The 55,125-nt window shown below is 72.9% G+C and carries 54 protein-coding genes (2 of these 54 running past the window's edge); 25 read left to right on the plus strand and 29 right to left on the minus strand.

Features of this window, described 5'->3' with window-relative positions:
* Positions 1-39, minus strand: partial view of a DMT family transporter gene (locus ACE1OA_RS07370; RefSeq protein ID WP_384873051.1) — the 5' portion only. Its footprint begins 888 nt before the window's first position; only the first 39 of its 927 coding nucleotides appear in the window; its start codon is at positions 37-39; the stop codon falls past the left edge of the window.
* Between the two features lie 155 nt (positions 40-194).
* Positions 195-806, minus strand: coding sequence for a dihydrofolate reductase family protein (locus ACE1OA_RS07375; protein ID WP_356607364.1), 612 nt, complete (start codon positions 804-806; stop codon positions 195-197).
* A 219-nt stretch (positions 807-1,025) separates the two neighbouring features.
* On the opposite strand from ACE1OA_RS07375, the gene ACE1OA_RS07380 reads away from it, so the two are divergent.
* Entirely contained in the window at positions 1,026-1,763 is a 738-nt protein-coding gene (locus ACE1OA_RS07380) for an SDR family oxidoreductase (protein ID WP_432752502.1), read from the plus strand.
* Between the two features lie 141 nt (positions 1,764-1,904).
* Here the strand turns inward: ACE1OA_RS07380 and alc are convergent, their stop codons facing one another.
* Entirely contained in the window at positions 1,905-3,020 is a 1,116-nt protein-coding gene (alc, locus tag ACE1OA_RS07385) for an allantoicase (protein ID WP_432752503.1), read from the minus strand.
* A 3-nt stretch (positions 3,021-3,023) separates the two neighbouring features.
* A complete protein-coding gene (gene allB / locus ACE1OA_RS07390; RefSeq protein WP_356775572.1) occupies positions 3,024-4,358 on the minus strand; it encodes an allantoinase AllB in 1,335 nt (444 codons plus the stop codon).
* 347 nt (positions 4,359-4,705) lie between these two features.
* Between allB and ACE1OA_RS07395 the strand changes: the two genes are divergently transcribed.
* Complete coding sequence (locus ACE1OA_RS07395) at positions 4,706-5,515, plus strand: IclR family transcriptional regulator (protein WP_356607372.1); 810 nt, start codon at positions 4,706-4,708, stop codon at positions 5,513-5,515.
* Between the two features lie 138 nt (positions 5,516-5,653).
* Here ACE1OA_RS07395 and ACE1OA_RS07400 read toward each other — a convergent pair whose 3' ends face one another.
* Positions 5,654-6,352 (minus strand): ABC transporter ATP-binding protein, encoded by a 699-nt coding sequence (locus ACE1OA_RS07400; protein WP_432752504.1) that lies wholly within the window; start codon positions 6,350-6,352, stop codon positions 5,654-5,656.
* Positions 6,349-7,434 carry an ABC transporter permease gene (locus ACE1OA_RS07405; protein ID WP_432752505.1) on the minus strand — a complete coding sequence of 362 codons (1,086 nt, stop codon included), beginning with the start codon at positions 7,432-7,434 and terminating at the stop codon, positions 6,349-6,351. Before ACE1OA_RS07405 ends, ACE1OA_RS07400 begins: the two co-directional genes overlap by 4 nt.
* A 112-nt stretch (positions 7,435-7,546) precedes the next feature.
* Between ACE1OA_RS07405 and ACE1OA_RS07410 the strand changes: the two genes are divergently transcribed.
* Together ACE1OA_RS07410 and ACE1OA_RS07415 are read left to right on the plus strand one after the other, a co-directional pair.
* Entirely contained in the window at positions 7,547-8,857 is a 1,311-nt protein-coding gene (locus ACE1OA_RS07410; RefSeq protein ID WP_386545383.1) for a sensor histidine kinase, read from the plus strand.
* A complete protein-coding gene (locus ACE1OA_RS07415) occupies positions 8,854-9,480 on the plus strand; it encodes a response regulator (RefSeq protein ID WP_147981712.1) in 627 nt (208 codons plus the stop codon). The genes ACE1OA_RS07410 and ACE1OA_RS07415 overlap by 4 nt, the downstream gene beginning before the upstream one ends.
* A gap of 69 nt (positions 9,481-9,549) precedes the next feature.
* Here the strand turns inward: ACE1OA_RS07415 and ACE1OA_RS07420 are convergent, their stop codons facing one another.
* Positions 9,550-9,870, minus strand: a complete 321-nt coding sequence (locus ACE1OA_RS07420) for a DUF5955 family protein (RefSeq protein ID WP_356607380.1) — start codon at positions 9,868-9,870, stop codon at positions 9,550-9,552.
* Between the two features lie 178 nt (positions 9,871-10,048).
* Between ACE1OA_RS07420 and ACE1OA_RS07425 the strand changes: the two genes are divergently transcribed.
* The 3 genes from ACE1OA_RS07425 (at position 10,049) to ACE1OA_RS07435 (ending at position 13,956) form a co-directional block, all read left to right on the plus strand.
* A complete protein-coding gene (locus tag ACE1OA_RS07425) occupies positions 10,049-10,663 on the plus strand; it encodes a nucleotidyltransferase family protein (protein WP_356607382.1) in 615 nt (204 codons plus the stop codon).
* Between the two features lie 226 nt (positions 10,664-10,889).
* Complete coding sequence (gene aceB / locus ACE1OA_RS07430; protein WP_386545377.1) at positions 10,890-12,521, plus strand: malate synthase A; 1,632 nt, start codon at positions 10,890-10,892, stop codon at positions 12,519-12,521.
* Positions 12,522-12,792: 271 nt separating this feature from the next.
* The gene (locus tag ACE1OA_RS07435; RefSeq protein WP_356607386.1) at positions 12,793-13,956 is read left to right on the plus strand and encodes a GDSL-type esterase/lipase family protein; all 1,164 of its coding nucleotides are present in this window, start codon (positions 12,793-12,795) and stop codon (positions 13,954-13,956) included.
* A 25-nt stretch (positions 13,957-13,981) separates the two neighbouring features.
* Here the strand turns inward: ACE1OA_RS07435 and ACE1OA_RS07440 are convergent, their stop codons facing one another.
* Together ACE1OA_RS07440 and ACE1OA_RS07445 are read right to left on the minus strand one after the other, a co-directional pair.
* Positions 13,982-15,835, minus strand: a complete 1,854-nt coding sequence (locus ACE1OA_RS07440; protein WP_356607388.1) for a hypothetical protein — start codon at positions 15,833-15,835, stop codon at positions 13,982-13,984.
* A 60-nt stretch (positions 15,836-15,895) separates the two neighbouring features.
* A complete protein-coding gene (locus tag ACE1OA_RS07445; protein ID WP_432752506.1) occupies positions 15,896-16,873 on the minus strand; it encodes a fibronectin type III domain-containing protein in 978 nt (325 codons plus the stop codon).
* A gap of 119 nt (positions 16,874-16,992) precedes the next feature.
* On the opposite strand from ACE1OA_RS07445, the gene ACE1OA_RS07450 reads away from it, so the two are divergent.
* Both ACE1OA_RS07450 and ACE1OA_RS07455 read left to right on the plus strand, forming a co-directional pair.
* On the plus strand, positions 16,993-17,577 hold the full coding sequence (locus ACE1OA_RS07450; RefSeq protein WP_356607392.1) for a hypothetical protein: 585 nt from the start codon (positions 16,993-16,995) through the stop codon (positions 17,575-17,577).
* Positions 17,578-17,649: 72 nt separating this feature from the next.
* Complete coding sequence (locus ACE1OA_RS07455; protein WP_432752507.1) at positions 17,650-18,246, plus strand: TIGR03086 family metal-binding protein; 597 nt, start codon at positions 17,650-17,652, stop codon at positions 18,244-18,246.
* Positions 18,247-18,281: 35 nt separating this feature from the next.
* On the opposite strand, the gene ACE1OA_RS07460 is transcribed toward ACE1OA_RS07455, so the two are convergent.
* The 10 genes from ACE1OA_RS07460 to ACE1OA_RS07505 all read right to left on the minus strand — a co-directional run bounded on the left by ACE1OA_RS07460 (position 18,282) and on the right by ACE1OA_RS07505 (position 27,209).
* The gene (locus ACE1OA_RS07460; RefSeq protein WP_432752508.1) at positions 18,282-18,905 is read right to left on the minus strand and encodes an SMI1/KNR4 family protein; all 624 of its coding nucleotides are present in this window, start codon (positions 18,903-18,905) and stop codon (positions 18,282-18,284) included.
* A gap of 23 nt (positions 18,906-18,928) precedes the next feature.
* A complete protein-coding gene (locus ACE1OA_RS07465; protein ID WP_432752509.1) occupies positions 18,929-19,753 on the minus strand; it encodes an aspartate/glutamate racemase family protein in 825 nt (274 codons plus the stop codon).
* Between the two features lie 167 nt (positions 19,754-19,920).
* Complete coding sequence (locus ACE1OA_RS07470; RefSeq protein WP_384873016.1) at positions 19,921-21,372, minus strand: nucleobase:cation symporter-2 family protein; 1,452 nt, start codon at positions 21,370-21,372, stop codon at positions 19,921-19,923.
* Between the two features lie 295 nt (positions 21,373-21,667).
* A complete protein-coding gene (locus ACE1OA_RS07475) occupies positions 21,668-23,056 on the minus strand; it encodes an 8-oxoguanine deaminase (RefSeq protein WP_356607400.1) in 1,389 nt (462 codons plus the stop codon).
* Between the two features lie 48 nt (positions 23,057-23,104).
* On the minus strand, positions 23,105-24,505 hold the full coding sequence (locus ACE1OA_RS07480; protein ID WP_432752510.1) for a nucleobase:cation symporter-2 family protein: 1,401 nt from the start codon (positions 24,503-24,505) through the stop codon (positions 23,105-23,107).
* A gap of 71 nt (positions 24,506-24,576) precedes the next feature.
* Positions 24,577-25,500: a factor-independent urate hydroxylase gene (gene pucL, locus ACE1OA_RS07485; RefSeq protein ID WP_356607404.1), complete on the minus strand. Its 924-nt coding sequence runs from the start codon at positions 25,498-25,500 to the stop codon at positions 24,577-24,579.
* A 5-nt stretch (positions 25,501-25,505) separates the two neighbouring features.
* On the minus strand, positions 25,506-25,895 hold the full coding sequence (gene uraH / locus ACE1OA_RS07490) for a hydroxyisourate hydrolase (RefSeq protein ID WP_356607406.1): 390 nt from the start codon (positions 25,893-25,895) through the stop codon (positions 25,506-25,508).
* Positions 25,892-26,407 (minus strand): 2-oxo-4-hydroxy-4-carboxy-5-ureidoimidazoline decarboxylase, encoded by a 516-nt coding sequence (gene uraD / locus ACE1OA_RS07495; protein WP_356775540.1) that lies wholly within the window; start codon positions 26,405-26,407, stop codon positions 25,892-25,894. Before uraD ends, uraH begins: the two co-directional genes overlap by 4 nt.
* A 155-nt stretch (positions 26,408-26,562) precedes the next feature.
* Positions 26,563-26,901, minus strand: a complete 339-nt coding sequence (locus tag ACE1OA_RS07500) for a helix-turn-helix domain-containing protein (protein WP_432754042.1) — start codon at positions 26,899-26,901, stop codon at positions 26,563-26,565.
* A gap of 56 nt (positions 26,902-26,957) precedes the next feature.
* Positions 26,958-27,209: a thiamine-binding protein gene (locus ACE1OA_RS07505; RefSeq protein WP_147980675.1), complete on the minus strand. Its 252-nt coding sequence runs from the start codon at positions 27,207-27,209 to the stop codon at positions 26,958-26,960.
* Positions 27,210-27,350: 141 nt separating this feature from the next.
* On the opposite strand from ACE1OA_RS07505, the gene ACE1OA_RS07510 reads away from it, so the two are divergent.
* The 3 genes from ACE1OA_RS07510 to ACE1OA_RS07520 all read left to right on the plus strand — a co-directional run bounded on the left by ACE1OA_RS07510 (position 27,351) and on the right by ACE1OA_RS07520 (position 30,759).
* Positions 27,351-28,184: a TIM barrel protein gene (locus ACE1OA_RS07510; RefSeq protein WP_432752511.1), complete on the plus strand. Its 834-nt coding sequence runs from the start codon at positions 27,351-27,353 to the stop codon at positions 28,182-28,184.
* Between the two features lie 35 nt (positions 28,185-28,219).
* Entirely contained in the window at positions 28,220-29,134 is a 915-nt protein-coding gene (locus ACE1OA_RS07515) for a 2-hydroxy-3-oxopropionate reductase (RefSeq protein ID WP_356607412.1), read from the plus strand.
* A 167-nt stretch (positions 29,135-29,301) separates the two neighbouring features.
* Entirely contained in the window at positions 29,302-30,759 is a 1,458-nt protein-coding gene (locus ACE1OA_RS07520) for a catalase (protein ID WP_432752512.1), read from the plus strand.
* 373 nt (positions 30,760-31,132) lie between these two features.
* Here the strand turns inward: ACE1OA_RS07520 and ACE1OA_RS07525 are convergent, their stop codons facing one another.
* Positions 31,133-32,335 (minus strand): MFS transporter, encoded by a 1,203-nt coding sequence (locus ACE1OA_RS07525; RefSeq protein WP_432752513.1) that lies wholly within the window; start codon positions 32,333-32,335, stop codon positions 31,133-31,135.
* Positions 32,336-32,397: 62 nt separating this feature from the next.
* On the opposite strand from ACE1OA_RS07525, the gene ACE1OA_RS07530 reads away from it, so the two are divergent.
* Positions 32,398-33,417 (plus strand): transcriptional regulator, encoded by a 1,020-nt coding sequence (locus ACE1OA_RS07530; RefSeq protein ID WP_432752514.1) that lies wholly within the window; start codon positions 32,398-32,400, stop codon positions 33,415-33,417.
* A gap of 39 nt (positions 33,418-33,456) precedes the next feature.
* On the opposite strand, the gene gcl is transcribed toward ACE1OA_RS07530, so the two are convergent.
* Positions 33,457-35,244 (minus strand): glyoxylate carboligase, encoded by a 1,788-nt coding sequence (gcl, locus tag ACE1OA_RS07535; protein WP_432752515.1) that lies wholly within the window; start codon positions 35,242-35,244, stop codon positions 33,457-33,459.
* A gap of 544 nt (positions 35,245-35,788) precedes the next feature.
* On the opposite strand from gcl, the gene ACE1OA_RS07540 reads away from it, so the two are divergent.
* The 4 genes from ACE1OA_RS07540 to ACE1OA_RS07555 all read left to right on the plus strand — a co-directional run bounded on the left by ACE1OA_RS07540 (position 35,789) and on the right by ACE1OA_RS07555 (position 39,504).
* On the plus strand, positions 35,789-36,640 hold the full coding sequence (locus ACE1OA_RS07540; RefSeq protein ID WP_432754043.1) for a hypothetical protein: 852 nt from the start codon (positions 35,789-35,791) through the stop codon (positions 36,638-36,640).
* 161 nt (positions 36,641-36,801) lie between these two features.
* Positions 36,802-38,001 carry a serine hydrolase domain-containing protein gene (locus ACE1OA_RS07545; RefSeq protein ID WP_432752516.1) on the plus strand — a complete coding sequence of 400 codons (1,200 nt, stop codon included), beginning with the start codon at positions 36,802-36,804 and terminating at the stop codon, positions 37,999-38,001.
* Positions 38,002-38,108: 107 nt separating this feature from the next.
* The gene (locus tag ACE1OA_RS07550) at positions 38,109-38,939 is read left to right on the plus strand and encodes a TIGR04222 domain-containing membrane protein (protein ID WP_432754044.1); all 831 of its coding nucleotides are present in this window, start codon (positions 38,109-38,111) and stop codon (positions 38,937-38,939) included.
* A gap of 19 nt (positions 38,940-38,958) precedes the next feature.
* Positions 38,959-39,504 carry a GNAT family N-acetyltransferase gene (locus ACE1OA_RS07555; protein WP_386545844.1) on the plus strand — a complete coding sequence of 182 codons (546 nt, stop codon included), beginning with the start codon at positions 38,959-38,961 and terminating at the stop codon, positions 39,502-39,504.
* Positions 39,505-39,612: 108 nt separating this feature from the next.
* Here ACE1OA_RS07555 and ACE1OA_RS07560 read toward each other — a convergent pair whose 3' ends face one another.
* Positions 39,613-41,202: an AMP-binding protein gene (locus ACE1OA_RS07560; protein ID WP_432752517.1), complete on the minus strand. Its 1,590-nt coding sequence runs from the start codon at positions 41,200-41,202 to the stop codon at positions 39,613-39,615.
* Positions 41,199-42,875, minus strand: coding sequence for an AMP-binding protein (locus ACE1OA_RS07565; RefSeq protein WP_356607426.1), 1,677 nt, complete (start codon positions 42,873-42,875; stop codon positions 41,199-41,201). Before ACE1OA_RS07565 ends, ACE1OA_RS07560 begins: the two co-directional genes overlap by 4 nt.
* A gap of 91 nt (positions 42,876-42,966) precedes the next feature.
* Here ACE1OA_RS07565 and ACE1OA_RS07570 point away from each other — a divergent pair, with 91 nt between their 5' ends.
* Complete coding sequence (locus ACE1OA_RS07570) at positions 42,967-43,791, plus strand: response regulator transcription factor (protein ID WP_432752518.1); 825 nt, start codon at positions 42,967-42,969, stop codon at positions 43,789-43,791.
* A gap of 25 nt (positions 43,792-43,816) precedes the next feature.
* On the opposite strand, the gene ACE1OA_RS07575 is transcribed toward ACE1OA_RS07570, so the two are convergent.
* Positions 43,817-44,932, minus strand: coding sequence for a winged helix DNA-binding domain-containing protein (locus ACE1OA_RS07575; protein ID WP_432752519.1), 1,116 nt, complete (start codon positions 44,930-44,932; stop codon positions 43,817-43,819).
* 216 nt (positions 44,933-45,148) lie between these two features.
* On the opposite strand from ACE1OA_RS07575, the gene ACE1OA_RS07580 reads away from it, so the two are divergent.
* Positions 45,149-46,252: a magnesium and cobalt transport protein CorA gene (locus ACE1OA_RS07580; protein WP_356607432.1), complete on the plus strand. Its 1,104-nt coding sequence runs from the start codon at positions 45,149-45,151 to the stop codon at positions 46,250-46,252.
* A 165-nt stretch (positions 46,253-46,417) separates the two neighbouring features.
* Here ACE1OA_RS07580 and ACE1OA_RS07585 read toward each other — a convergent pair whose 3' ends face one another.
* Positions 46,418-47,017 (minus strand): TetR/AcrR family transcriptional regulator, encoded by a 600-nt coding sequence (locus ACE1OA_RS07585; RefSeq protein ID WP_432752520.1) that lies wholly within the window; start codon positions 47,015-47,017, stop codon positions 46,418-46,420.
* Between the two features lie 139 nt (positions 47,018-47,156).
* Here ACE1OA_RS07585 and ACE1OA_RS07590 point away from each other — a divergent pair, with 139 nt between their 5' ends.
* From ACE1OA_RS07590 to ACE1OA_RS07605, 4 genes are all read left to right on the plus strand, one after another.
* Positions 47,157-47,984: a crotonase/enoyl-CoA hydratase family protein gene (locus ACE1OA_RS07590; RefSeq protein ID WP_384872980.1), complete on the plus strand. Its 828-nt coding sequence runs from the start codon at positions 47,157-47,159 to the stop codon at positions 47,982-47,984.
* 20 nt (positions 47,985-48,004) lie between these two features.
* On the plus strand, positions 48,005-48,829 hold the full coding sequence (locus tag ACE1OA_RS07595) for an SDR family NAD(P)-dependent oxidoreductase (RefSeq protein ID WP_432752521.1): 825 nt from the start codon (positions 48,005-48,007) through the stop codon (positions 48,827-48,829).
* A gap of 5 nt (positions 48,830-48,834) precedes the next feature.
* On the plus strand, positions 48,835-49,983 hold the full coding sequence (locus ACE1OA_RS07600; protein WP_432752522.1) for an acyl-CoA dehydrogenase family protein: 1,149 nt from the start codon (positions 48,835-48,837) through the stop codon (positions 49,981-49,983).
* Positions 49,984-50,311: 328 nt separating this feature from the next.
* Positions 50,312-51,316: an aldo/keto reductase gene (locus ACE1OA_RS07605; RefSeq protein WP_432752523.1), complete on the plus strand. Its 1,005-nt coding sequence runs from the start codon at positions 50,312-50,314 to the stop codon at positions 51,314-51,316.
* A gap of 122 nt (positions 51,317-51,438) precedes the next feature.
* Here ACE1OA_RS07605 and ACE1OA_RS07610 read toward each other — a convergent pair whose 3' ends face one another.
* Entirely contained in the window at positions 51,439-51,858 is a 420-nt protein-coding gene (locus tag ACE1OA_RS07610) for a BlaI/MecI/CopY family transcriptional regulator (RefSeq protein ID WP_356607444.1), read from the minus strand.
* A gap of 256 nt (positions 51,859-52,114) precedes the next feature.
* Here ACE1OA_RS07610 and ACE1OA_RS07615 point away from each other — a divergent pair, with 256 nt between their 5' ends.
* Positions 52,115-52,690 (plus strand): TerD family protein, encoded by a 576-nt coding sequence (locus ACE1OA_RS07615; protein ID WP_356607446.1) that lies wholly within the window; start codon positions 52,115-52,117, stop codon positions 52,688-52,690.
* A 91-nt stretch (positions 52,691-52,781) separates the two neighbouring features.
* Positions 52,782-53,054 carry a twin-arginine translocase TatA/TatE family subunit gene (locus tag ACE1OA_RS07620; RefSeq protein WP_432752524.1) on the plus strand — a complete coding sequence of 91 codons (273 nt, stop codon included), beginning with the start codon at positions 52,782-52,784 and terminating at the stop codon, positions 53,052-53,054.
* 38 nt (positions 53,055-53,092) lie between these two features.
* On the opposite strand, the gene ACE1OA_RS07625 is transcribed toward ACE1OA_RS07620, so the two are convergent.
* From ACE1OA_RS07625 to ACE1OA_RS07635, 3 genes are all read right to left on the minus strand, one after another.
* Positions 53,093-53,575, minus strand: a complete 483-nt coding sequence (locus ACE1OA_RS07625) for a MarR family winged helix-turn-helix transcriptional regulator (protein ID WP_432752525.1) — start codon at positions 53,573-53,575, stop codon at positions 53,093-53,095.
* Between the two features lie 31 nt (positions 53,576-53,606).
* Positions 53,607-54,908, minus strand: a complete 1,302-nt coding sequence (locus tag ACE1OA_RS07630) for a sialidase family protein (RefSeq protein WP_432752526.1) — start codon at positions 54,906-54,908, stop codon at positions 53,607-53,609.
* A gap of 175 nt (positions 54,909-55,083) precedes the next feature.
* On the minus strand, positions 55,084-55,125 hold the final stretch of the coding sequence (locus ACE1OA_RS07635; RefSeq protein ID WP_356607454.1) for a hypothetical protein. Its footprint extends 1,185 nt past the window's final position; 42 of the gene's 1,227 nt are visible here — the last part of the coding sequence; the start codon falls outside the window, past its right edge; its stop codon occupies positions 55,084-55,086.

Consider the following 55,125-nt stretch of genomic DNA (forward strand, 5'->3'; position numbering starts at 1 on the left):
CGGGGCGTCGAGGGGGACGGAAGCGGCGATCGAGGACATGGCGGGCCTGCTCCAACGTGTCTGACGGGGTGGAGACTTCGACGGCTCGCACGCGGACGATCACCGTACCCGGCACGACGGATGAGGGCTACACCTTTCCGCGGGGCGGACGGCCCGCGGGGCCGCGGCGGCCGCCACGGAGCGGGGCCGCGGGTTCAGTAGCTGCCGTACTCGGGCCGCCCGGCCAGTGTGTAGGTGTGGATGGCGACGCCCGAGCCCGTGGTCCTGGCGTCCTCGTGCCGGAAGGCGGTCGGCCGCGCGCCGTCGGCGAAGAGGCGGCGCCCGTTGCCGAGCACGACGGGGAACACCAGCAGGTGCAGCGTGTCGATCAGGTCGTGCGCCATCAGGGAGCGGGCGAGGCCGCCGCTGCCGTGCATCTGGATCTCGCCCTCGGTGCGCTCCTTGAGCGCGGCGACCTCCGTCGCCGCGTCGCCGCCGAGGACGGTGGTGCCGGCCCAGTCGGCCGTGTCGAGGGTGGTCGAGGCGACGTACTTGGGGAGGGCGTTGAGCTTGCCGGCGACCGGGTCGGCGGGGTCGGTCTGCTTCGGCCAGTAGCCCGCGAAGATCTCGTAGGTGCGGCGGCCCAGCAGGAAGGCGGTGGGCCGCTCGAAGACCCCGGCCATGAACCGGCCGAAGTCCTCGTCCCCGTACGGCACGGACCAGCCGCCCTGGTCGAAGCCGCCACTGGGGTCCTCCTGCGGGCCCCCGGGGGCCTGGTAGACGCCGTCGAGCGAGAGGAACTGGGTGAGGCTGAGCGTGGCGGTCATGACGGGCCCTTTCGGTTCGACCGGGGGGTCCCCCGGTCCATCGTGTCTCACCTGCTTCGACTCCACCGCCCGGCGGAACTCATCGGTGACGCCGGAGCAGCGCCGTCCGTCCGGCGCCCGCGCCGCCGGTGTCCGTGTCCGTTTCCCGCCGGTGCGGGGGCTTCCCGCCGCCTTTCATTGAACGCGAAACCACTGACGCGTTCTCCCTGGAGGTTCGGCATGTCCACCCTGTACGGCAAGACGGCCCTGGTGACGGGCGGCAGCCGCGGCATAGGGGCCGCGACGGCCCTGCGGCTGGCGCGTGAGGGGGCCGACGTCGCCTTCACCTACGTCCGGGGCGAGGAGCGCGCGCGGGAGGTCGCGGCCGCGATCGAGGCGACCGGACGCACGGCGCTGCCCCTGCGGGCCGACGCGGCCGACGCCGGGGACGCGGCGGGCGCGGTCGAGTGGGCCGCCGACGCGCTCGGCCGGCTCGACGTGCTGGTCAACAACGCCGGCATCGGCGTCCTCGGCCCCCTGGAGAGCCTGTCCCTGGCGGACGTGGACCGGGTGCTCGCGGTCAACGTGCGGGCCGCCTTCCTGGCGGCGCAGGCGGCGGTCCGGATGGGACGCGGCGGCCGGATCATCACGATCGGCACCTGCATGACGGCACGGGTGCCGGGTCCCGGCGGAACCCTCTACGCGACGAGCAAGTCCGCGCTCGTCGGCCTGACGAAGGGGCTGGCCCGGGACCTGGGCGAGCGCGGCATCACGGCGAACCTGGTCCATCCGGGCCCGGTCGGCACCGACATGAACCCGGCGGACGGCCCGTACGCGCAGGCGCAGACGGCGCTGACGGCGCTGGGCCGCTTCGGTGTCCCGGACGAGGTCGCCGCGATGGTGGCGTTCCTGGCGGGGCCGGGGGCGGAGTACGTGACGGGGGCCGAGTTCTCGGTCGACGGCGGACACGCCGCGTAGCCGGGTGCCCGGGAGTCGGCGCTCAGGGGGCGGCCCGAGAGGGGTGGCCCGAGGGGGGTGGGACCGAGGGAGGGGTGAAAGGCGCGAAGGCGCACCGGGGCTGTCGGGCCGGTGCGCCTTCGCGGGCCGGGCGGGGTGTCGTTACCCGCCCAGTTCCTGGTGGCGGGCCGTCAGCCGCGCCGTGCCCGCTTCGGTGAGGGAGCCGAAGAGGCGGAGGCGGGAGATGCCGCCGTCGGGGTAGATGTCGATCCGGACGCGGGAGCCGACCGCCGGGGTGTCCAGGACGAACCGGTGGCTGGTGTCGGGCTGGAGGCGGGTCCGGGGCAGGATCTCGGTCCAGTCCTCGGAGCCCTCGGCCGCCACGGACAGCGCCGCCCAGCCCGCGCTGTTGCCCTTGAGGTAGGCCGTGTCGATCTCGACCGCGCGGATCTCCGACTCGGCCGCCAGGCTGTAGCGGATCCAGTCGTTGCCCTTGTCCCGGCGGCGTCGGGTCTCCCAGCCGTCGTCCATCTTGCGGGACCGGCCGGGCTGGATGGTGTTGGTCGCCGGCGAGTAGAAGCGGTCCGAGGCGTCCTCGACCTGGCCGCCGTTCTCCAGCGCCGCGAGGTCGAAGGTGCCGAGGACGCCGAGCCAGCGCGGGTCGGGGGCCACCTCGCCGTACACCCGCAGCCGGGCGATGCCGCCGTCGGGGTGCTGGTTGACCCGCAGGTGGGTGAAGCGCTGCTCGACGGCGACGGCGAAGCCGTTGGCCGCGTGGCCGCCGATCGCGGTGCGCGGGACGAGCGTCGTCCACTTCACGTCGTCCGCCAGCAGCTCCTCGGGGGAGGGCGAGCCCGCGACCGAGGCCGCCTCGACCGACACGGCCTGCGGGTAGTTGCCGCGGAAGTGGGCGGTGTCGACGACGATGCCGCGGACGACGCCAGGGGCGCCGAGACGCACCAGCGCCCAGTCGTGGTCCTCGGCGGTGGGGTGCGGCTCCTGGGCGGACACGCCACGGCGGCGGCGGGTCTCCCAGCCGTCCATGATCTTGCCCTTGTGCCCGAAGTGCTCGGGGTCGAACTCGGCGGCCTCCGGCTTGAGCATGTTCTCGCGCTCGGCGAAGAACTCATCGTTCGCGGCGATCACTCCGGCGCCGAGCCGCCGGTCGGCGAGGTCGGCGTACTGCGTGAAGGGGAAGTCGGCGGTGCGGTAGTCGGCGTACGGGTCACCACCGCCGTAGGGGCTGGCGTCGCCGGTGAAGGAGGGTATGCCGGTCACGGGTCAGTTGTTCCTTTCGAGGAGGCGGCCGGAGGGCTCGGCGAGGGTGCCGTCGGCGGCGATGCGCTCGCCGCGCAGCCAGGTGGACCGCACGACGCCGTGCAGGGTCCGGCCGGCGTAGGCGGTGACCCGGTTGCGGTGCTCCAGCTCGGCGGGGTCGACGGTGAAGGTGGCCTCGGGGTCGAGGACCGCGAAGTCGGCGTCGCGGCCGGCCTCGATGGCGCCCTTGCGGTCCAGGCCGGCGAGCCGGGCCGGGCCTTCGGACATCCAGCGGACGACGTCGGTCAGGTCGTGGCCGCGGCGGCGGGCCTCGGTCCAGATCGCCGGCAGGCCGAGCTGCAGGGAGGAGATGCCGCCCCAGGCGGAGGCGAAGTCGCCCGTCTTCAGGTCGGCGGTGGAGGGCGAGTGGTCGGAGACGATGCAGTCGATCGTCCCGTCCGCCAGGCCCTGCCACAGGGCGTCCTGGTTGGACGCCTCCCGGATCGGCGGGCAGCACTTGAACTCGGTCGCGCCGTCCGGCACCTCCTCCGCCGTGAGGGTGAGGAAGTGCGGGCAGGACTCGACCGTCACGGCGAGCCCCTCGGCCTTGGCCGCGGCGATCAGCGGCAGGGCGTCCGAGGAGGACAGGTGGAGGACGTGGACGCGCGCGTCGAGACGGCGGGCCTGGTCGATGAGGTTCCCGATCGCGGTGTTCTCGGCGTCCCGGGGGCGGGACGCGAGGAAGTCGGCGTACTTGCCGCCGCTCTTCTGCGGGGCGGCGGCGAGGTGGTGCGGGTCCTCCGCGTGCACGATCATCAGCCCGTCGAAGCCGGCGATCTCGGCGAGGGAGTTCGCCAGCTGTTCCTGGTCGAGCTCGGGGAACTCGTCCACGCCGGACGGCGACAGGAAGCACTTGAAGCCGAAGACGCCGGCGTCGTGCAGCAGGCGCAGGTCCTTGACGTTGTCGGGCAGCGCGCCGCCCCAGAAGCCGACGTCGATGTGCGCCTTCGCCCGGGCGACCTCCTGCTTGATCCGCAGGTGCTCGACGGTGGTCGTCGGCGGCAGGGAGTTGAGCGGCATGTCGAGCAGTGTGGTGATGCCGCCCGCCGCGGCGGCGCGGGTGGCGGTCCAGAACCCCTCCCACTCGGTGCGGCCCGGGTCGTTCACGTGGACGTGGGTGTCGACGAGCCCGGGGAGCACGACGTCGTCGCCGACGTCCTCCAGCCGGGCACCGGCCGGTACCTCGGCGTCGTACGGCAGCACCGCGGCGATGGTCCCGCCGGAGACGGCGATCGACGCGGGGCGTGTCCCCTCGGGGGTGATGACGCGTGTCGAGCGCAGTACCAGGTTGACGTCCACCCGTACCCCTTCTTCTTCCACCCAGCAGAAATTCAACGAACTGTTGAAGGAGTCTGAACTCAGGACGACATGCCGTCAAGGGCACACTTCCAGCATGACGCCGCCCCGCCCCGGCGCGACCGGGCGTTCTTGGACGTTTCCATGAAGTGGAATCGAAATTTCGTACAGTAGAACGTAGCTCCGCACATGCGGGGAGGTCCGGGACCCCTCCGGGCAGCCGTCGACACCGGACAAATGACCCCGTCGTACACACGGCCCCGGCCCGGACGGCGGGACCGGGGCCGTGTGTACGCCGGGGTCGCCCGGTAGGCTGCTGACCTGCCCGCCCGCCCCGAAAGGACCTCGACGTGCCGACGTCCAGCGCCAGCACCACCGACGCCTCGAAGCCCGCTGCCGCGAGCGGCGGCGTCCAGTCCCTTGAGCGTGCCTTCGACCTCCTGGAGCGGATGGCCGACGCCGGCGGCGAGGTCGGACTGAGCGAGCTCTCGGCCAGCAGCGGGCTCCCGCTGCCCACCATCCACCGGCTGATGCGCACCCTCGTGGCCTGCGGATACGTACGCCAGCAGTCGAACCGCCGGTACGCGCTCGGCCCCCGGCTGATCCGGCTCGGGGAGTCGGCCTCCCGGCTGCTCGGCACCTGGGCCCGGCCCTATCTGGCGCGCCTGGTCGAGGAGACCGGCGAGACCGCGAACATGGCCCTGCTCGACGGGGACGAGATCGTCTACGTCGCCCAGGTGCCGTCGAAGCACTCGATGCGGATGTTCACCGAGGTCGGCCGGCGCGTCCTGCCGCACTCGACGGGCGTGGGCAAGGCGCTGCTCGCCTACACCCCGGCGGACGAGGTCCGCGCGCTGCTCGCCCGGACGGGCATGCCGGCCGCGACCGAGAAGACCATCACCACGCCCGAGGGTTTCCTGGACGCGCTCGCGGTGGTGCGCGACGCGGGGTACGCGGTCGACGACAACGAGCAGGAGATAGGGGTCCGCTGCCTCGCCGTGTCGGTGCCCGACTCCCCCACCGCGGCGGCGATCTCGATCTCCGGCCCGGCGGGCCGCGTGACGGAGGCGGCGACGGAGAAGATCGTCCCGATCCTCCAGGAGGTCGCCCGGGAACTGTCGGCGGCCCTCGCGAGCACGGCGGGCAACGGACAGGCGTAGTCACGGAGCACGACGACAGGGGCACCCCGGGCCCGAGGCCCGGGGTGCCCCTGTCGTGTCCGGTGGCGAGGGGGTGTCCTGCCGTTCGTGCCGGGAGCCCCCGGTCCGTGGTCCGCGCGCCGCCCCTCCGCCGAGCCGTCAGGCCGCCGCCCCGCCCGGGGACGCCACGGGGTCCACCAGCCGGCCGTCCCGCACGAGGACCGTCGCGTCCGCCCGCTCCAGATGTGCGCGGTCGTGCGTGACCAGCACCGTCGCCGTGCCGCGGTCCGCGGTCAGCGTCGCGAGCAGGTCCACCACCGCCGCGCCCCGCTCGTGGTCCAGCGCGCTGGTCGGCTCGTCCACGAGCAGCACGGCGGGCTCGTTCATCAGGGCCCGGGCGATGTTGACGCGCTGGCGCTGGCCGCCGGAGAGCTGGTGCGGACGGCGGCCGGCGAGGTCCGCGAGGCCGACGGCGTCGAGCAGGTCCGCCGCCCGCGCGCGCACCGCCTTCGGGCGGCCTCCCGAGAGGTGCGCCATCACCTGCAACTGCTCGGCGGCCGTCAGGGACGGCAGCAGGTTGGGCTGCTGGAAGACGATCCCGATCCGCTCCCGCCGCAGCGCCGCCTTGGCCGCCGCGTCCAGCGGACCCGTGTCCGTGCCGGCCACGACCACCCGTCCCCGGTCCGGGGTCACCAGCGTCGCCGCGACCGCGAGCAGGCTGGACTTGCCCGATCCCGAGGGCCCCACGACCGCCGTGAGGCTGCCGCCGGGCACCTCCAGGCCGATCGCGTCGAGGGCGGTGAGCCGCCCGTCCCCGTCGGGGTAGGTCAGCGTGACATCGTCGAGGATCAGGCTCATCGGGCGCTCCCGAGTGCGATCAGAGGGTCGACGGCGGTGATGCGCCGGATGGAGAGTCCGGCGCCGAGCACGCCGAGGAGGATCATCACGGCGGCCGGGCCGAGCACGGTCGCCGGTTCCAGGACGAAGGGCACGTCGCCGCCGCTGACGAGCGCGCCGATGGAGACCGCGAGTCCGGTGCCCAGCAGCGTGCCGGCCCCGAGCATCAGCACCGCCTGCCCGAGGGCGTCCCTCAGCAGGTACGGGGTGGAGGCGCCCAGCGCCTTGAGGACGGCCACGTCGCCGCTGCGCTGGATCGTCCAGACCGTGAAGAAGGCTCCTATGACGAGCGCGGAGATGGCGAAGAGGAAGCCCCGCATCAGCTGCAGGGAACCGTTCTCGGCCTGGTAGGACCCTATGGCGGTGAGCGCCTCGTCGATGCTCCTCGCCTCCGTGCCCAGGACCCGGTCGCCGGCCGCGAGATCGGCGCCGTCGCCGGTCCTCAGGGCGATGACGGTGGCCTGCTCGCCGGGCGCGGTTCCGCTGTGGCCGAGCTTCTGCCAGTCGTCGAGCGAGGTCCACACGACGGGTGTGTGGCTGTACGAGGCGTCGCCCGCGACCGCCGCGACGACGGCCTCCAGCGGTCCGAGGCGTACGGTGCCGCCCACCGCGGTCCCCAGCTCCTCGGCCGCGGACCGCGACAGCACGACCCGGCCCGGCCCGAGCCGTTCGCTCTCGGGCGCGAGACCGGATCCCGGCTCCGTGCCGAAGGCCGAGACGGAGGCCGTCCGGTCCCCCGCGACACCGCCCAGCGTCCGGATCCCGAGCGGCTCGGCGCTCGTCACCCCGGGCCGCTCCGCCCACCGGCGCCACTGCGTCCGCGTCACCGTCGAGTCGGTGAAGGAGACCGGCCGGTCCGCGGGCGGCGCGGCGAAGGCCAGCCGGTCGGCGGGCAGGCCCGTGATCGCCGAGACGTTCTCGCGGGCGAGTCCGGCGGTCAGCCCGGACAGCAGGCCGACGAGCAGGGTGATCAGCACGATCACCGTGCCCATCAGGGTGAATCGCCCCTTGGCGAATCTCAGGTCTTTCCATGCCACGAACATGGGACCAAGACTGCTGGCCGGGGTACGGGCCGGGCATCGCGCCACGGATGGCTCCGCAATCAAACTTTCGGTTGAGTCCGGATTGTCGGCCCCGGCCTACGCTGGACAGATCATGGATCCCCGTTCCCTCACCCCCGCCCTGCGCGTGGTGCGCCTCTGCCTCCACCTGCTGATGGCGGGCCTGCTGGTCCTCGCGGCGGTCCGGGCGGACTCCGCCGCCGGGGTGGCGGCGGCCGCGGTCACCGGCGCGGTCTACGCCGCCGGTTCGCTGCTGCCGTCCGTACGCACCTCCCGGCGGGCGGCCGGGCTGTGGCTGGCGGCGCTGTGCGCCTCGTGGCTCGTGCTGCTGTGGCTGACGCCGGAGGGCCTCTGGGTGGCGTTCCCGCTGTACTTCCTCCAGCTGCACCTGCTGCCCGTGCGCTGGTCGCTGCCCGCGGTGGCGCTCACCGCCTGCGCGGCGATCCTCTCGTACGTACGCCACGGCGACGCCCTCAACCCGGGGGTGTTCATCGGTCCGCTGCTGGGCGCGGCCGTGGCGGTGGCCACGGTGCTCGGCTATCAGGCGCTCTACCGCGAGAGCGAGCGGAGGCGGCGGCTGATCGAGGAGCTCCTGTCGACCCGGGCCGAGCTGGCGGCGGCCGAGCGGCACGCCGGCACGCTGGCGGAGCGGGAGCGCCTGGCCCGCGAGATCCACGACACGCTGGCGCAGGGACTGTCCTCGATCCAGCTGCTGCTGCGGGCCGCTCAGCGGACGCTGCCGCCGGACTCCCCGGCGGCCGGTCACGTCGAACGGGCACGGCGGGCCGCGCAGGACAACCTGGCCGAGGCGCGCCGGTTCGTGCGGGCGCTGGCGCCGCCCGGCCTGGAACACGGCTCGCTCGCTGCGGCGCTGGAGCGCCTGTGCGAGCCGGGCCCGGAACGGCTGTCCGAGGAGGGGCCGGGGCAGGCGTCCACCACGGCTCAGGGTCAGCCGTCCACGACGGGTCGGGGACCGGGGTCGACGGCGGGGCGGGAGCCGGGTTCCACGGCCGGCCGCGGCGGGTCGGAGGAGCCGGCTCCGGGGCGCCCGCTGCGGGCCCGGTTCACGGTGAGCGGCACGCCGGTGGAGCTGCCGACCCCGTACGAGGTGGCCCTGCTGCGGATCGCCCAGTCGGCGCTGGCGAACACGGTGCGGCACGCGGACGCCTCGCGGGCGGAGATCACGCTCACCTTCATGGACGCCTCGGTGACGCTGGACGTGGTGGACGACGGCCGGGGCTTCGATCCCGCCCGGCTCTCCCCCTCGGCGGAGGGCGGCTTCGGGCTGCCGGCGATGCGGTCCCGGGCCCGGTCGCTGGGCGGCACGTTCACCGTGGAGTCGGCCCCCGGTCAGGGCACGGCGGTCGCCGTGTCCCTCCCCCTTCCCGCTGGAGCGCCGTCATGACGATCCGTCTTCTTCTGGCCGACGACCATCCGGTGGTCCGGGCGGGGCTCCGCGCGGTCCTGGACACGGAACCCGACTTCGCCGTGGTCGGCGAGGCGGCGACGGCCGAGCGCGCGGTGGAGCTGGCCGCGGCGGGCGGGGTGGACGTGGTGCTGATGGACCTGCAGTTCGGGGCGGGTATGCACGGCTCGGAGGCGACCGCGGCGATCACGGCCGTACGGGGCGGGCCGCGGGTGCTGGTCCTGACCACGTACGACACGGACGCCGACATCCTGGCGGCGGTCGAGGCGGGCGCCTCGGGCTATCTGCTCAAGGACGCGCCGCCCGAGGAACTGGCCGCCGCCGTCCGCACGGCGGCCGCCGGCCAGTCGGCGCTGGCCCCGGCGGTGGCCCACCGGCTGATGGACCGGATGCGGACGCCTGCGGAGGCGCTGACCAAGCGGGAGCTGGAGGTGCTGCAGCTGGTGGGCGAGGGCCTGTCGAACCAGCAGATCAGCAAGCGGCTCTTCCTGAGCCAGGCGACGGTGAAGTCCCATCTGGTCCACGTCTTCGCCAAGCTGGGGGTCGACTCGCGCACGGCCGCGGTGGCGGCGGCGACGGCACGGCGGCTGATCCGGCGGTAGCCGTGTGCCGGGCGCCCCCTGCCGGCCCGCGCGCCTCGGTGCCCTTCGCGCCCCGGCCCCCGGCGCGCCTCAGGTGCCCTGCGGCGGCTCGCCGAACAGTTCCACGGCGTTGCGGACGCCCGCGAGGCCGTTCGCCAGGGCACTGACGGAGCCGACCGCACCGGCGATCAGCAGCAGGGACCGGCGCAGCCGCCGGATCTCCGGCACGCCGCTCACGGCCATCGCGTCCAGTGACGCGAGCTCGTCCTCGGCGATGCCACGGTCGGCGAACTCAGCGCGGTGTCCCGCGAGTTCACGGCGCAGCCGGGAGACGGCGGCGCGCAGCTCCGCCACTCTCGGGTCCTCGCCGCTGCCGGTTGTCACACGCCTCTGCCCAACACTTCGCAACAAAGTTCTCCCCCTCGCACGACACGCCGCGCCGAACGCCCACTCCGAACCGGACCCTTCGAACGGTGGTCAGGCGCCGGGGGTCGCGGGTCAGTTAACGCCATCGCGCGCCCGCCGCGCCACTCCGCGGACGCAATTTCAGGCATCCGTGTCCCGGGCCGTCATGCGGTATGCATCCCTCATGACGGATGCACAGCACACCCCGCCTCTGGTGGCCGGTCTCCTCCTCGCCGCGGGCGGCGGGCGCCGCCTCGGCGGGCGTCCCAAGGCCCTGCTCCCCCACCGCGGCCGGCCGCTGGTCGAGCACGCGGTGCGCGCGCTGCGGGAGGGCGGCTGCGAGGTGGTCCACGTGGTTCTCGGGGCCTCCGCCGAGTTGGTGCGGGAGCGGGCGGTGCTGCCCGGCTGCGTCCTGGTGGACAACCCGGACTGGGCCGAGGGCATGGGCTCGTCGCTGCGCGTCGGCCTCGGCTCCCTGGCCGCCGGGGCGCTGCCGGTGGACGCGGCCCTGGTGAGCCTGGTGGACCAGCCGGGGATCGGGGCGCCGGCGATGGCGCGGGTCCGGTCGGCGTACCGCTCCCGCGATTCCCTGGCGGCGGCCTCGTACGACGGCAGGCGCGGCCATCCGGTGCTCTTCGGCGCGGACCGCTGGGCGGCCGTCGCGGGGGGTGCGGTCGGCGACCAGGGGGCACGCGACTACCTGAAGGCCCATCGGGATGCGATCACGCTGGTGGACTGTTCGGATGTGGCCGAGCCCTACGACATCGACACGGAGGCCGATCTGGCGCACCTTGAGTGAGAGACCTGGCACCGAGCGCCACGGTCTGTCGATCCGGAGTATCTCGACATCAACAAACCATTGAACTTCCACCATGAGGAAACTAGTATCCACTGTTCAGAAGCGCCTGATACCTCTGACGGCGCTCGCGGCCGTATCCCGGCACCGTGGCACGCAGTGCCGCTTCCGTGACGCCCGGCGGCCGCAAGGCACCGCCCGTGAAGCCCGCTGAAGGAAGTGACCGTTCATGTCCGCACCAGCGCCGTCCCCCCTGGCCGTCGTCGAAGCCGAGCCCCTGCCCCGGCAGGAGGAGGTGCTGACCGACGCGGCCCTCGCCTTCGTGGCGGAGCTGCACCGGCGGTTCACGCCGCGCCGGGACGAACTCCTCGCCCGCCGGGCGGAGCGCCGCGCCGAGATCGCCCGTACGTCCACCCTCGGCTTCCTCCCGGAGACCGCGGCCGTCCGTGCCGACGACTCCTGGAAGGTCGCGCCGGCCCCGGCGGCCCTGGACGACCGCCGCGTCGAGATCACCGGCCCGACCGACCGGAAGATGACGATCAACGCGCTGAACTCGGGCGCGAAGGTCTGGCTCGCCGACTTCGAGGACGCTTCGGCGCCGACCTGGGAGAACGTGGTCCTCGGGCAGGTCAACCTGATCGACGCCTACACCCGGAAGATCGACTTCACCGACCCGAGGTCGGGCAAGACCTACGCCCTCAAGCCGGCCGAGGAGCTGGCGACGGTCGTCATGCGCCCCCGCGGCTGGCACCTGGAGGAGCGGCACCTGACCTTCGAGGGCCGCCCGGTCCCCGGCGCCCTGGTCGACTTCGGCCTGTACTTCTTCCACAACGCCAAGCGCCTCGTCGAGCTCGGCAAGGGCCCGTACTTCTACCTCCCCAAGACGGAGTCGCACCTGGAGGCGCGTCTCTGGAACGACATCTTCGTGTACGCGCAGGACTACGTCGGCCTCCCGCAGGGCACCGTGCGCGCCACCGTCCTGATCGAGACGATCACGGCGGCGTACGAGATGGAGGAGATCCTCTACGAGCTCCGCGACCACGCGGCGGGCCTGAACGCCGGCCGCTGGGACTACCTCTTCTCCATCGTCAAGAACTTCCGTGACGGCGGCGCCAAGTTCGTGCTGCCGGACCGCAACCTGGTCACGATGACGGCCCCGTTCATGCGCGCGTACACCGAACTGCTCGTGCGCACCTGCCACAAGCGGGGCGCGCACGCGATCGGCGGCATGGCGGCCTTCATCCCGTCGCGGCGCGACGCCGAGGTCAACAAGGTCGCCTTCGAGAAGGTCAAGGCGGACAAGGACCGCGAGGCGGGCGACGGCTTCGACGGCTCCTGGGTCGCCCACCCGGACCTGGTCCCGATCGCGATGGCCTCCTTCGACGCGGTGCTCGGCGACAGGCCCAACCAGAAGGACCGGCTGCGCGAGGACGTGCACGTCGAGGGCCCGGAGCTGATCGACATCGCCTCCCTGGACGCGCGGCCGACCTACGAGGGTCTGCGCAACGCCGTCCAGGTCGGCACCCGGTACATCGAGGCGTGGCTGCGCGGCCTCGGCGCCGTCGCGATCTTCAACCTGATGGAGGACGCGGCGACCGCCGAGATCTCGCGCTCGCAGATCTGGCAGTGGATCAACGCGGGTGTGGAGTTCGAGCACGACGGCGAGACGGTGAAGGCCACGCCGGAGCTGGCGCGTCAGGTGGCCGCCGAGGAACTGGCCGCGATCCGCGAGGAGATCGGCGAGGAGGCCTTCGCGGCCGGCAAGTGGCAGCAGGCCCACGACCTCCTGCTGCACGTCTCGCTGGACGCCGACTACGCCGACTTCCTGACCCTCCCCGCGTACGACCAGCTGGTCGGCTGACCGCACAGCAGCCGCGCAGCACCCCTACCCCCGGCTCCGTACGGCTCCCCCCGGGACTCCCGTACGTCGGCCCCGCACGCAGGCTCCGCCCCCGGTGACGCACAGCACCGGGGGCGGAGCCCTTTTCGCTCCGGTGCGTTTCACAGGGCATGTGACGTAACCGAGACGCGCAGCTACCTAGCGGTAACAAGCCACGGCATGCGAGATTCCGCCATGCCACCGGCCGGCGGCTGTCCCCCGCTCCTCTGCACCGACGCAGGAGAACTCCGCCATGCGCCCCACCCCCCACCGCGCACTCCACAGACTCGCCGCCGCCGCGCTCGCGCTGCCCCTCGCCCTCGGCGGGCTGGCGGCCGGCGCCGCCCCCGCCGCCGCGAGTCCCGGGTCCGGCCCCACCGCCGTCGTGACCATGGGCGACAGCTACATCTCCGGCGAGGCCGGACGCTGGCAGGGCAACAGCCTCACCAACACCGGCAGCCGCAACGGCACCGACCGGGCGTGGACGGGCACCACCTACGACCCCGCCCGCGTGTACGGCGCCACGGCGGCCAACGGCTGCCACCGCTCCGACTCCGCCGAGGTGCGCAGCGCCGGCGCGATCGCCACCACCCTCGTCAACCTGGCCTGCTCCGGCGCCACGACGCAGAACGTGTTCCGGTCCTCGCAGGGCGGACAGGCGTACAAGGGCGAGGCGCCGCAGGCGGACCAGCTCGCGGCCGTCGCCGCCGCGAACGACGTCCGGATGATCGTGCTGTCGGTCGGCGGCAACGACCTGGGCTTCTCGGACATCATCCGCGCCTGCGCCACCGACTACATCGTCTGGTACTCCTACTGCCACGACGACCAGCAGGCCGAGGTCGACGCGAAGATCGACGGCGCGATGGCGAACGTCGCCAAGTCGGTCGACGAGATCCGCGCGGTGATGTCGGGCGCCGGTTACGCGGCCTCCGACTACCGGATCGTGCTCCAGTCCTACCCCTCCCCCATCCCCCGCGCCGCCGAGAACCGCTACACGGAGAGCGGCTGGAGCCGCGTCAACACGGGTGGGTGCCCCTTCTGGAACCTCGACTCCGACTGGGCGCGGGACTCGCTCGTCCCGCAGGTCTCCGACCGGCTGAAGGCCGTCGCCGCCGCCAAGGGCACCCAGTTCATGGACCTGCGCGACCTGCTCCAGGGCCGCGAGGTCTGCGCCAAGGCGTCGAAGCAGGTGAGTGCCACGGTGCCGGCCTCGATCACGACCAGCGAGTGGGCCCGCTGGATCGACAGCAACGGAACCCAGGGACCGGTCCAGGAGTCCGTGCACCCCAACTACTACGGCCAGCTCGCCCTCGGCCGCTGCCTGGCCCTGATCCAGGCACGGCCGACCGGCAACCACAGCTGCCGCAACACGGCGGGGGCGGGCACCTCCGGGATCTACCTCTCGGCACTCTCCTGACCCCTCTTCCGACCCCCCACGGGGTTCAGCGGGCGCGGCGCCTTCCCCGGCGTCGCGCCCGTCGCTCCGTGCGCGCCTGCGGGCGGGCCACCCCCAGGCGCACCAGGGTGCGTTCGGCCTGGTGCGGATCGGCCGCCACCATCTCCTTGATCAGGGCGCTCGCGCCGCCGGGCCACCCTTCGGCCGCGACGTCGAAGGATGCCCGGCCCGGCGCCCGGGTCAGTTCGTCCAGTACGGCGAGGGCGTAGGCGGACAGCGGCACGAGGGTCTCGTCCACGGCCTCGCCCCGGGCCCGGAGGATGTCGGCCACGGACGCGCCGACGACCGGGTCGGCGAGGGCGCCGCGCAGCGCCTCCAGCGGGGCCGAGGCGCAGTCCAGGAGACCGAGCAGCGCGCGGGTGTCGGCGGTCTCGTGGGTTCCGGCGTTGACGGTGCCGAGGGCGGCGAGCAGCGCCGACCAGGCGTCGGCGCCGTCCCCCCGGGCGCGGAGCCAGTCGGCGAGGACGCGCGCGGCGGCGGGCCCGGACCAGCCCTCGGCCGCGGCGACCACCGTCGGGGCGTCCCAGGCGGCGACCTCGGCGGCGTCGGGGGCCGCGACGTGCCGGACTCTCAGCAGGTAGTGGAGGACCTCGACGCCCTGCGGGGTGAGGCCGAAGGCGTCGCCGGCGCGGAAGACCATGCCGGTCCCGGTGAGCCGGTCGACGGTGTCGGCCATGGTCCGGGCGGACGGCTCCAGCCGTGCCCGGTCGTCGTCGGTGACGGTCCGCCCGACGAGCCGGGTCAGCTCCTCGGTGGAGGGCAGCCGGTAGTCGCCGGGGGCCTGCGCGGTGTCCGGTACGGGTACGGGCGCGTCCTCCAGGCGTGGATCGACCGGCCAGTCCTCGAACTCGGCGGCCCTGCGAGCCACCGACTCGGCGCTGGAGCCGCGCTGGTAGAGCGCGTACAGCAGGTGGGCGGCCTCGCCGTCGTAGAGCCCGCCGGTCTCGGCCTTCATCTCGTCGACGGCCGCGGCCAGCAGGTCGGCGGCGGCCTCCACGGAGCGCTGCGGATCGTGCGGCTCCGCGGGCGGTGGCGGGAGGGGCACGGTGGAGTCGCCGTAGTAGTCGAGGTGTTCGTCCAGAAGGGTGTCGGCCAGGACCAGATGGGGGAACGCCTCCGGCCCGGGGGCCAGATGGGCGTACGGCCCCGAGAGCGCCTCGGCCAGGCCCTCGGCGGTCCAGCGGTCGACCAGCCGGCCCGCCACCCGGCCGACGCCGTGGGCGACGTCCGCGTCGGAGAGCAACGGCCCGGCGGGCGAGGGCGCCTCGGCGTCCCGTACGTACGCGCCGGTCAGGGCCTCGGCGAGGACGACGTCGGCGAGTTCGCTCCGGTTCATCAGGTCGGCGCGGCGCAGTCCGTCGGGGGTCGTGACGCCCTCGTGGGCCGCGAGCCAGCCGAGGACGGCGGCGGCGTCGCCGGGGTCGGCGCCGTCGGCCCGCAGCAGGGAGGCGTACCAGCGCTGCCAGGTGAGGTTGCCGGGGTCGTTCATCGCCCGTTCGAAGTCCGGCAGGGTCTCCTCGATCGCGGTCAGGATCCGGGCCTGCCGCTTCCCGTTGAGGCGCCCGGCCTCCCGGATCCGCGCGGTGAGCGCGGCGAGCACGGCGGGGTAGGCCGCCAGCTCCTCGGGCGTCGCGTAGACGAAGGCCGGCGCGTCCTCGACGAGCAGATGCCGCACCAGCTCCACCGTCGGCTCGGGCAGGCCCGCGCGCCGTTCGGCCCCGCGCAGCGCCAGGAGTCCGAGCACGGCGTCGGCGGCCCGCACGTAGGAGGGGTCGTGGCGCTCGGGGGCGCCGTCGAGGAACGTGTCGAGCCCGGTGTTGGAGAGCACGGTGGCAGCCACGCCTCCAGGGTAGTTCCGGAGGGCGGAGGACGTCGTTCCGCGACAGGCGCGCTCGGGGTGTCAGCGCGCCACCACCACCGTCCGCTGCGCGGAGAAGTCGCCCCAGGTGCCGTCCGGGAGCCTGGCGCGCAGGGTGACGCTGTAGCGGGTGCCCGGCGGGTCCTGGACCGTGAAGGTGTAGGTGGCGCGGCCCGGTGGGGGCTCCGCTCCCCAGACGACGGTCGTGGCGAACCTGCCGTTCAGGTACAGCTGGTGCTGTTCGATCGGGGCGTCGGTCTTCGGCGGGGTCCAGGTCAGGGTGATCTCGCCGCGCCCGGCCGTCGCCGTCAGGCCGGTGGGGGCGGTGTTCGGGGGCGCGCCGGGAGCGGTGGCCGTGGTCACGTCGAGGGTGTGGCTGTCCGGCGAGGAGTTCTCGGCGGCGTCGCGGGCGCGGACCGTGAAGGAGTAGATCGTGCCGGGGCGGAGCGAGGTGACGCGGGTGGTGGTGACGGTGCCCGGGACGGTGTGGACGCGGGTGTCCGCCTGGTAGACGTCGTAGGCCGTCACCCTCGTGTCGTCGCGGGCCGGCGTCCAGGTCAGGGTGGCGGCGCGGCTGCCGTCGGCGGCGCCGCGCAGGGATGCCGGGGTGGTCGGGGGCGTACGGTCCCGCGCGCTCGCGGCGAGGGTGGTCGCCGGGACCGTCGTGCTGTGCGGCGACCGGTTCCCGGCGGCGTCGCGGGCGCGCACCGTGAAGGAGTAGGGGGTGGCGGGCGCCAGGTTCACGATGTCCGTCATGAGCGTCGTGGCCGGCAGGTCCTTCACCTTGCGGCCCCGCTCGTAGACCTCGTAGCCGGTCACGGCGCGGTCGTCGGTCGCGGCGCTCCACATGACGTGGACGGTGGTCGCGCTGCCGGAGGCCGCCGTGACGCCCAGGGGGGTGCCGGGGGCGCGAGTGTCCGCGGCGGGGCCGGTGGAGCAGGCCGCGAGGGGCAGCAGGGCGAGGGTCAACAGGGTTGCGGCGAGCGGGCGTTGCACGGGAATGCCTCCGTCCGTCGACATGGTCCAGACCTTTATGGCACCCCGTCGCGCGGTACGGCAAGGGGGCGGGGCGGGGTGGTTGTCAGTGGGGTGCGCTTCACTGGGTTCGTCACTCTCCGTAACCGACTTCTGGGGGAATCATGACGGACTGCACGGCGTACGTGACGCTCGACGGGCTGCGGGAGCGCGGCTGGACCGACGCGATGGTGCGGGATCTGCTGGGTGAGGCCGACGTCCAGGGCCGTGACCCGCGCCGCTGGTCGCTCGCGCCCGTCCGGCTCTACCGCGTGTCGCGGGTGGAGGCCGTGGAGCGGACACCGGAGTTCGCCCGGTGCGCCGCGGACTCGGGGCGCCGGTCGTCGGCGGCGACGGCGGGCGCCGAGAGCCGGCGGCTCGCCGTGCTCGCGGCGATCCGGGCGCAGCCGATCCAGGTGCCCCGGCTGCCCGCGGCGGAGCTGGAGCGGCGGGCGGTGCGGCATCGCCGGCTGCTGGGTGCCCGGAGCCCCGGCGGAGGGGCCACCGGGCCCGGGGCACTGGTCCGCTGGCAGGTGAACTACCTCCGGCACGCGCTGTCCCGGTACGAGACGCTGCTCGACGGGCTGTACGGGGTGACGGGACGCGCGGAGGCCGAGGGACTCCTGCGCACGCGCCTGTACGAGGCGATCGCCGAGGCGTACCCGGCTCTGGCGGCGGAGTGCCTGCGGCGGATCGGGGCGGAGCGGTGACCCGGGCGACCCGTGACCGAGGAGGGGCGCCGTCGACCGATGAGTTCCGGCCGCCGGGACGGTCTGCCCCGTATGGAGAATTCGACACGCATCGATCTGGGGACGGCCGCGACGCGGATGGCGCGGCTCGCGGCGGGCATCGGCGACGAGCGGCTCGGGGATCCGACCCCGTGTCCGGAGTACGCGGTACGGGAGGTGCTGGCGCACGTCGCCGGGCTGAGCGTCGCCTTCCGCGACGCCGCCCGCAAGGACTTCGGCCCGACGACCGGCACCCCGCCCGGCACGGAACGGCCGGTGCTGGAGGACGACTGGCGCACGGAGCTGCCGAAGGCGCTGGACGACCTGGCGGCGGCCTGGCGCGAACCGGGGGCGTGGGAGGGGGACACGCAGGCGGGTGGGGTCGGGCTGCCGGCCGCCGTCATGGGCATGGTGGCGCTGAACGAGCTGGTGATCCACGGCTGGGACCTGGCGCGGGCCACGGGCCAGGACTACGCGGTCGAGGAGGCGGAACTCGCCTCGTCGCAGGCGCTCCTGACACCGGCCGAGGAGGCGCAGGGCGAGGACGGCTTCTTCGGCCCGATCGTCCCCGTCCCGGACGACGCGCCCCTGCTCGACCGGGTGGTCGGCCTGAGCGGCCGCCGGCCGGACTGGCGGCCTCCGGCGTCCTGACGGACGGGGCGGGGCGGTGGGCCGCTCCGCCCGGCTCACCAGGGGGTCAGGTAGTCCCGGTCGATCCACTCCGCGAACGACACCGGGCTGCCGTTCAGCAGCAACGGCAGGATCTGGTCGCACGTGGCCCGGCCGTCGAACCACATCGTGCCCCGGTGCGGGCCGGTGACGACGAGCAGGGTGCTGAAGCCGCAGCCGTGCTCCTGGATGTACACGGCCCCCGCCGTCTTGCGCTCCTGGTGGACCCCGTACTCGTCGTCCCAGTCCTGCCACGCCCGCCGGAAGGCGTCCTGGTCCGGGAACCGCTCCTCCAGCGGCTCACGGTCGTCGAGGTCGTCCTCGTAGGCACGGTAGGAGTCGGGGTGGGGGAAGTCCGTGCGGAGCAGGTCGTAGTTGGTGTCGGAGTCCCCGTGCCAGCCCCAGCCCGCCGCGTCGCGGCGGAGGCGGTTGATCCGGCCACCGGCGCTGCGCCGGAGCAGGTGGTCCCGGTAGTCCTCGGGGAACGTGATCCCCAGCTCCTCCTCCGCCTCGCACACCTCCGCCAGGGTCAGCGGCGGCGGGGGCTCCGCCGCCCGGTACCGCTCCGTGGTCGGGCCCGCGGCGCCGTGCCGGTGTCCCTGCAGCAGGCGCCGGTACTCGGCGGCCCAGTCGGTCGTCATGCGACGAGGGTAGACAGCGGTGATCATCGGCAGCCATCGGGGTCCTGCCCCAGCAGCCGCGCGATCCTGCGGCAGGCGGCCGGGATCGGGGCGATCACCGGGGTCTCGAACCGGGCGCGCAGGACCTCCGCCGCCTCGCCGAGCGGGCCGCCGCCGATGACGACGGCCCGGGCCCCGTCCTGGGCGACGCAGGCACGGACCGCTCCGGCCAGGGCCTCGTGCAGCGACTCCGGGTGGGCGGCGAGCTGTTCGGGGTCTCCCTCGGTCAGGCGCAGACCGGTGAACCGGTCCGCGAGTCCGAGGGCGGCGACCCGCTCGACGACGGGACCGGCGAGCAGGGGCGTGGTGGTGGCGATGCCGAACGGCCGCCCGGACGCGGCGGCTTCCAGGAGCGCGGCCTCGCCGATGCCGACGACTGGCACGGGTCCGCCAGCGGCGTGCAGGGTCAGGCTCCGCAGTTCCGCCACGCCCGGATCGCCGAAGGCGGCCACCAGCAGCGCACGGCACCGGCCCTCGGCCAGGGCCTGGCGACCGGCCGTGGCGACCTCCGCGGCGGCGGCCCGCAGGGCGGCCGGATCGGTGAGCATGCGCGGCCCCCGTGCCACGGTGACTCCGCGGACTCCCACGCCCGGCCCCAGCGTCCGGCGGGCGATCGCGGCCATCGTCGCGGTCGTGTCCGCCGCGGTGTTGGGGTTGATCAGCACGATCGCCGGCGCCCCGGGGCCGTCGTCCCCCGCGGACGCGCGAAGGCGCCCCGGCAGGGCGGAGACCGCCTCCCGGGCGGGCACGGTCCCGGTGGGCACCGCGGCGCCGGTGCCCACGGTGGCCGTCGCGCGGCCCGTCCCCATCCACCCACGCTCCTCGGAAGTCCCTGCCACCTCAGCCACCCCGCACTCCTCGGACACCGGCCCCTCCGTCACTCCTCCTCGACTGCCCGCTCCTTCCCCGCGCACGCCACCGGTCCCCGCGGCGGGCGCGGGGACCGGGGCGGGCGGTGTCAGGGGCGGTGCGTCGTTCAGTGGACGTGCGCCGCCTTCGCGGTGCGGGTGCCGGAGATCTCCTCGCCCGGCTCCATCGGCGCGGTGACCGTGTCCTCGTCCCGGCCCCTGCCGAGGTGGTTGAAGACCAGGTTCAGCAGGACCGCGGCGACGCAGCCGGTCGAGATGCCCGAGTCCAGGATGATCTTCGCGGTCTCCGGGAAGGCGTGGTAGAACTCCGGCTCCGTGATCGGGATGATGCCTACGGCCAGCGAGACCGCCACGATCAGCACGTTGTTGTCCTTCTCCAGACCCGCCTTGACGAGGGTCTGGATGCCGCTGGCGGCGACGGAGCCGAAGAGGACGACGCCCGCGCCGCCCAGCACCGGCCGCGGCACGACGGAGATCAGCGAGGCGGCCACGGGCGACAGGCCCATCAGGACCAGGAAGCCGCCACCGCAGGCGACCACGAAGCGGCTGCGGATCCTCGTCATCGCGACCAGCCCGATGTTCTGGGCGAAGGCGCTGCACATGAAGCCGTTGAAGAGCGGGCTGAGGGCCGAGCCGAGGGTGTCGGCGCGCAGTCCGGCCGCGATGGTCCTCTCGTCGGCCGGCCGCTCGACGATCTCGCCGAGGGCGAGCATGTCGGCGGTCGACTCGGTCATCGAGACCAGCATGACCACGCACATCGAGACGATCGCGGCCACCGCGAACTGCGGTGCGCCGAAGTGGAACGGGCTCGGGAATCCGACGACGGACGCCTCGGTGACCGGACTGAAGTCCGTGACGCCGAACGGGATGGCTATGAGCGTGCCGATGACCAGGCCGACGAGGACGGCCACCTGCTTGAGGAAGCCGCGGGTGAAGCGCCGCAGGACCAGGACCACCACGAGGGTGATCGCGGCGAGGGTCAGGAAGGTGGTGGAACCGTAGTCCTCGGCCGAAGGGTCGGGCCCCTGGGCCCAGCCGAAGGCGACCGGCAGCAGCGAGACGCCGATGAGGGTGATCACGGTGCCGGTGACGACGGGCGGGAAGAAGCGGACCAGTTTGGAGAAGTACGGGGCGGCGACGAATCCGAGGACGCCCGCGACGATGATCGCGCCGAAGATGATCGGCAGCGCGTCGGCCTTGTCGTCGGTGGTGTCGACGATGGCGAGCATCGGCGCGACGCCGGCGAAGGTGACGCCGTTGACGAACGGCAGCCGGGCGCCGATCTTCCAGACGCCGAGCGTCTGGAGGAAGGTGGCGAGTCCGGCGGTGAAGAGGCTGGCTCCGGTGAGGAAGGTCAGTTCGGTGCCGGAGAGCCCGACGGCCGCTCCGACGATCAGGGGCGGGGCCACCACGCCCGCGTACATGGCGGCCACGTGCTGGAGGCCGCTGGTGAACATCTTCAGGGGCGGCAGCGTCTCGTCGACCGGATGCTTCCGGTCCTCGGAGTCGGTGGCGCTTGCATCGTGGGCATCATTGCGAAACCTGGGCTTGGCGGCCACGGCGGTTCCTCCGGTCGGTTACGCGTCGGCGGTGACGCGGATGTCAGGGAGGTGGTGCAAAGGGGTGCAGTTCGTGCGGCTCACGGTGTGCGGCTCATGAGGATGTGCGGAGGGGGTGCGGTGGCTCGGCGTGGGGGCGCCGGGCAGGGTGTTCCGGGAGGAGGAACCTCTTCTCACCTTCCGGGGGGTGCCGTACGTCGTGCACGGCACCCCCCGTCCGGCTGCCGCGAACCCCGCTCGGGTCCGCGGCGACCGACCGAGGGCCGTCCCCCTCGGTCGGACTCCATGGGGAGGGTCAGCCCTGGGCCGCGATACGGGCCAGGCGCTGCGCCTCCGCGCGCGCGTCGCGCGCGATCGCCTCTTCGTCCGCGAAGAGGAGACGGTTGTTCTCGACGATCTGCCTGCCGTTGACGAAAGAGGCCGTCACCGGGGCCGCCGCTCCGAACACGATCGCGGTGACCGGGTCGGCGATCGAGGAGTGGCCGAGACCGTCGATCTTCCAGAGGACGAGGTCGGCGAGCTTGCCGGCCTCCAGCGAGCCGATCGAGTCGGCCCGGCCGAGGACCTGGGCGCCGCCGTACGTTCCGAGGCGCAGGGCCTGACGGGCGTTCAGCGCGGCCTCACGGTGCGCGCCGAGGCGGTTGATGAGGAGCGCGTTGCGCAGTTCGGTGTGCAGTTCGCCCGACTCGTTGGAGGCCGTGCCGTCGACACCGAGGCCGACCGGAACGCCCGCCTTCAGCATGTCGGGGACCCGGGCGATGCCGGCGGCGAGGCGCGCGTTGGAGGAGGGGCAGTGCGCCACACCGGTCTTCGTCCGGGCGAACGCGGCGATGTCGGAGTCGTTCATGTGGACGCAGTGCGCCATCCACACGTCCTCGCCGAGGAAGCCGGTCGACTCGAAGTAGTCGGTGGGGCCCATGCCGAAGAGCTCGTGGCAGAACTTCTCCTCCTCCACGGTCTCCGAGCCGTGCGTGTGCATCCGTACGCCGAGGCGGCGGCCGAGCGCCGCGCCCTCCCGCAGGAGCTCGGTGGAGATGGAGAAGGGGGAGCAGGGGGCGACGGCGACCTGGGTCATCGCGTCGAACGAGGCGTCGTGGTACTTCCGCACCGTCTCCTCGGTCGCGGCGAGCGCGCCCTCGGTGGTCTCGACCGCGAAGTCCGGCGGCAGGCCGCCGTCCTTCTCGCTGCGGTCCATCGAGCCCCGGGCGAGGGTGAAGCGCACACCCATGTCGGAGGCGGCCCCGATGATGGCGCCGGACAGGTCGCCGGAGCCCTTCGGGTAGACGTAGTGGTGGTCCATGGCGGTGGTGACGCCGCCGCGGGCCATCATCGCCAGCGAGCCCTGGGCGGCGACGCGGACCATGGCCTCGTCGATGCGGGCCCAGGTCGGGTAGAGCGCGACCAGCCAGTTGAAGAGGTTGTGGTCGGTGGCCAGGCCCCGGGTGATCCACTGGTAGAAGTGGTGGTGGGTGTTGACCAGACCGGGCGTCACCAGGTGACCGGTGGCGTCGATCCGGCGGACCACGTTCTCCAGGCCCGCCGGCGCCTTTCCGGCGCCGATGGACTCGATCCGGTTGCCCGCGACGACGAGGTACCCGGAGGCGTACTCGGTGTCGTCGGCGTCCACGGTGGCGATCGCGCAGTTCTCGATGACGATGCGCTGGGGTGCCGAAGGTGCTGCCATGGCGGTGGTTCCTTCATTCCTCTTCGGTGGTGTGGGCACGGCAGGACCCTAGGAGGATTTGAGTGCCGGGGCCGTGTGGCGGCTCCGGGTGCCGAGGTGGTGGAAGAACAGGTTGAGCAGGACGGCGACGAGCGCGCCCGCGCTGATTCCGGAGCCGAGCACGGTCTGCGCCCAGGCCGGGAAGTCGGCGTAGAAGGTGGGTGCGGCGAGCGGGATGATGCCCGCGCCGAGCGCGACGGCCACCAGGATGATGTTGGAGCTGTCGTCGAGGCCCGCCTCGGACAGCGTGCGGATGCCGCTGACCGCGATCGAGCCGAAGAGGACGATGCCGGCGCCGCCGAGGACCGGCATGGGGACGGTCGAGACGACCGCTCCGAGAACCGGGAAGGCGCCGAGGACGAGGAGCATGCCGCCGGCGACGGCGACGACGTAGCGGGAGCGGACCCGGGTCAGCGAGACGACGCCGACGTTCTGGGCGAAGGCCGAGGTCGGGAAGCCGCCGAAGACGGGGCCGAGGAGGGTGGCGATGCCGTCGGTGCGCAGGCCCCGGGTGATGGTCCGTCCGTCGCTGCGGCGGTCGCAGATCTCGCCGAGGGCGAGCATGCCGGCGCTGGACTCGGTCATCAGGACCAGCATCACGATGCACAGGGACAGGATGGCGGCGGGCTGGAACTCCGGCGCGCCGAAGGCGAACGGCGCGGGCAGCGCGGCCACCGGTGCCTCGCGGAGCGTGCCGAAGTCGGCCATGCCGAAGGGGACGGCGGCGAGGGTGCCGATGAACAGGCCGAGCAGCAGGGCGATCTGCTTGACGAAGCCCTTGCCGAAGCGCTGGAAGAGCAGGATGACCACGAGCGTGAAGGCCGCGAGCGCCAGGTGCCGCATGGCGCCGAAGTCGGCTGCGCCGCTGTCGCCGCCCTGGGCCCAGCTCACCGGCACGGGCATCAGGGTGACCCCGATGAGGGTGATCACGACGCCGGTGACGAGCGGGGGGAAGAACCGGAGCAGCCGGCCGAAGAAGGGGCCGACGGCGAGGCAGAAGACACCGGCGACCATCACCGCGCCGTAGATCGCGGGGAGTCGGTGCCCGGGGGCGCTGGTCTCGGCGATCGCCAGCATGGGGGCGATGCCGGCGGAGGACGCGGCGTTGACGAAGGGCAGCCGGTTGCCGGCGAAGCGTCCCGCGCCGATGGTCTGCAGGATCGTGGCGCAGCCGGCGATGAGCAGGCTTGCGGCGATCAGCCGGGTCATTCCGGCGGCGTCGAGGCCCACCGCCTGGCCGATGATGAGCGGAGGGGTGACGACTCCCGCGTACATGGCGGCGATGTGCTGGAGCGCGGCGGGTACGAGCCGCGCGGCGGGGAGCTTCTCGTCCACGGGGTGGACCGAGGACCCCTGCGGGGTGGAACACGGGCCTTCGGCTGACGCCGGCCCCGATGCAGGCTGTGCCATGGAGGTTCCCTCCGGTCTGGTGGCGGCCCCCGCCCGACTGCGGGCGGGCGGGGGCCGCCACACAGGGCCGCTTAGAGGTTGGTCATGTCGACCGGGATGTGCGCCGTGGCTCCGTCACGCAGCACCGTGGCCTCGATGAGGCCGTACATGCGGTCGGCGGCGTAGTAGACCTCGTTGTCGTTCTTGAGCCCGAAGGGCTCCAGGTCGACGAGGAAGTGGTGCTTGTTCGGGAGCGAGAAGCGGACCTCGTCGATCTCCGAACGGTGGTTGATGATCCGCGACGCCATCTGGTAGAGCGTCTGCTGCAGCGAGAGGGAGTACGTCTCGGCGAAGGCCTGCAGCATGTGCTTCCTCGTCTCGGCGTAGGACTTCTCCCAGTTGGGCATCCGCTGCTCGTCGTCGGTCCAGTTGAACCGCCACCGGCCGGAGACCTGGGTGGCCAGGATGCGGTCGTACGCCTCCTGCAGCGTCGTGTACTTGTCCTTGATGTAGCCCCAGAACTCCGAGTTGGTGGAGTTCATCACGACGAGGTCCTTGAGGCCGGAGATGACCTCCCACTTCTCGCCGTCGTACGTGATCTGGGTGACGCGGGTCTCCTGGCCCTTGCGGGCGAAGGAGTGGTTGACCTCGTCCGAGCCGATGAACCGGGAGTTGGAGTCCGAGGAGGCGATGCGCTCCCAGGAGTACTCCTCGATCCGGATCCGGGCCCGGTGGATGGGCTCCTGGCTGGACACGAAGTGCCGGGCCAGGTGGATGCCGAACTGCTCGGCCGACTCGATCCCGTACTCCTTGGCGAAGGCGAATACGGTGTTCTTGGTGGTGTCGGTGGGGAGGCAGTGGGCGTTGGAGCCCGAGAGGTGGACGTCGTCGAGGTCGCCGGAGAGGGCGACGGAGACGTTCAGGTCCTTGATGTGGTGGGTTTCGCCGTCCCGCGTGATCTTGACGACGCGGTTCTCTGCTTTGCCGTACTGGTTCTGGCCGAGAATCGTGGGCATGTCTGCTAGCTCCCTCGGTAAACGGAGTAGCCGAACGGGTTGAGCAGCAGCGGTACGTGGTAGTGCTCGCCCGGCGTGACGGCGAACGTGATCGCCACCTCCGGGAAGAACGCACCGCTGTCCCTTACGCGGGGGGCGTCCTGCTGCGCCTCGGCTTGCTTCTTGGAGAAGTACGTCTCGGTCTCGAAGTCGAGACGCACGTGGGTCGTTCCCTCCGGCAGCGCCGGCAGGTCCTTGCAGCGCCCGTCCGCGTCGGTGGCCGAGCCACCGAGCGCGACCCAGGCGGCGTCGGATCCGCCGCGGGCCGCGAGCGTGACGGCCACGCCCCCGGCCGGGCGGCCGATGCTGGTGTCCAGGATGTGGGTGGACACCGATGCGGTGGTGTCGGTGCTCATGCGGGGCTCTCTTCCTCTACGAGTCGGGCCAGGCGGATGCGGTTGATCCTGCCCAGTTCGGTGCGGACGATCTCCCGCTCCCGTTCGGGCGAGTTCCCGATCCGTTCCCGGACCGCGTCACGCATCTGCTCCCCGGTCCTGCCGGTGGCGCAGATCAGGAAGACGTGCCCGAACTTCTCCTGGTAGGCCAGGTTCAGTTCGAGCATCTCGGCCTTGAGTGCCTCGGAGGCGCCGGCCATCCCGCTCTGCTCGCGGGAGGAGGTCGGGTCCCCTGCCTTCGGACGACCGATCGGCGGGTGGCCCGCCATCGCCTCGGCCAGGTCCTCGGCGGTCAGCTCGGCCGTGGCGGCGTCACTGGCGAGGAAGAGGTCGTCGGCGGTGGCGTACGGGCGCTGGGCGAGCAGCTTGCTCCCCCACGCCGAACTGGAGCACACCTCGTGGAGTGCGGCGACGGCGTCGCCGTCCGCCGAGGTGTTGAGCCGGGTGAGGCCCGGTGTCGTACCTGAAGTCACGGGAAGCCTCCGTGGCTGTTTTTCGCTGTGCGTCGGACGGGCTGCGGATAGCTAACGCCCTCCGCAACACAACGTCAACACTTTGTTGAAAAGTCGGCCACACAAAAGCCGTCGTCCCGACATCCGGACGACGGCTTGTGGCTCATCATGATCAACTAGCCGTTCCCGGCAGCCTTTTCCCTGTTCAGGGCGGTCTCCCTGTTCAGGTAGTTGTACACGGTGAAGCGGCTGACACCCAGCGCCCCGGCCACCGTCTCCACCCCGTGGCGCACCGAGAAGGCACCGCGCGCCTCCAGCATCCGCACCGCCTCCTGCTTGGTCTTGCGGTCCAGCTCCGACAAGGGCATCCCGTGCCGCCGCTCCATCGCGGCCAGGATGTGGTCCAGGGATTCGGACAGCTGGGGCAGCCGTACGGCGATGACGTCCTCCCCCTCCCAGGCGAGGACCACGTCGTCGGTCCCGGCCTGCTCGGGTCCCAGCATCTCCGCACCCATCGCGTCGACCAGCGGCTTCACCGCGGCGACCAGGGGATGGTCCAGGGGGCGCTCGGTCACTTCCCACCCTCTCCGATCACGTTGACCTGGAGCGAGACACGGGTGGCACCCGCCGCCAGGGATCTGCGCAGCAGCGCGTCGACGGCGGTCAGCACCTCGTCGGCACCACCCTCCGCCGTGTTGCCGAAGGGGCCGACGTCCACGGCGTCCAGCTCGGCCGCCTGGATGACCTCGCGCGCCACGACGGCGTGCGCCGGCGCCTCGTCCAGGTCGAACGGCTCGGTCGTGAACTCCACTCTCAAACGCACCATGCCCCCACGCTACTGGCCGGGAACCGGCCGACGGCAGCCCCTGACCTGCCGGGCCCCCTTGACAAGTGGGCGGCTCGACTTGCAGCATTCCGTCAGACAGAAACTTACTTCCGCAATACGGAAGGAGCGCCGCCCCTCATGGGATACACGGACCAGCGCTTCGATGTGAACCTGTCGATCCTCTTCACGGAACTCCCGCTCCTGGAGCGCCCCGCGGCCGCCGCCGCGGCGGGCTTCACCGCGGTCGAGCTGTGGTGGCCCTGGATCGACACCGCCACCCCCGACCAGAGTGAGCTCGACGCTCTCAAGAAGGCTCTGGACGACGCCGGCACCCAGCTGGTGGGCCTGAACTTCTACGCCGGGCAGCTGCCCGGACCGGACCGCGGCGCGCTCTCCGTGCCCGGCGAGGAGTCCGACCGCTTCCGCGCCAACATCGAGGTGGCGGCCGACTTCGCCGCCTCGGTCGGCTGCAAGGCGCTCAACGCGCTCTACGGCAACCGCGTGGAGGGCGTCGACCCGCAGATCCAGGACACCCTCGCCCTGGAGAACCTGGTCCTGGCCGCCCGCGCGGCGGACCGGATCGGCGCGATCCTGCTGATCGAGACCCTGAACAAGCCGGAGTCGCCGCTCTACCCGCTGGTGAGCGCCCCCGCCGCGATCGAGGTCGTCGACAAGGTCAACGCGGCCACCGGGCTGGGCAACGCCAAGTTCCTCCTCGACATCTACCACCTGTCGATGAACGGCGAGGACGTCGGCGAGGTCATCGCGCGGTACGCCGACCGGACCGGCCACGTCCAGATCGCGGACAACCCGGGCCGCGGCGCGCCGGGCACCGGCGACCTGCCGCTGGAGCAGCTCCTCGACGAGCTGAGGAAGGCCGGCTACGACGGCTGGGTCGGCCTGGAGTACAAGGCCGCCGACGCCGCCGCCTCCTTCGCCTGGCTCCCCGCCGAGGCCCGCGCGGCCCGCTGACCCTCCCCGTACCACCTGTTTTCGAGAGGCACCTCATGAGCAACCTTGCCGATTCCTCCCTCCCCACCCGCCCTGCGATCGCGTGGATCGGCCTCGGCATCATGGGCTCCCCCATGTCCGAGAACCTGATCAAGGCGGGCTACTCCGTCACCGGCTTCACGCTGGAGCAGGACAAGCTGGACCGCCTCACCGCGGCGGGCGGCACCGCCGCCGCGTCGATCGCCGAGGCCGTCGCCGACGCCGACGTCATCGTCACGATGGTGCCCGCCTCTCCGCAGGTCGAGGCGATCTCCTACGGCCCCGAGGGCATCCTGGAGAACGCGAAGCCCGGCGCGCTGATCGTCGACATGTCGTCGATCACCCCGCAGACCTCCGTGGACCTGGCGAAGCGCGCCGCCGAGAAGGGCCTGCGCGTCCTGGACGCCCCGGTGTCCGGCGGCGAGGCCGGCGCCATCGAGGCCGTCCTGTCGATCATGGTGGGCGGCGAGCAGGCCGACTTCGACGCGGCCCTGCCGATCCTCGAGGCGCTGGGCAAGACCATCGTCCTGTGCGGTCCGCACGGCTCCGGCCAGACGGTGAAGGCCGCCAACCAGCTGATCGTGGCGGTCAACATCCAGGCGTGCGCCGAGGCCGTCGTCTTCCTCGAGAAGTCCGGCGTGAACCTCCAGGCCGCCCTGGACGTCCTCAACGGCGGCCTGGCCGGCTCCACGGTGCTGACCCGCAAGAAGGACAACTTCCTGAACCGGGACTTCAAGCCCGGCTTCCGGATCGACCTCCACCACAAGGACATGGGCATCGTCACCGACGCCGCCCGCAACGTCGGCGCGGCCCTCCCGGTCGGCGCCGTCGTCGCCCAGCTCGTCTCCTCCCTGCGTGCGCAGGGCGACGGCGGCCTGGACCACTCGGCCCTGCTGCGCGCCGTCGAGCGCCTCTCCGGCCGGCAGGTCTGACCCAGATTTCCGGACGGCGGTGGCGCTGACACCTGTCCTGTCGCGCCCAGGCGTCGCCGCCGTCCGGAACACCACACTTCAATTTCAACAAACTGTTGACGTTGTTCGGGGGCGTACCTACGCTCCAGAGCACCCCCAGCAGTGCAGCTCCCGTACGGAAGGTCACGATGTCGAAGCGCGTGCTCACGACCGAGTCCGGCGCCCCAGTCGCCGACAACCAGAACTCCGCCACCGCCGGCGTCGGTGGCCCCCTCCTGCTTCAGGACCAGCACCTGCTGGAGAAGCTGGCGCGCTTCAACCGTGAGCGCATCCCGGAGCGCGTGGTCCACGCCCGCGGCTCCGGCGCGTACGGCTACTTCGAGGTGACCGACGACGTCACCGGCTTCACGAAGGCCGACTTCCTCTCCGCGGTCGGCAAGCGGACCGAGACGTTCATCCGCTTCTCGACCGTGGCCGACTCGCTCGGCGGCGCGGACGCCGTCCGCGACCCCCGTGGTTTCGCGCTGAAGTTCTACACCGAGGAGGGCAACTACGACCTCGTCGGCAACAACACCCCGGTGTTCTTCATCAAGGACCCGATCAAGTTCCCCGACTTCATCCACTCGCAGAAGCGCGACCCCTTCACGGGCAAGCAGGAGCCGGACAACGTCTGGGACTTCTGGGCGCACGCCCCCGAGGCGACGCACCAGATCACCTGGCTGATGGGCGACCGCGGCATCCCCGCCTCGTACCGCCACATGAACGGCTACGGCTCGCACACCTACCAGTGGACCAACGAGGCGGGCGAGGCCTTCTTCGTCAAGTACCACTTCAAGACGAACCAGGGCATCCGCTCCCTGTCCGCCGACCAGGCCGCCGAGCTCGTCGGCAAGGACGCCAACTCGCACCAGACCGACCTGCTCCAGGCCATCGAGCGCGGTGTGAACCCGTCGTGGACCCTGTACGTCCAGGTCATGCCGGCGGCCGAGGCCGCGGACTACCGCTTCAACCCGTTCGACCTCACCAAGGTGTGGCCGCACGCCGACTACCCGCTCCAGCGGGTCGGCCGCCTGGTCCTCGACCGGAACCCGGACAACGTCTTCGCCGAGGTCGAGCAGGCCGCGTTCTCCCCGAACAACTTCGTCCCGGGCATCGGCCCCTCGCCGGACAAGATGCTCCAGGGCCGCCTCTTCGCCTACGCGGACGCCCACCGCTACCGCCTCGGCGTCAACCACACCCAGCTGCCGGTGAACGCCCCGAAGGCGGCCGTCGCCGAGAACTACGGCCGCGACGGCCTCATGGCCACCCGCCAGGGCTCGCGCCACGACAAGAACTACGAGCCCAACTCGTACCAGGGACCGGCCCAGACGGACGAGGCGCTCTCCGCGCCGCTCGCCGTCCACGGCTGGACCGGCACCCACGCCGCGCCCGAGCACGTCAAGGACGACCACTTCTTCCAGGCCGGTGAGCTCTACCGCCTGATGTCGGAGGACGAGAAGGGCCGTCTGATCGCCAACATCGCCGGCGGCCTGTCCCAGGTCTCCCGCGAGGACGTGATCGAGCGGAACATCGCGCACTTCGCCGCCGCGGACGCGGACTACGGCAAGCGCGTCGAGGAGGCGGTCCGCGCCCTGCGCGAGGACTGATCTCGTCGGCAACCAGACCGCGTACGGCACATGACGGGAGGTCAGGTGCCGTGCGCCGTCCGGACCGCCGGCCCGGATGAGGGGTGGCAGGCGGTACGGACAAGCGTGAGGACCGCGGCGGCGAGCGAGCCAGTGCGGTGGTAAGGACGACCGGCTCCCCTTCCTGACCTGAAGGAAGGGGACACGCCCGGACCGTCCGTCGCCCACCGCCGCGGTCCCAACGCCCCCCTCAGGGGGAACCCTCGAAACTCCGCCCGGCGGCGCGAACGTCCTGTCGCGCCAGCCTCGCACCGTCGGGCGGATCTCAGACGAGAGCGCGGAACCAGGTTTACGGTCCCTGGTTCCGCGCTCTTCTCGTGCTGCGCCGACACGCTCAGGCCGTGCGCCGAGGGACCCTCCGGGCCGACGGACGCGGTCCGCCCGCCGGCCGCCCGGTGAGGGCGAGTGCGGCACTGACGGCGAGGGAACCCGCGGCGAGCACCGCCATCGCCGGCCCCGGCGCGGTGAACTCGGCGACGGCACCGGCCAGCGCCGCGCTCAGTCCCTGGAAGGCGAGCATGCCGGAGGCGTGCAGCCCCAGCGTGTGACCGGCCGGTTCGTCCGGGGCCAGGGCCATCAGCCGCTCCTGGAAGAGCAGGGAGGCGCTGTACCCGACGGCGGAGACCGTCACCGCCGCCACGGCGACCGGCAGGCCGGGTTCCGCGGCGAACAGCAGGAACGGGGCCGCCAGCAGCAGGTGCAGCAGATGGGCCAGCCGGCCGCGCCGGGCCGCCGGCACGAGACGGCCGACGGCGGTGTCCCCGGCGAGCATCCCGAGCGCGCCGCAGGCGAAGAGCAGGCCGGCCTGGTCGGGGGCGTACGGGACGAAGAGCGACTCGCAGCCGACGATCAGCCCGTTGGGGATCCACAGGGCGAGGTACACGTGCCGGCGTGGGCGCGGGGACCACAGGCGGGCGTTGGTCCGCCAGGTCTCGGCGACCGAGGCCCGGCCGGCCGCGCGCGGGGCCCGCCGGGCGAGTCCCAGCCGGGCGGTGAGGACCGCGGCGAGATAGAGCCCCGCGCTGACCAGGAGGGTGCCGCGCGGGGAGAGCAGCGCGATCAGCAGGCCGCCGCAGGCGAAGCCGCCGATCTGGCAGAGTCCGACGGCCATGTTGAGGACGGAACGGCCGAGCACGTACCCCTCGCGGTCGAGGATCTCGTCGAGCAGGCCGTAGCGGACGCCGCCGGCCACCGAGCCGACCAGGCCCTGCAGGAGCAGGATCCCGAAGGCCGCCCCCAGCGGCAGGCCGGGCACCGCCTGGAGCAGGGTGGCGAGCGCGAAGAGGAGCGCCGAACCGGCGAGGGCGGTGCGCGGCGGCAGCCGGTCGGCCGCCGACAGCAAGGTCGCGGCGCCGACCAGCTGGGCGAGCGCGGGGCCGAACAGGGCCAGCGAGGACAGGAGCGGGGAGCCCGTCGACCGGAAGACGAGGGTGGCGAGCCCCAGCCCGCCGACCGTCTGGGCGGCCACCTGGACGGAGGCGGTGAGGAAGAGCGGGGTGAACTCGGGCGTACGGAACAGCTCGCGGTAACTGCGCATGCGCCGGAGTCTCCGAGAGGCCCGCCCGGGTGGATATCGTTTCGCGGGGAGGCGAAAGAGACATGGGCTGGTGGCGGATCGACGCGGACTCGCTCGCGGGCGGCAGGTTCGCGATCTCGCCGCTGGCCGAGACCGTCGCCGCGCTCAAGACGCTGGAGCACGCGTCGGCGGCGCACCCGGGCGAGCGGGAATGGCTGGCCGCGCACCTGGGCCCGTACCGCGCGCGGTTGGCGACCGATCCGGTCGACGCCCGGCTCGTCCGGGCCGCGCTCGGACCGACCTGGAACGCCGACTTCCTCACCCCCACCCCGCGCGGCGAGGGCGATACGCCGTCCTTCGAGCAGGAGCTGGAGGCGGTCCGTTCGACGCGGCCGGCCGCCGCCGTCGAACAGCTCGCGGTCTCCCTGGGCAGGCCGGTGCCCGAGCCGCTGCGATCGGCGCCCGACCTGCCGGAGCGGCTGGCCGCGGTGCTCCGCTGGGTGTGGGAGGAGACCGTGCGGCCGACCTGGCGGCGGCGCCGGCAGGTCATGGAGGCGGACGTGGTGGCGCGCACGGCGCGCCTGAGCCGGGGCGGCTGGGCGGCGGCGCTCGACGAGCTCGCCCCCGGCCGGACGCGCTGGCTCGGTGACGGACGCCTCCAGGTCAACGCCCGTGACTATCCGCCGCGGTCGATCGACGGGGCGCGGCTGCTGCTCGTTCCGGTGACGCCGGGGCACGGATGGGTGTCCTGGGAGGGCACCGAGCGCTACGCGATCGTGTACCCGTGCGCGGGCGCTCTCGCGGACACCGAGGGACCGGTCGTGCCCCAGGCGCTCGGCGCGCTGCTCGGGACGGCCCGTGCCGGGGTGCTCGTACGGCTCGGAACCCCCACCTCCACCAGCCAGTTGGTGGCGCTGACGGGTCAGGGGCTGGGTTCGGTGGGACGGCATCTGAAGGTGCTGCTCGACGCGCGGCTGGTGCGACGGCGGCGGGCGGGCCGATCCGTCCTCTACGACTGGACCGAGGCGGGGCGCGCCCTGGTGCGGGCGCAGGACGGCCCCCGCCCGGGTGCTCTGCGGGCGGGGGCCGGTCCTCCGCCGTGACGTCCGGACCGCACGGGCCGGGTGTCACGGCTCGGCGGGTCAGACCTTGAGGGGCCTGATCGCCGTCGGCGCGTGGCCGGGCTCCGTCGCGAGCTCCTCGAACTCGGTGACGTCGCTCATGTCGACCGTCTTGCTCATCGCGATGTTGGTGATGCGCTCCAGGATCGCCTCGACGACGACCGGGACCCGGAACTCCTGGGCCAGCTTCTTGGCCTGCTCCAGCGCCTCGCCCAGCTGGTCCGGGTCGGTGACGCGGATGGCCTTGACGCCCAGGCCCTCGGCGACCTTGACGTGGTCGACGCCGTAGACGCCGATCTCCGGGGTGTTGATGTTCTCGAACTCGAGGTTGACCTCGAAGTTGATGCCCAGGCCGCCCTGCGCCTGGCGGATCAGGCCCAGGTAGGCGTTGTTCACGAGGACGTGGACGTAGGGGACCTTGTGCTGGGCGGCGACCGCCAGCTCCTCGATCATGAACTGGAAGTCGTAGTCGCCGGAGAGGGCGACGACCGGGGTCCCCGGGTCGGCCGTGGCGGCGCCGATGGCGGCCGGGATGGTCCAGCCGAGCGGGCCGGCCTGGCCGCAGTTGATCCAGTGGCGCGGCTTGTAGACGTGCAGGAACTGCGCCGCGGCGATCTGGGACAGGCCGATGGTGGTGACGTAGCGGGTCTCGGGACCGAAGGCCCGGTTCATCTCCTCGTAGACGCGCTGCGGCTTCATCGGGACGGCGTCGAAGTGCGTCCGGCGCTGGAGGGTGGCCTTGCGCTCCTGCGCGGAGGCGGCCCAGGCGGAGAAGTCCGGCAGCGTGCCCGCGGCCTTGAGCTCCTGGGCGATCTCGACGAAGAGCTCCAGCGCGGCCTTGGCGTCGGAGGCGATGCCGAAGTCCGGGGCGAAGATCTTGCCGATCTGGGTGGGCTCGACGTCGACGTGGACGAACTTCCGGCCCCTGGTGTACGCCTCCATGTTGTAGCCGGTGTGGCGGTTGGCCCAGCGGTTGCCGATGCCGAGGACGAAGTCCGACTCCAGGAAGGTCGCGTTGCCGTAGCGGTGCGCGGTCTGGACGCCGACCATGCCGGCGGCCAGCTCGTGGTCGTCCGGGATGACGCCCCAGCCCATGAGGGTGGAGATGACCGGGATGCCGGTCAGCTCGGCGAACTCGACCAGCAGGTCGGAGGCGTCGGCGTTGATGATGCCGCCGCCGGCGACGATCAGCGGGCGCTCGGACTCCAGCAGGAAGCGGATCGCCTTCTCGGCCTGGGCCCGGGTGGCCCGCGGCTTGTAGACCGGCAGCGGCTCGTAGGTCTCCGGGTCGAACTCGATCTCGGTCAGCTGGACGTCGATCGGCAGGTCGATGAGGACCGGGCCGGGACGGCCGGAGCGCATCAGGTGGAAGGCCTGCTGGAAGACGCCCGGGACCTGGGCGGCCTCCAGGACCGTCGTGGCGGCCTTGGTGACCGGCTTGGCGATGGTGGCGATGTCGACGGCCTGGAAGTCCTCCTTGTGGAGCTTCGAGACCGGGGCCTGGCCGGTGATGCACAGGATCGGGATCGAGTCCGCGATCGCCGAGTACAGGCCGGTGATCATGTCGGTGCCGGCCGGACCGGAGGTGCCGATGCAGACACCGATGTTGCCCGCCTTGGCGCGGGTGTACCCCTCGGCCATGTGCGAGGCGCCCTCGACGTGTCGGGCGAGCGTGTGGCTGATGCCGCCGACGTTCTTGAGCTCTCGGTAGAAGGGGTTGATGGCCGCGCCGGGCACGCCGAACGCGTTGGTGACGCCTTCGCGCTTGAGGATCTCAACGGCCGCTGCGGCGGCGGTCATACGGGGCATGGGAGGGCTCCTGCTTCAGCCAGGCGGAGTCGGGTGGGCCACCGTCTCGTGGCTCCGATTCCGTATTGCGGAAGTATTGTTCTGCTATGTGGAAGCAATGTAAGTCGGGGTGCCAAGGACCGTCAAGGGAGCGAGGAGGGACGTTGGCCGAACTCCGTCCCCGCCGGTGGCGGATTGGTGGACGATGGAGTCGAACGACAGGGGGTTCGAAGTGGGTGAGTCGGTACCGGTGCGCTGCCCGCGGTGTCTGCGGACGCACGCGTTCGCCGCGCCCGCCTTCCCGTGCGCCTGCGGCGCCCCGGTCACGCCCTCGCTGGTCCCGGGCGAGACCGGTGTGGCGATCACGCACCGCAACTGGTCGGACGAGTGGGTCGTGGTGCCCTGCGCCGCGTGCGGCCGCCGGGACGAGTGGCCGCACCCGGAACTGGGATGCGTCTGCGGCACGGTCCTGCGGGTACCGGTGCAGGCCACGGGGGCGGCCGACGGCACCGCGGGACGGCCCGCCGGACCCGGCGAGGAGACGGGCCCGGGCGCCGGCGGACACCTGGTCCGTCCCGGCGGCACCGACACGGACGGGGCCTCCCACACCGGTCAGGACACGCACACCGCCGGCGACGGCGACGAGGGCCCGGGAAGCCACCCGTGGGTGGAGCCGGGGCCGGCCGCGGCCGCCGCCGGCCGGGAGGAGACGCCCAGGACGGATCCGGACACCTCCGCCCGGCCGCCGGCCGCCGAGCCGGCCGGCACCGCCCCGGACCCGTACGCCTCGCCGCCCCGTGCCGGGGAGCCGGCCGGGGGCCCCGATCCGGAGCGGGGCTCGGAGCGGGCCGACGCACCGGCCCCGGAGTCGCCGACCCCTGACGACGACGGGACGCGAGGCGACGCCGAGGCGCACACCGCTCACGGGGCGGGACACCGTGCCGCGGCCCGCGCCGCCGGCGGCGGTCAGCGCCCCTTCGCCGAGCGCTACCCGGCCCACATCCCGTTGCCTCCGACCGCACCGGTTCCGCCGCCGCCCCGGTCGCCGTTCCGGCCCATGACCATCCGCACGGCCCGGGACGCGGTCGCCGCGTCCGCCGGGTACCTGCGCTGGCTCGGCTTCCGCGATGTCGTCCAGCCCGAGGAACGGGTCGCCGACGGCGTCGACCTGCGGGCACCCGGCCTGGTGGCCCAGGTCGATCCGAGCACCCGGCCGGCCGCGCTCCGCGCCGTGGAGTGCCTGTGGCTGAACGGTCTCAGCGCCTCGGCCGTGAGCGTCTTCTTCTCGCTCGCCGGCTACACCCCGGAGGCACGCTCCCGCGCCGACGAGCTCGGGATCCCGCTCTTCGTCCTCGACCTCACCGGCGCCCCGCAACCGGTCAACGGCCCGGCGGGCGACCTGGCCTCCGGTGCGTAGGCCGGGTCCGGGCGGAGCCGGCGCGTCCGCCCGGGCCCTCCCGCGCGTGGGGCGCCGAACGAGTGGACTCGCCGGAACGCGCACGGAACGGACCCGTCCTCCGACGGTCCGGGTGGTGACGTAGCCGTCCGAACCCCGTTTCCGGAAGAGGCGCTCCCGCCATGCGACACATCCCCACCCGCAGCCTGTTCGCCGCAGCGCTGCTCGCGGCGTCCGTCCTGGCACCGATGGCGGTCACCCCCGCCACGGCCGTCCACGCCGTCGCAGCGGACCGGCACGACCGGGACGACTGCCCGTCCCACGGTCTCGGCCCGGAACTGACCGCACGGCTGGACAAGGCCGTCGAGGACGTCCGCCGCCAGGCCGGCATCCCCGGAATCGCCGTGGGCCTCTGGCTGCCGGGCAGGGGAAGCTACGTCCGCGCGACCGGTGTCGCGAACACCGCCACCGGCGAGCCGATGACCACCGAGGGTTACGTCCGCATCGGCAGCGAGACCAAGACCTTCACGGTCACGGCGCTGCTCAAGCTCGTCGACGACCGCCGGATCAAGCTGGACGACCCCATCTCCGCCTACGTCGACGGCGTGCCCGACGGTGAGAACATCACGCTGCGTCAGCTGGCCGGGATGCGCAGCGGCCTGTTCCCGTACACCTCCGACCAGGACTTCCAGCACGACCTGCTGAGCGACCCGACGCGCACGTTCACCCCGCACGAGGTGCTCGCGTACGGCTTCAAGCACAAGAACGTCTTCGCGCCGGGGGCGGAGTTCCAGTACTCCAACACCAACCTCATCCTGCTGGGCCTGGTGGTCGAGAAGGTCAGCGGTCACCGGCTCGCGGACTTCATCCACAAGCGGGTGCTGCGCCCGGCGCACCTGCGCCACACGCTGTTCCCGGAGGACGCCGAGTTCCCGTCGCCGCATCCGCGCGGGTACACCGACCAGACGCTGACCGGCGCGGTCGCGGACGCCACGGACTGGAACCCCAGCTGGGCCTGGGCGGCCGGGGCGATGATCTCGGACATGCAGGACCTGCGCCGCTGGGCGAGGATCCTCGCCACCGGCGAGCTGCTGTCCCCGCGGACCCAGGCGGAGCGGCTGAAGACGCTGCCGACCGGCTTCCCGGGGACGAGCTACGGCCTCGGCATCTTCGACGCCGACGGCTGGATCGGCCACAACGGCTCCATCCCGGGCTACGAGTCCGTGACCGTCTACCTGCCCTCGCAGAAGGCCACCATGGTCCTGATGCTCAACACGGACAGTTCCTTCCAGGGCCAGGAGCCGTCGACGCTGGTCGCCCGGGCCATCACGCAGATCGTGACGCCGGACCACGTCTACGACGGCTCGGTCCAGCCCCGGTAGCCCCGCGCCCGCCGGACACGTCCCGCTCGAATACACCTCGGAATTCGGCCAATTCACGCGTGATGATCAAGGTTCCCCGGGCACAACACTCTCGGGGGGTGGGCGTCATGCCGGCGGAGATGTGGTGGTTCATCGGTGCGGCCTGCGGACAACTGCTGGGTGCCGTGGTCCTGTTGAAAACGCGCAGCCAGGAACGGGGCGAACTGGCCCCGCAGGCGCTCGCGCTGCTGCGGGGCGGGCGCCGGGCCGCGGTCACCGTGGCGCTGGTGGCGCTCCACCAGCGCGGCGCGGTGGCCGCGGGCCGCAGGGGAACGATTCGGGCCAACGGCGGCCCCGGCCGGACCCGCGATCCCGTGCAGCTCGGTGTGCACGGGTCGCTCCACCGGGCCCTCGGCATAAGAGTGCTGGCCGCCCAGCCGAAGGCACGACGGGCCGTCGACGCGCTGCGGGCCGAGCTCGGCGGGGCGGGGCTGGTGCGCCCGGCCGGACGCCTGCGGGCGGCCCGCGGGCTGCTCGTCTGCGCGCCGGCGACGGTGCTCGCGGGCCTGATGCTGAGCGAGCCCTCCGGTGCGGGGCTCGCGCTCGCGCTGGTGATCGGCGCCGGGCCGGTCGCCGCGGCACTCTTCCTGTTCCGGCTGCCCGCGACGACCGGCGCGGCGCGGCGGCTCCTGCGGGCCCTGCGGGAGCGGCATCCGCTGCCGGCCCACCGCCGCGAGGTGACGGACGGCGAGCTCGTGCAGCTCTACGTCGCGCTGTACGGCGACCCCGCGCTCGCCCTGTTCCTGCCGCGGTTCTCCCGCGACGGCGGACTGCTGGGCCGCGGCGGCGGCGAGGACGGACACGCCACCGGCCGCGGCTGGTACACGGGATGGCCGGGCTGGGGCCTCGGCGACGGCGGAGCGGGCGGCGAGAGCGGGAGCGGGGGCGGTACGGACTGACTGCGCGCCATACTGGCGTATGCGCATCCGAGCGGCCGAACCGGCCGAACTCCCGCTGCTCCAGGACATCGAAAGGGCGGCGGGCGAACCCTTCCGCACCCTCGGCATGGCGGCGATCGCCGACGACGAACCCCTGCCCCTGGACGTTCTCGACGGCTACCGCCTGGCCGGGCGCGCCTGGGTGGCCGTCGACCCCGGCGACCGGCCGGTCGCGTACCTGCTGACGGACACGGTCGACGGCGCCGCCCACATCGAGCAGGTCTCGGTGCATCCGGTCGCCGCCCGCCGCGGCATCGGCCGGGCGCTGATCGAGCACCTGGCGGCCGGGGCCGCGACTCGCGGCCTGACCGCGCTGACGCTGACCACCTTCACGGACGTCCCGTGGAACGCCCCGTACTACCGACGGCTGGGCTTCCGCGCCCTCACCGCGTCGGATCCGGAGCTGACCAGCGGTCTGCGCGAGATCCAGCGGGCCGAGGCCGCGCACGGCCTGGCGACCTGGCCCCGGGTCTGCATGCGCCGCGACCTGATCCCGGCCCCGCGCCTGGAACCGTCGGACGGCTGACCGCCCGGGCGCTCCGGCCGGGCCGGGCCGGCCGCCTGCCGGCCCGGCCCGGAAGGGCGCGGGACGCCTCCGGGCGCCGGGCCGTTCCGAGCCGTCCGGGCGGGGACGTCAGCCGTCGCCGTACCGCCGGCGCAGTTCGATCTTGCGCACCTTGCCGCTCACCGTCATCGGGAACTCGGTGAGGATCTCCACCCTCCGCGGGATCTTGTAGTGCGCCAGGCGGTCGCGGCAGAAGTCCGTGACCTCGTCCAGGGTCGGCGGGTCCGCGGGGTCGCGCGGGATCACGCAGGCGAGGATCTCCTCGCCGTAGCGGGCGTCGGGGACGCCGACGACCTGGACGTCGGCGATCTTCTCGTGGCCGTAGAGGAACTCCTCGATCTCCCGCGGATAGACGTTCTCGCCGCCGCGGATGATCATGTCCTTGATGCGGCCGACGATCTGGACGTATCCGTCCTCCCGCAGCACCGCGAGGTCGCCGGTGTGCATCCACCGCCCGGCGTCGACGGCCTCGGCGGTCTTGTCCGGCTCGTTCCAGTAGCCGAGCATCACGCTGTAGCCGCGGGTGCAGAGCTCACCGGGCGTGCCACGCTCCACGGTGAGGCCGGTGACCGGGTCGACGATCTTCACCTCGACGTGCGGCATGACGCGGCCGACCGTGCCCGTGCGCCGCTCCAGGTCGTCGTCCCGCCGGGTCTGCGTGGAGACGGGCGAGGTCTCCGTCATGCCGTAACAGATCGACACCTCGGCCATGTTCATCTCCGCGACCACCCGCTTCATCACCTCCACCGGGCAGGGCGAGCCCGCCATGATGCCGGTGCGCAGCGTGGAGAGGTCGTAGACGGCGAAGTCGGGGAGGTTCAGCTCCGCGATGAACATGGTCGGGACGCCGTACAAGGAGGTGCAGCGCTCCTGTTCGACCGCGCGCAGGGTGGCCGCCGGGTCGAAGGACGGGGCGGGGATGACCATGCACGCGCCGTGCGAGGTGGCCGCGAGGTTGCCCATGACCATGCCGAAGCAGTGGTAGAAGGGCACGGGGATGCAGATACGGTCCTGCTCGCTGTAGGCGATCATCTCGCCCACGAAGTAGCCGTTGTTGAGGATGTTGTGGTGGGAGAGGGTCGCTCCCTTGGGGAAGCCGGTCGTGCCCGAGGTGTACTGGATGTTGACCGGCTCGTCGCAGGACAGCTCCGCCGGGCGCCGCTCCCCCGCGGTCCGGGTGAGCAGCTCGTCCCAGCTCGGGTCGCCGATGTACACGGCCTCCCGCAACTCCGGGCAGGCGGGCCGGACCTGTTCCACCATCGCCCGGTAGTCGCTGGTCTTGTGACTGAGGGACGCGAAGAGCAGCGAGATCCCGGCCTGCCGGAGCACGTACTCCAACTCGTGGGCCCGGTAGGCGGGGTTGATGTTCACTATGATCGCGCCGATGCGGGCGGTGGCGTACTGCACCAGCACCCACTCGGCGCAGTTCACGGCCCAGATGCCGACGCGGTCGCCCTTGGCGACGCCGCTGCCGAGCAGGGCGTCCGCCAGCCGGTCGACGTCGGCGCCGAACCGGGCGTAGGTCCAGCGGCGCCCGCTCGGGACGTCGACCAGCGCCTCGCGGTCCGGCCAGGCGGCGACGGCCCGGTCGAGGTTGGCGCCGATGGTGTCGCCCAGGAGCTCGGTCCCGCTCGCCCCGTGCGCGTACGACAGGCTCATCCCAGGTCCCCCTCGGTGTACTCCGTGCCCTCGCCCTTCGCCGTGCGCTCGCGCAGTTCGATGCGGCGGATCTTGCCGGAGACGGTCTTCGGCAGCTCGGCGAACTCGATGCGGCGGACCCGCTTGTACGGGGCGAGCACCGCGCGCGAGTGGGCGAAGAGCTCCTTGGCCGTCTCGGCGTTCGCCTCCCAGCCCGCGGCGAGCACGACGTACGCCTTGGGCACCGCGAGCCGCAGCGGATCGGGCGCCGGGACGACCGCCGCCTCCGCCACCGCCTCGTGCTCCAGGAGCGCGCTCTCCAGCTCGAACGGCGAGATCTTGTAGTCGGACGCCTTGAAGACGTCGTCGGCGCGGCCGATGTAGGTGAAGTAGCCGTCGGCGTCGCGCGAACCGATGTCACCCGTACGGTAGTAACCGCCGGCCATGGCCTCGGCCGTCCGCTCCGGGTCGCCGTGGTAGCCGGCCATCAGCCCCACCGGGTCGGCGGAGAGGTCGAGGCAGATCTCGCCCTCGTCGACGTCCGCCCGGCCGCTGACCGGGTCGACCAGCGTGACCCGGAAGCCCGGGCTGGGCCGGCCCATCGAGCCCTCCTTCAGCGGCTGGCCCGGGCTGTTGGAGACCTGGACGGCGGTCTCGGTCTGACCGAAGCCGTCCCGGATGGTGATGCCCCAGGACCGCCGTACGGACTCGATGACCTCGGGGTTGAGCGGCTCGCCGGCCGCGACCACCTCGCGGGGAGGGGTGCGCAGCTGGGTGAGGTCGGCCTGGATCAGCATCCGCCACACGGTCGGCGGCGCGCAGAAGGAGGTGACGCCGTTGCGGTCCATCTCGGCCATCAGCCGGGCGGGATCGAAGCGCGTGTAGTTGTGGATGAAGACGGTCGCCTCGGCGTTCCACGGGGCGAAGAGGTTCGACCAGGCGTGCTTGGCCCAGCCGGGCGAGGAGATGTTCAGATGCACGTCGCCGGGCCGGAGGCCGATCCAGTACATGGTGGCGAGATGGCCGACCGGGTACGAGAGGTGGGTGTGCTCGACCAGCTTGGGGCGGGCCGTCGTGCCGGAGGTGAAGTAGAGCATCAGCGGGTCGTCGGCCAGGGTGACGCCGTCGGGCTCGAAGGCGGCCGGCTCCGCGTACGCCGCCTCGTAGCCGAGCCAGCCGACGCCGTCGCCGCCGACCGCGATCCGGGTGTAGTCCCCGGGCACGTCGTCGAACTTGGCGGTGTCCTCGGCGCGCACGATGACGTGCCGGGCCCGGCCGCGCTCGACCCGGTCGCGCAGGTCGGCGGGCCCGAGGAGCGGGGTGGCGGGGATGACGACGGCCCGCAGCTTCATGGCGGCGAGCGCGGTCTCCCACAGTTCGGCCTGGTTGCCGAGCATGACGATGATCCGGTCGCCGGCGCGCACGCCCTGGGCGCGCAGCCAGTTGGCCGCCCGGTCGGAGCGCGCGGACATCTCGGCGAAGCTCAGCTTCGTCTCGGTCCCGTCCTCCTCCACGATGTGCAGGGCGGTCCTGTCGTTGCCGGCCGCGATGACGTCGAACCACTCCAGAGCCCAGTTGAAATGCTCGGGGCGGGGCCAGGCGAAGCCCTCGTACGCCGTCTCGTAGTCCTCGCGGTGCTGCAGCAGGAAGTCGCGGGCGGCCCGGAACCTCTCCGTCGCGCTGCTTGCCGTCATGTGTCCTCCTCGTTGCGGGACCGTGCTCCGCCATCGTGTAATCAGTGACCCAGGTCTCACTACCCCCGTTCGGGGGTGAAGGAGTGGTTCCGTGCCCGAGCAGACGGAAACGGTGCAGTTGCGCGCCGCGCTGCTGCGGCTGCGCCGCGCCACCGGACTCCAGGTGGTCTTCGGCGGGCTGCTGCAGGACGGCCGCAGGCTGCGCATCGCGGAGCTGGACGGCGCGGTGACGCCGGCCCTGCGCGGTCTGGCGATCTCGACGGGCAGCGGTCTCGGCGGGAAGTGCCTGGCGCTGTCCCGCCCGTGCGCGGTCACGGACTACCCGTCGGCGCGGCACATCACGCACGAGTACGACGGCCCGGTGTCGGCGGAGGGGCTGCGTTCGGTGATCGCCGTCCCCGTCGTCGTGCGCCGCAAGGTCCGGGGCGTGCTGTACGGGGCGCTGCGGGAGTCCCTGCCGCTCGGCGAGCGGGTCTTCGACGCGGCGGTCGGCGCGGCGCGGGACGTGGAGCAGGCGCTCGCGGTCCGGGACGAGGTGCGCCACCTCGCGGCCGCCGAGCGGGAGCCGGTCGCCGGCCCCTCGTGGGAGGAGGTCCGGCAGGCACACGGCGAGCTGCGCGAACTGGCCCCCCGGATCCCGGACCCGGAGCTGCGGGCCCGGCTGCTCGCGGTGTGCGGTCGCCTGGAGACGGCCTCGACGGGGCCGGAGCGGCCGGCGGACCTGACGTTGACGCCGCGCGAGACGGACGTCCTGGCGTCGGTGGCGTCCGGCGCGACGAACGCGACGGCCGCGGAGCGGCTGGGCCTGCGCCCGGAGACGGTCAAGGGCTACCTGCGCTCGGCCATGCGCAAGCTGGGCGCCCACACCCGCTGGGAGGCGGTGGTGGCGGCTCGCAGGGCGGGACTGCTGCCGTAGGTCCGGGCGCCTGCCGCGCCCCCCTTCAGCGGTGGACGATCCCGAAGCCGATCTCGTACGGGACGTCCTGCGGGGCCGTCGTCGCCAGCATCCGCTCCGCCTCCGCCGTCAGCTCCGCCCGCTGGGCACGCGTGGGCCGGCCGAACGGCTCGATGGTCATGACCGTTCGCTCCTTGGACTCCTCCAGCCGCCAGATCCCGGCGAGGAAGCCGTCGAGCAGGAAGACGCAGTACGCCTGGTTGCCCTTCCAGGTACGGCCCTTGTGCTCGGCGGCCACGACCCGGCCGCGGTCGGCGTGGGAGAGCAGCAGGTTGTCGAACTCGGGGAGGAAGCGCGGCGGGGCGGGCGTGCCCTCGTCCGGCCGGGCGGCGTCCGGCAGGTCGAAGAGCTCGACGCCGTTCTCGTCCCGGAAGGTGACCAGTCGGGGCCGGAGGCGCTCGAAGGCGTCCCGGAGCCGGGTGAGGCCGCACCAGGTCTGCATGTCCTTGACGGAGGCGGGGCCGAAGGCGGCGAGGTAGCGCAGGACGGTGTCGTCCGGGGCGGGCACGGGCTCGGCCGGGCGGCCGAACCAGTGCTCGGCGGTCGTCAGGCTGACCTGCCCGCTCCGGCGCCACAGACCGCGCGGGGTGACCTGGACGAGGGGAAGCCGGCAGCGCGCGGCGACGGCGAGCGCCTGCGGATCGGCGTCCGGCCACTCGACGAGGAGCGCCTCGCGGATCTCCTTCGGCGTCCGGGGCCGCTCCTCGACCAGTTCGCGGGCGAGCACGGCGAGCCGGTCGAGGTCGACGCCGACGAGGCCCTTGCGGAAGAGGGTGAGCTCGCGGTCACGGGCGCCCTGCACGAGGGGGCGCAGGGTGAACACGTCGTCGGCGGTGTGGGTGTGGATGGTGGAGCGCATGGTGACGATCCGGGCGACCTCGCGCGCCTCCATCAGCGCCGAGAGTTCCTCGGGCCGGAAGCCGTCGAGCCGGGCGGCGAGGGCGTAGTACGGCGGCTTGGTGTTCTGCGCCTGGAGCCCGAGGAGGTGGGAGACGGCGTCCCCGGCGGACATCGCGGCGCGGCTCAGCAGCAGCTGGCGGGCCAGCGTCGCGCGGTTCAGCGCGCGGGGGGTGAGGAGCGGGAGTGTCGTCGTCGAGGCCATGTACGGCACGCTACGCGGCCTTGCGGACAGATACGGTCCGCAAGGCCGGGAAGGGCCCCGCGGCGGAGGCCCCGGGGAGCCGCAGGAGCGGCCCGGGTGTCCGGGCCGTGACCACGCGGGGGCAGGCCCGGGAGCCGCGCCGGCGCGATTCGCCCCGTATATCCTGCCCGGAGACCCACCGAACGACCCCGAACGCCCCGCGGAGGTGGACCCACCGTGCCGGAACGCCGTCCCCGCGCAGCCTGGCGCCGCCAGCCGGAACCGTCGGCGTCCCGGGGGCCGGCGCGCCCCGGCGACCAGCCGAGCGTGGTGCAGGCGACGCTCTACCGCGACGGCCGCAAGGTCTCGTCCCCCGACACGCTCGCCGAGACCTTCCGTCAGCTGCGCGAGCATCCGGACGGCATGGCGTGGATCGGCCTGCACCGCCCTTCGGAGACGGAACTCCACTCCCTGGCGGCCGAGTTCGACCTCCACGAACTGGCCGTCGAGGACGCCCTGGAGGCGCACCAGCGCCCCAAGCTGGAGCGCTACGGCGACACCTTGTTCGTGGTCCTGCGCGCGGCGCGCTATCTCGACGCCCCGGAGGAGGTCGACTTCGGCGAACTCCACGTGTTCGTCGGCCGGGACTTCGTGATCACCGTCCGGCACGCCGAGGCCCCCGACCTCTCCGCGGTCCGCCGTCGCATGGAGGACAACCCGGCCCTCCTCGCCCTGGGCCCCGAGGCGGTCCTGTACGCCATCCTCGACGCGGTCGTCGACGGCTACCTCCCGGTCGTCGCGGGCGTCCAGAACGACATCGACGAGATCGAGACCGAGGTCTTCGGCGGCGACCCGGCGGTCTCCCGGCGCATCTACGAACTCTCCCGCGAGATGGTCGAGTTCCAGCGCGCCACCCGTCCTCTGGTCGGCATGCTGCACGGCCTGATGGCCGGCTTCGCCAAGTACGGCACGGACGAGGAACTCCAGCGCTACCTCCGCGACGTCGCCGACCACGTCACCCACACCAGCGAGCGCGTGGACGGCTTCCGCCAGGCCCTGACGGAGATCCTCACGGTGAACGCGACGCTGGTCACCCAGCAGCAGAACGCGGAGATGCGCGCACTGGCGGAGGCGGGCTTCGAGCAGAACGAGGAGATCAAGAAGATCTCCGCGTGGGCGGCCATTCTCTTCGCACCCACGCTCGTGGGAACCATCTACGGGATGAACTTCGAGCAGATGCCCGAGTTGAGCTGGAACCTCGGATACCCCTTCGCGGTCGGCTTGATGGGGGTGGTCTGCGTCAGCCTGTACGTGATCTTCAAGCGACGGGACTGGCTCTAGCAGCCGACTCCAGCAAGCATCCGGCCCCACGGGTCCGCCGGCCGCTCGGCCGCACCGTCGGAGCACCCCGGCCCACCACTCGGCGCGCGCCCGTTCGCCCGTACGCGCCACCCGTGCGCACCGGTCACCGCGTCCCGCCGCCCGTGCTCACCGGGCGGACCGGGCTCACGGCTGGGCGCTGCCCAGAAAGCGGTCGGCCCACAGGCGGAGCAGTTCGTCCTCGAAGGCCGGGTCCTCGCGCAGCACGCTGGTGAGTGCGAGGCCCCGGTGGAGCACGAGGAGCGACTCGCAGAGCAGGACGAAGTCCTCGCGGGCCGTGACGTCCGGACCGAGGATGTCGGAGATCAGGGCGCGTTGGGCCGCGCCCACCTCTCGTTCCGCGGGCAGCAGGGTCGCCTTGAGGTCGGGGTCGGTGCGGGCAGCCAGCCACAGCTCCAGGCCGGCGAGGAAGTGCGGGCCGGACATGGCGGCGCGGAGCAGGGCGAGCCCCTGCTCCGGACTCCGTGCGCCGGAGCTCGTCTCGGTGCGGATGTGCGCGAGGCGGAGTTCGGCGACGTGGTGGGTCGCGGCGGCCAGCAGGTCGGCCTTGGAAGCGAAGTGATGCAGCAGGGCGCCCCGCGAGACCCCGGCCCGCTCCTGTACCCGCTGGGTGGTGGTGTGGGCGAAGCCGTACTCGACCAGGCAGTCGATGGTGGCGTCGAGGAGTCGCTGCCGGGTGTCCTCCCGGCGTTCCTGCTGGGTGCGTCGGGGTCGGGCAGAAGGCATGGGGCGAGCGTACGCCACGGAAGATCGCTCAACATACCGTCTGGACGGACTGTATGTTCCGGGTCTAGCGTGCCTCCCGTACCGGCCCAGCCCACACCCACCGGGACTCCGTGCGTGAGCCCATGTGGAAGGGAGAGCAATGAACAGGACCCCTGTCCGCATCGAGCGCGAGGGCCCCGTGTGGACGGTGATCCTCAGCCGGCTCGAGGCCCGCAACGCCGTCGACGGTCCGACCGCGGCCCTGCTCGCCGACGCGTTCCGCGAGTTCGACTCCGATCCGGACGCGGCCGTCGCCGTGCTGTGGGGCGACGGCGGCACCTTCTGCGCCGGTGCCGACCTCAAGGCCGTCGGCACCGGGCGCGGCAACACGGTGGCCGCCGAGGGCGACGGGCCGATGGGCCCCACCCGTATGCGGCTGAGCAAGCCCGTGATCGCCGCGATCGCCGGACACGCGGTGGCCGGCGGACTCGAGCTGGCGCTCTGGTGCGATCTGCGGGTCGCCGAGGACGACGCCGTCTTCGGTGTCTTCTGTCGCCGCTGGGGCGTACCGCTGATCGACGGAGGCACGGTGCGGCTGCCCCGCCTGATCGGCGAGAGCCGCGCCATGGACCTGATCCTCACGGGCCGGCCCGTCCCGGCCGTCGAGGCGTACGACATCGGGCTCGCCAACCGGCTCGTCCCGGTCGGCGAGTCGCGCGCGGCAGCGGAGCGACTCGCACGTGAGATCGCCGCCTTCCCCCAGCTGTGCGTGCGCCACGACCGGCTCTCCGTACGCGAGGGGCACGGCCTGAGCGAGGCGGACGCCCTGGCCGTCGAGTACCGGCACGGCATGGTCCCGCTGACCGCGGGTGAGACCCAGGCAGGCGCCGACAGGTTCGCGGCAGGCGCGGGCCGCCACGGATCCTTCGCGGACGTGCCCGACGCGGCCGACGCAGACACATCCCCCGCCCCCCTTCCCAACCCGTGACATCCGAGGACACCTCCACCATGGGCAACCTGAACGGCAAGGTCGCACTTGTCTCCGGCTCCGGCCGGGGCATCGGCCGGCAGATCGCACTGAAGCTCGCCCGCGAGGGCGCCGCGGTGGTCGTCAACGACCTCGACGAGGCGCCCGCGAAGGAGACGGTCGACGCGATCACCGCCGCCGGCGGGCGGGCGACCGCGGCCATCGGCAGCGTCACCGACCCGGACTTCGCGGAGGACTTCGTCGCCGCCGCGGCCGACACCTTCGGTGGACTGCACATCATCGTCAACAACGCCGGCTACACCTGGGACAACGTCGTCCAGAAGACCACCGACGAGCAGTGGCACGCCATGCTGGACGTCCACCTCTCCGGCCCGTTCCGGATCCTGCGCGCGGCGCAGCCGCTGATCAGCGCCGCAGTCAAGCAGGAGCGCGCCGCCGGGATCTCCGTCTGCCGCAAGGTCGTCAACGTCTCCTCCATCGCGGGTCTGGTCGGCAATCCCGGGCAGGCCGGCTACGCCGCCGCCAAGGCCGGGGTCATCGGTCTGACCAGGACCATGGCCAAGGAGTGGGGTCGCTACAACGTCACCACCAACACCGTGGCCTTCGGGCTCATCGACACCCGGCTCACCGAGCCCACCACCGCCGACACCACGATCGACGTGGCGGGCAGGCAGATCAAGGTGGGTGTCAACCCCGGTCTGCTCCAGGCGGCCGAGCAGTTGATCCCTCTCGGCCGGACCGGCACACCGGAGGAGGCCGCCGGCGCGGTGTACCTGCTGTGCACGCCGGAGTCGGACTACATCAGCGGGCAGACCCTGGTCTGCGCCGGTGGATTCCAGGGGTGAGGACGATGACCGACCGCTACCGTTCCGCGTGGCTCGACGAGGACGTCGACTCCCTGACCGAACTGGCCGCACGCTTCTTCGCCAAGGAAGTGGTGCCGCACCTGGACCGCTTCGACGAACAGCAGCGCGTGGACCGAGAGCTGTGGACCAAGGCGGGCGAGCTGGGGCTCCTGTGCTGCTCGGTCCCCGAGGAGTACGGCGGCGGAGGCGGCACCCTGGCCCACGACATCGCCGTGCTCGGCGAACAGGTCCGCGCCACGGACACCGGGCTCGGACTCATCGTGCACAGCGGGATGGTGGCCCACTACCTGCTCGCCTACGGCACGGAGGAGCAGAAGCACCGCTGGCTGCCGGGCATGGCCTCCGGGGAGCTCGTCGGGGCGATCGCCATGACCGAGCCGGGCGCCGGCTCGGACCTGAAGAACATGTCCACCCGCGCGGTGCGCGACGGCGACCACTACGTGGTGACCGGGTCCAAGACGTTCATCAGCAACGGCGGCACCGCCGACCTCGTCATCGTCGCCGCCAAGACCGATCCGGCCGCCGGCGCACAGGGGATCTCGCTGCTCGTCCTGGAGACCGCCGGCGCGGCGGGCTTCCAGCGGGGCCGGGTCCTCAAGAAGATCGGCATGCACGCACAGGACACCAGCGAGCTCTTCTTCGACGACGTCCGCATCCCCGTCGGCCGGCTCCTCGGGAAGGAAGGGGGAGGCTTCGCGATGCTGATGCAGCAGCTGGCCCAGGAGCGGCTGCTGCTCGGCGTCGTGGCCGTCGCCGCCATGGAGCGGGCTCTGGCGGAAGCCATCGCGTACACCAAGGAACGGCGCGCCTTCGGCGGTCCCCTGTTCGACCTGCAGCACGTGCGCTTCGAGCTGGCCGAGTGCGCCACCCTCGTCCACGCCGCGCGTGTCTTCGTCGACAGCGCGATCGAACGCCATCTCAGGGGTGAGCTGGACACAGCCACCGCCTCGATGGCCAAGTGGTGGCTCACCGACACGCAGTGCCAGGTCATCGACCGCTGTCTGCAACTGTTCGGCGGCAACGGCTATATGCGGGAGTTGCCCATCGCGCGGCTCTATGCCGACGCGCGAGGCCAGAAGATCTACGGCGGCGCCAACGAGATCATGAAGGAACTCATCGCCCGGTCCTTGTGACCCCGGGCAGCGGCGAGGGCCGGCCGCCCGCCCCGGCGCCCTGACCGGGCGCCGGGTGGGTGGACCGGGGTCCCCCGGCCCGCCGGCGGTCGGCACGGGCGGTCGTGCCGACCGCCGAGAGACCGCCGAGGGATCATGTATGTGAACGTGCCGGGACGGTAGGTCACTCCTCGCTCACCGGTCAAGCCCCCGGAACCACCTTAGTTCGAACCGTCGACCGACACGCCTGGGCCGGGACAGGACGGTCGCGGAAAGCCCTTGTCCTGGTGTGCGCTCCAGGACCTAGCGTGAGGCCCCGTCGAACAAGCTGATCCCGAGGGGGACTTCCATGAAGCACGTCGAACTGGGCCGCACCGGGACGAGCGTCGGCCGGCTGGGGCTCGGTTGCATGCTGATGGGCACGACGACGGACGAGGAGACGTCCTTCGCGATGCTCGACCGGTTCACCGAGGCGGGCGGGACGCTCCTGGACACCGCCAACTGCTACTGCTGGTGGGAGCGCCCGGGCAGCCACGGAGGCGAGAGCGAGGAGCTGCTCGGCCGGTGGATGGGACGCCGGGGCCGGCGGGACCAGGTGTTCCTGGCGACCAAGGCGGCGGGGCTCGTCCTGAACGCGGACGAGGCGCGGCTGCCCGGGGGCGGGGCGGACTGGAGCCGGGCGCGGTTCGACGGGGCGGGGGCGAAGACCCTGCACGCGTCGATCGACGACAGCCTGCGCCGGCTCGGCACCGACCACGTCGACCTCTACTACGTCCACGTCGACGACCGGGCCACGCCGCTGGAGGAGACGCTGGAGGCTCTGGCGGAGATCGTGCGCGCCGGCAAGGCCCGGTACATCGGCTGGTCCAACGTCCGCACCTGGCGCCTGGAGCGCATCCGCGGCCTGTGTGAGCGCAACGGCTGGCCGGCTCCCGTCGCGCTCCAGCAGCAGCACTCGTACCTGCGGCCCCGTACGGGCCTCGACGTGGCCTCGGTCGTGGACCACGAGCAGCTCGACTACCTGCGGGCCCACGAGGACCTGACGCTGGTCGCCTACTCGCCGATCCTGCGGGGCATCTACGACGACGCCGCCAAGCGCCGGGACCACTGGATGATGGAGCGGTACGCGGGTCCCGACGCCGAGGCACGGCTGGAGGTGGTGGCCGCGGTGGCCGCCGAGGTGGGCGTGACCCCCAACCAGCTGGTGCTCTCCTGGATGCTGCACCAGACCTCCCCGCGGACGGTCCCGCTGATCGGGCCCCGCACCCTGGAGCAGTACGAGGCCGCGCTCCCGGCGCTGGAACTCACGCTCTCCGCCGAGCTGCTCGCTCGTCTGGACGCCGCCGGGGCGTGAGCGGGAGGCCGCCGGCCGTCGTCTGCGGGGACCCGGCCCGTCCGGTACCGCAACAGCGACCGGCCAGGCGGTCCGTGGCGGGGGGGGACGCGCGGGAGGAGGACGCGGACCGCAGGGGGGTTTCAGTCCTCCCCCTCCACCTCGGCCTTCGCCAGCAGCTCCCGCAGCAGTTGCTCCTCCGCGGCCGAGAGGCCCGTCACGAAGCGCGCGAGCACCGCCTCGCGGTCGCGTTCGCCGTCCAGGACCCTGCGCATGCGCAGGGCGGCGAGCCCCGCCTGGTCGGCGACGGCGGTCCACTCGAAGGACCGGCCGGCCCGCTCCCGGGAGACCGCGCCCTTGGCGTGCAGGCGCGTCAGGATGGTGATCACGGTCGTGTACGCGAGGTCGCCGCCGAGCCGTTCCTGGACGAGACCGGCGGTGACGGGCCGGTCCGACGACCGCAGCGCGGCCAGGACCAGGGCCTCCAGCTCGCCCTGGCCGCGCCGCCGCTGGACGGGTCCGGCGCCACCCGGGTCCCGGTCGCCCGTCCCGTGGTCAGCCATCCCGTCGACCTCCCGGCCCGCTTCGAAGTTCCGCAGCCCCGGGTTCGCCCGCGTACGGGGCGCGGGGGCGGTCCATCGTACTCATCCGGAACCCGCCGATCGGCGTCCCGCCGCCGTCCACCGGGGCGTGGACGCGCCGTCCGGCGCGCGACCCATGACAGGGAAACGGCGCCCGAGGACGGGGGCTCACGCCCCGTTCCCTTCACCTTCTACGCCCCTGTAGATTCGTGCCCACGACTCGGGGAAAGGACACGACATGGGTGTGAGTCTGGCCAAGGGCGGCAACGTCTCGCTGAGCAAGGAGGCCCCCGGACTGACCGCGGTGCTGGTGGGTCTGGGCTGGGACGTACGGACGACCACGGGCGCCGACTACGACCTCGACGCGAGCGCCCTCCTGCTGAACGACACCGGCAAGGTCGTCTCCGACCGGCACTTCGTCTTCTACAACAACCTCACCAGCCCGGACGGTTCGGTCGAGCACACCGGCGACAACCTGACCGGCGAGGGCGACGGCGACGACGAGTCGATCAAGGTCGACCTGTCCGCCGTGCCGGCGGACATCGGCCGCATCGTCTTCCCGGTCTCCATCCACGACGCCGACAACCGCGGCCAGAGCTTCGGCCAGGTTCGCAACGCCTTCATCCGCGTGGTCAACCAGTCCGGCGGCGCGGAGCTCGCGCGGTACGACCTCTCCGAGGACGCCGCCACCGAGACCGCCATGATCTTCGGCGAGCTCTACCGGCACGGCGCGGAGTGGAAGTTCCGCGCGGTCGGGCAGGGGTACGCCTCCGGACTCGCCGGGATCGCCGCCGACTTCGGGGTCAACGTCTGACGTCGGCACCCCGACCCCTCCCGTACCGCCCGCCGCTCGGGCCCGGACAGGGCCCACGGCCCGCTCACCCCGACCCGGAAACGGAGCCCACGTGTTCGGCATCAGCGAGATCGCGATCCTCCTGATCGTCGTCATCGCCCTCCTCGGCGCCAGGAAGCTGCCCGAGCTCGCACGGAACGCCGGCAAGGCCGCGCGGATCCTCAAGAGCGAGACGCGGGCGATGAAGGACGACGGCGCGGCGCAGGAGCCGCGGGCCGTGTACGAGGTCACCACGCCCCGGCCGACGGGGAGTGGCACCGCGGCGTCCGCGGCCACGCCGCCGGGGACACCCGGCTCCCCCGAGGGCGGGCCGGCCGGGCACTGAACCGCGCCAGAGCCTCGGGGCGGCGGGCCCGAGGCGGGTCAGGACGTCCCGGTGGGGTGGTCCAGCAGGCGGGTGAGCAGCCGCACGAACTGGTCGCGTTCGGCCGGGCTCAGCGGCGCGAGCAGTTCGTCGTGGAGGTCGTCCAGGACCTTGTCGAGAAGGCGCAGTTGCCGGCGGCCCTCGGCGGAGATCGTGATGATGTTGCGGCGCTTGTCGTCGGGGTCCGGCGCCCGCTCGACGAAGTGACGCCCGGCCAGCTCGTTGAGCACGCCGACCATGTCACTGCGGTAGATGTCGGTGCGCCGGCTCAGTTCCGCCTGGCTGCACGGGCCCTGGTCCTGCAGCGAGGCGAGCACGGCGTAGTGCCACTTGCGGGCGTCGGCCCCGGCCAGCCCCTCGTTGACCAGCCGGTCCGACCGCGTGGACAGCAGCGACAGCAGCCGGCTCGCCCGTCGACGGAGTCTGTTGGGCGTCCGGGGCGCGCCGCCTTCGGGCCTGGCCGCGGCTTCGGGTCTGGTCACGGCGCTCACCCTACCCGTTCCGTTAGTCCGACTACCGATGTACGTTCTCCGGCGTCGCCCCCTTCCGGGGCACCTCCTGCGTGACCACGTCGAGCGGGACGCGACGGAACGCGATCGACTCGTACGGATGCCGCGTTCCGGTCTCGTACAGCAGGCCGACGGTCTCCGTGTCCGCCCGCACCAGGTCCGAGTAGGCGGCCGGGCGCGGGGAGAGGGTGAGGACGCGGGTGGCCGAACGTCCACCGTCCGTACTGCGCCAGATCGCCATCCGCGCACGAACGTCCGGTAAGGACGGGCCCGAGAACAGCAGGACGTCACCACGGCTGCCGGCGTCGTCGCCACGATGCCCCAGGTGCAGCACGCTGCCCTGGACGACCGGCATCGCGGCGAGCGCGGGCTGTGGCGCGTAGGGCCGGTCCAGTGAGGCTCCGCCGTCGGAGGAGACGGCGGCGGCCCGGTTGCCCGGGCTCGTTCCGTGCTGGTCCCGCGCCGTGAAGTAGAGCCTTCCGTCGTCGAGTTGGACGGCCGATGACTCGTTGGCGTTGACGAAGCCGTCGTGGTCGTCGTCCACGTAGCCGACCGACCACGACCGGCCGCCGTCGTCGCTGTACAGCGCGTGCGCGCCGTAGTAGCGGGGTTCGCGTCCGGTGTCCGGCGAGCCCGCGGGGGGCGCGACGGAGTGGTTGGCCGGGACGAGGAGACGGCCGGCGCGGGCGCCCCGGGTCAGGGCGAGCGCGTGGCCCGGGCCGGTGGCGTACCACCGCCATCCGGGTCTCGTGACCGCCGAGGTGATCTCGCGGGGCGCGGTGAAGGACCGTCCGTCGTCCCGGCTGCGCTGGACGAACACCCGCCGGCCCCGGTCGGGGCCGGCCCGGCCGGCGAGGATCTGCGCCTCCGTCACCGCGCCGTCGTTGTACGAGGAGACGAGGACCACGTCACCGGTGGAGGGATCGACCACCGGCGCCGGATTGCCCCGGGTGTCCCCCCGGCCCGCCGCGACGACGCGCACCGGGTCCCAGCCGCAGCCCCCGTCCGTCGACCTGCGCACGACGATGTCGACGGCGCCGCTGTCGCCCGTCCCGTCGCGCCGCCCTTCGGCGAACGCGAGCAGGGCCCCCGCGCGCGTACGGACCACGGCGGGGATGCGATAGGCGGGGTAACCGCCGACGCCGGCGACGTACGGGACGGACGAGGCGCAGCCGGGTGCCGGGGCCGGTCCGGCCGGGGGAGCCTCGGGGCGGGCGCCCGTCCGGGCGAGGAGTCCGCCGACGAGCAGCGCCGACACCACCGCTCCGGCCGACGAGAGCCGCCACCACCGCACCGCGCGCCCCATCCGCTCTCCCCCTGCCGGGCGGCCCGGCCCTCGTGCGCCACGGACCGGGATCGCGGGCGGCCGGCCCGCGGTCCGCACGAACGGTGCCGCAGTGGAGCGGCCGAGGCCCCACGGGGGCGTCGACGCGTGCGGCCCGGCGGGTGAAGAGGAGGTGAACCCGACGAACGCGGGCGCGCTACGCCGCCGTGTCCCCCTGCTCCCCCGCCGGCGCGTCGGC

Origin of the sequence: Streptomyces sp. JL2001, assembly GCF_050917515.1 — a bacterium.
GTDB lineage: Bacteria > Actinomycetota > Actinomycetes > Streptomycetales > Streptomycetaceae > Streptomyces.

What these genes read in the sequence shown, in the direction of transcription:
- ACE1OA_RS07375 (WP_356607364.1), bottom strand. Translation starts at nt 806, where the DNA reads ATGACCGCCACGCTCAGCCTCACCCAGTTCCTCTCGCTCGACGGCGTC.
- ACE1OA_RS07380 (WP_432752502.1), top strand. Translation starts at nt 1,026, where the DNA reads ATGTCCACCCTGTACGGCAAGACGGCCCTGGTGACGGGCGGCAGCCGC.
- ACE1OA_RS07400 (WP_432752504.1), bottom strand. Translation starts at nt 6,352, where the DNA reads ATGAGCCTGATCCTCGACGATGTCACGCTGACCTACCCCGACGGGGAC.
- ACE1OA_RS07405 (WP_432752505.1), bottom strand. Translation starts at nt 7,434, where the DNA reads ATGTTCGTGGCATGGAAAGACCTGAGATTCGCCAAGGGGCGATTCACC.
- ACE1OA_RS07410 (WP_386545383.1), top strand. Translation starts at nt 7,547, where the DNA reads ATGGATCCCCGTTCCCTCACCCCCGCCCTGCGCGTGGTGCGCCTCTGC.
- ACE1OA_RS07415 (WP_147981712.1), top strand. Translation starts at nt 8,854, where the DNA reads ATGACGATCCGTCTTCTTCTGGCCGACGACCATCCGGTGGTCCGGGCG.
- ACE1OA_RS07425 (WP_356607382.1), top strand. Translation starts at nt 10,049, where the DNA reads ATGACGGATGCACAGCACACCCCGCCTCTGGTGGCCGGTCTCCTCCTC.
- aceB (WP_386545377.1), top strand. Translation starts at nt 10,890, where the DNA reads ATGTCCGCACCAGCGCCGTCCCCCCTGGCCGTCGTCGAAGCCGAGCCC.
- ACE1OA_RS07435 (WP_356607386.1), top strand. Translation starts at nt 12,793, where the DNA reads ATGCGCCCCACCCCCCACCGCGCACTCCACAGACTCGCCGCCGCCGCG.
- ACE1OA_RS07445 (WP_432752506.1), bottom strand. Translation starts at nt 16,873, where the DNA reads ATGTCGACGGACGGAGGCATTCCCGTGCAACGCCCGCTCGCCGCAACC.
- ACE1OA_RS07450 (WP_356607392.1), top strand. Translation starts at nt 16,993, where the DNA reads ATGACGGACTGCACGGCGTACGTGACGCTCGACGGGCTGCGGGAGCGC.
- ACE1OA_RS07455 (WP_432752507.1), top strand. Translation starts at nt 17,650, where the DNA reads ATGGAGAATTCGACACGCATCGATCTGGGGACGGCCGCGACGCGGATG.
- ACE1OA_RS07460 (WP_432752508.1), bottom strand. Translation starts at nt 18,905, where the DNA reads ATGACGACCGACTGGGCCGCCGAGTACCGGCGCCTGCTGCAGGGACAC.
- ACE1OA_RS07465 (WP_432752509.1), bottom strand. Translation starts at nt 19,753, where the DNA reads ATGGGGACGGGCCGCGCGACGGCCACCGTGGGCACCGGCGCCGCGGTG.
- ACE1OA_RS07475 (WP_356607400.1), bottom strand. Translation starts at nt 23,056, where the DNA reads ATGGCAGCACCTTCGGCACCCCAGCGCATCGTCATCGAGAACTGCGCG.
- ACE1OA_RS07480 (WP_432752510.1), bottom strand. Translation starts at nt 24,505, where the DNA reads ATGGCACAGCCTGCATCGGGGCCGGCGTCAGCCGAAGGCCCGTGTTCC.
- pucL (WP_356607404.1), bottom strand. Translation starts at nt 25,500, where the DNA reads ATGCCCACGATTCTCGGCCAGAACCAGTACGGCAAAGCAGAGAACCGC.
- uraH (WP_356607406.1), bottom strand. Translation starts at nt 25,895, where the DNA reads ATGAGCACCGACACCACCGCATCGGTGTCCACCCACATCCTGGACACC.
- ACE1OA_RS07500 (WP_432754042.1), bottom strand. Translation starts at nt 26,901, where the DNA reads ATGGGTGCGGAGATGCTGGGACCCGAGCAGGCCGGGACCGACGACGTG.
- ACE1OA_RS07510 (WP_432752511.1), top strand. Translation starts at nt 27,351, where the DNA reads ATGGGATACACGGACCAGCGCTTCGATGTGAACCTGTCGATCCTCTTC.
- ACE1OA_RS07515 (WP_356607412.1), top strand. Translation starts at nt 28,220, where the DNA reads ATGAGCAACCTTGCCGATTCCTCCCTCCCCACCCGCCCTGCGATCGCG.
- ACE1OA_RS07520 (WP_432752512.1), top strand. Translation starts at nt 29,302, where the DNA reads ATGTCGAAGCGCGTGCTCACGACCGAGTCCGGCGCCCCAGTCGCCGAC.
- ACE1OA_RS07525 (WP_432752513.1), bottom strand. Translation starts at nt 32,335, where the DNA reads ATGCGCAGTTACCGCGAGCTGTTCCGTACGCCCGAGTTCACCCCGCTC.
- ACE1OA_RS07530 (WP_432752514.1), top strand. Translation starts at nt 32,398, where the DNA reads ATGGGCTGGTGGCGGATCGACGCGGACTCGCTCGCGGGCGGCAGGTTC.
- gcl (WP_432752515.1), bottom strand. Translation starts at nt 35,244, where the DNA reads ATGCCCCGTATGACCGCCGCCGCAGCGGCCGTTGAGATCCTCAAGCGC.
- ACE1OA_RS07545 (WP_432752516.1), top strand. Translation starts at nt 36,802, where the DNA reads ATGCGACACATCCCCACCCGCAGCCTGTTCGCCGCAGCGCTGCTCGCG.
- ACE1OA_RS07550 (WP_432754044.1), top strand. Translation starts at nt 38,109, where the DNA reads ATGCCGGCGGAGATGTGGTGGTTCATCGGTGCGGCCTGCGGACAACTG.
- ACE1OA_RS07555 (WP_386545844.1), top strand. Translation starts at nt 38,959, where the DNA reads ATGCGCATCCGAGCGGCCGAACCGGCCGAACTCCCGCTGCTCCAGGAC.
- ACE1OA_RS07560 (WP_432752517.1), bottom strand. Translation starts at nt 41,202, where the DNA reads ATGAGCCTGTCGTACGCGCACGGGGCGAGCGGGACCGAGCTCCTGGGC.
- ACE1OA_RS07565 (WP_356607426.1), bottom strand. Translation starts at nt 42,875, where the DNA reads ATGACGGCAAGCAGCGCGACGGAGAGGTTCCGGGCCGCCCGCGACTTC.
- ACE1OA_RS07575 (WP_432752519.1), bottom strand. Translation starts at nt 44,932, where the DNA reads ATGGCCTCGACGACGACACTCCCGCTCCTCACCCCCCGCGCGCTGAAC.
- ACE1OA_RS07585 (WP_432752520.1), bottom strand. Translation starts at nt 47,017, where the DNA reads ATGCCTTCTGCCCGACCCCGACGCACCCAGCAGGAACGCCGGGAGGAC.
- ACE1OA_RS07590 (WP_384872980.1), top strand. Translation starts at nt 47,157, where the DNA reads ATGAACAGGACCCCTGTCCGCATCGAGCGCGAGGGCCCCGTGTGGACG.
- ACE1OA_RS07595 (WP_432752521.1), top strand. Translation starts at nt 48,005, where the DNA reads ATGGGCAACCTGAACGGCAAGGTCGCACTTGTCTCCGGCTCCGGCCGG.
- ACE1OA_RS07600 (WP_432752522.1), top strand. Translation starts at nt 48,835, where the DNA reads ATGACCGACCGCTACCGTTCCGCGTGGCTCGACGAGGACGTCGACTCC.
- ACE1OA_RS07605 (WP_432752523.1), top strand. Translation starts at nt 50,312, where the DNA reads ATGAAGCACGTCGAACTGGGCCGCACCGGGACGAGCGTCGGCCGGCTG.
- ACE1OA_RS07610 (WP_356607444.1), bottom strand. Translation starts at nt 51,858, where the DNA reads ATGGCTGACCACGGGACGGGCGACCGGGACCCGGGTGGCGCCGGACCC.
- ACE1OA_RS07615 (WP_356607446.1), top strand. Translation starts at nt 52,115, where the DNA reads ATGGGTGTGAGTCTGGCCAAGGGCGGCAACGTCTCGCTGAGCAAGGAG.
- ACE1OA_RS07630 (WP_432752526.1), bottom strand. Translation starts at nt 54,908, where the DNA reads ATGGGGCGCGCGGTGCGGTGGTGGCGGCTCTCGTCGGCCGGAGCGGTG.